General features: G+C 64.0%; 50 protein-coding genes. 26 read left to right on the plus strand and 24 right to left on the minus strand.

All coding sequences use genetic code 11. The features are described 5' to 3' along the window. The coding region (locus tag QCM77_RS36885; protein WP_280096212.1) for a methyltransferase domain-containing protein at window positions 1-836 on the plus strand (836 nt) is incomplete at its 5' end. 58 nt (window positions 837-894) lie between these two features. On the opposite strand, the gene QCM77_RS36890 is transcribed toward QCM77_RS36885, so the two are convergent. Further along, on the minus strand, window positions 895-1,305 hold the full coding sequence (locus tag QCM77_RS36890) for a (deoxy)nucleoside triphosphate pyrophosphohydrolase (RefSeq protein WP_279664766.1): 411 nt from the start codon (window positions 1,303-1,305) through the stop codon (window positions 895-897). Window positions 1,306-1,444: 139 nt separating this feature from the next. On the opposite strand from QCM77_RS36890, the gene QCM77_RS36895 reads away from it, so the two are divergent. After that, a complete protein-coding gene (locus QCM77_RS36895) occupies window positions 1,445-2,794 on the plus strand; it encodes a TadE/TadG family type IV pilus assembly protein (RefSeq protein ID WP_280096213.1) in 1,350 nt (449 codons plus the stop codon). A 108-nt stretch (window positions 2,795-2,902) separates the two neighbouring features. Here QCM77_RS36895 and argJ read toward each other — a convergent pair whose 3' ends face one another. Together argJ and QCM77_RS36905 are read right to left on the minus strand one after the other, a co-directional pair. Further along, a complete protein-coding gene (gene argJ, locus QCM77_RS36900) occupies window positions 2,903-4,144 on the minus strand; it encodes a bifunctional glutamate N-acetyltransferase/amino-acid acetyltransferase ArgJ (protein ID WP_279664768.1) in 1,242 nt (413 codons plus the stop codon). A gap of 101 nt (window positions 4,145-4,245) precedes the next feature. Further along, a complete protein-coding gene (locus tag QCM77_RS36905) occupies window positions 4,246-5,178 on the minus strand; it encodes a peptidylprolyl isomerase (RefSeq protein ID WP_279664769.1) in 933 nt (310 codons plus the stop codon). 358 nt (window positions 5,179-5,536) lie between these two features. On the opposite strand from QCM77_RS36905, the gene secA reads away from it, so the two are divergent. After that, on the plus strand, window positions 5,537-8,377 hold the full coding sequence (secA, locus tag QCM77_RS36910) for a preprotein translocase subunit SecA (RefSeq protein WP_279664771.1): 2,841 nt from the start codon (window positions 5,537-5,539) through the stop codon (window positions 8,375-8,377). A 217-nt stretch (window positions 8,378-8,594) separates the two neighbouring features. Here secA and QCM77_RS36915 read toward each other — a convergent pair whose 3' ends face one another. Next, window positions 8,595-9,029, minus strand: a complete 435-nt coding sequence (locus QCM77_RS36915) for a MarR family winged helix-turn-helix transcriptional regulator (protein ID WP_280096214.1) — start codon at window positions 9,027-9,029, stop codon at window positions 8,595-8,597. 178 nt (window positions 9,030-9,207) lie between these two features. On the opposite strand from QCM77_RS36915, the gene QCM77_RS36920 reads away from it, so the two are divergent. The 7 genes from QCM77_RS36920 (at window position 9,208) to QCM77_RS36950 (ending at window position 16,808) form a co-directional block, all read left to right on the plus strand. Further along, complete coding sequence (locus QCM77_RS36920; protein WP_280096215.1) at window positions 9,208-10,392, plus strand: substrate-binding domain-containing protein; 1,185 nt, start codon at window positions 9,208-9,210, stop codon at window positions 10,390-10,392. 161 nt (window positions 10,393-10,553) lie between these two features. Further along, a complete protein-coding gene (locus QCM77_RS36925) occupies window positions 10,554-12,068 on the plus strand; it encodes an amidase (protein WP_280096216.1) in 1,515 nt (504 codons plus the stop codon). A 138-nt stretch (window positions 12,069-12,206) separates the two neighbouring features. Then, the gene (locus QCM77_RS36930) at window positions 12,207-13,064 is read left to right on the plus strand and encodes a branched-chain amino acid ABC transporter permease (protein WP_279691552.1); all 858 of its coding nucleotides are present in this window, start codon (window positions 12,207-12,209) and stop codon (window positions 13,062-13,064) included. A 4-nt stretch (window positions 13,065-13,068) separates the two neighbouring features. Then, window positions 13,069-14,286, plus strand: a complete 1,218-nt coding sequence (locus tag QCM77_RS36935) for a substrate-binding protein (RefSeq protein ID WP_280096217.1) — start codon at window positions 13,069-13,071, stop codon at window positions 14,284-14,286. A gap of 6 nt (window positions 14,287-14,292) precedes the next feature. Continuing rightward, window positions 14,293-15,399: a branched-chain amino acid ABC transporter permease gene (locus tag QCM77_RS36940; RefSeq protein ID WP_280096218.1), complete on the plus strand. Its 1,107-nt coding sequence runs from the start codon at window positions 14,293-14,295 to the stop codon at window positions 15,397-15,399. Then, window positions 15,386-16,120 (plus strand): ABC transporter ATP-binding protein, encoded by a 735-nt coding sequence (locus QCM77_RS36945; RefSeq protein WP_279691557.1) that lies wholly within the window; start codon window positions 15,386-15,388, stop codon window positions 16,118-16,120. The genes QCM77_RS36940 and QCM77_RS36945 overlap by 14 nt, the downstream gene beginning before the upstream one ends. Further along, window positions 16,113-16,808 (plus strand): branched-chain amino acid ABC transporter ATP-binding protein, encoded by a 696-nt coding sequence (locus QCM77_RS36950; RefSeq protein ID WP_279691559.1) that lies wholly within the window; start codon window positions 16,113-16,115, stop codon window positions 16,806-16,808. Before QCM77_RS36945 ends, QCM77_RS36950 begins: the two co-directional genes overlap by 8 nt. Before the next feature lie 48 nt (window positions 16,809-16,856). Here the strand turns inward: QCM77_RS36950 and QCM77_RS36955 are convergent, their stop codons facing one another. From QCM77_RS36955 to QCM77_RS36980, 6 genes are all read right to left on the minus strand, one after another. Beyond that, entirely contained in the window at window positions 16,857-17,261 is a 405-nt protein-coding gene (locus tag QCM77_RS36955; RefSeq protein WP_280096219.1) for a PIN domain-containing protein, read from the minus strand. Beyond that, on the minus strand, window positions 17,258-17,494 hold the full coding sequence (locus QCM77_RS36960; protein ID WP_280096220.1) for an AbrB/MazE/SpoVT family DNA-binding domain-containing protein: 237 nt from the start codon (window positions 17,492-17,494) through the stop codon (window positions 17,258-17,260). The genes QCM77_RS36955 and QCM77_RS36960 overlap by 4 nt, the downstream gene beginning before the upstream one ends. A 152-nt stretch (window positions 17,495-17,646) precedes the next feature. Then, complete coding sequence (locus QCM77_RS36965; protein ID WP_279691565.1) at window positions 17,647-19,194, minus strand: L,D-transpeptidase family protein; 1,548 nt, start codon at window positions 19,192-19,194, stop codon at window positions 17,647-17,649. A 498-nt stretch (window positions 19,195-19,692) separates the two neighbouring features. Further along, a complete protein-coding gene (locus QCM77_RS36970; protein WP_280096221.1) occupies window positions 19,693-20,655 on the minus strand; it encodes an acetyl-CoA carboxylase carboxyltransferase subunit alpha in 963 nt (320 codons plus the stop codon). A gap of 317 nt (window positions 20,656-20,972) precedes the next feature. After that, window positions 20,973-21,941: a site-specific tyrosine recombinase XerD gene (gene xerD / locus QCM77_RS36975; protein WP_280096222.1), complete on the minus strand. Its 969-nt coding sequence runs from the start codon at window positions 21,939-21,941 to the stop codon at window positions 20,973-20,975. Window positions 21,942-21,958: 17 nt separating this feature from the next. Then, window positions 21,959-22,105 (minus strand): hypothetical protein, encoded by a 147-nt coding sequence (locus QCM77_RS36980; RefSeq protein WP_057747440.1) that lies wholly within the window; start codon window positions 22,103-22,105, stop codon window positions 21,959-21,961. Between the two features lie 184 nt (window positions 22,106-22,289). Here QCM77_RS36980 and QCM77_RS36985 point away from each other — a divergent pair, with 184 nt between their 5' ends. The 3 genes from QCM77_RS36985 to QCM77_RS36995 are packed head-to-tail and all read left to right on the plus strand — an operon-like array spanning window position 22,290 to window position 25,392. After that, window positions 22,290-22,913, plus strand: coding sequence for a shikimate kinase (locus tag QCM77_RS36985; RefSeq protein WP_280096223.1), 624 nt, complete (start codon window positions 22,290-22,292; stop codon window positions 22,911-22,913). Further along, window positions 22,910-24,058 (plus strand): 3-dehydroquinate synthase, encoded by a 1,149-nt coding sequence (aroB, locus tag QCM77_RS36990; protein ID WP_279664795.1) that lies wholly within the window; start codon window positions 22,910-22,912, stop codon window positions 24,056-24,058. The genes QCM77_RS36985 and aroB overlap by 4 nt, the downstream gene beginning before the upstream one ends. 29 nt (window positions 24,059-24,087) lie before the next feature. Then, the gene (locus QCM77_RS36995; protein ID WP_279664796.1) at window positions 24,088-25,392 is read left to right on the plus strand and encodes an HlyC/CorC family transporter; all 1,305 of its coding nucleotides are present in this window, start codon (window positions 24,088-24,090) and stop codon (window positions 25,390-25,392) included. Between the two features lie 117 nt (window positions 25,393-25,509). On the opposite strand, the gene QCM77_RS37000 is transcribed toward QCM77_RS36995, so the two are convergent. After that, complete coding sequence (locus QCM77_RS37000) at window positions 25,510-25,785, minus strand: BolA family protein (RefSeq protein WP_462676072.1); 276 nt, start codon at window positions 25,783-25,785, stop codon at window positions 25,510-25,512. Window positions 25,786-25,939: 154 nt separating this feature from the next. Between QCM77_RS37000 and QCM77_RS37005 the strand changes: the two genes are divergently transcribed. Beyond that, on the plus strand, window positions 25,940-26,575 hold the full coding sequence (locus QCM77_RS37005) for a J domain-containing protein (RefSeq protein WP_280096224.1): 636 nt from the start codon (window positions 25,940-25,942) through the stop codon (window positions 26,573-26,575). A gap of 23 nt (window positions 26,576-26,598) precedes the next feature. On the opposite strand, the gene QCM77_RS37010 is transcribed toward QCM77_RS37005, so the two are convergent. Continuing rightward, on the minus strand, window positions 26,599-27,693 hold the full coding sequence (locus tag QCM77_RS37010; protein WP_280096225.1) for a citrate synthase/methylcitrate synthase: 1,095 nt from the start codon (window positions 27,691-27,693) through the stop codon (window positions 26,599-26,601). A 75-nt stretch (window positions 27,694-27,768) separates the two neighbouring features. On the opposite strand from QCM77_RS37010, the gene QCM77_RS37015 reads away from it, so the two are divergent. The 3 genes from QCM77_RS37015 (at window position 27,769) to atzF (ending at window position 32,079) form a co-directional block, all read left to right on the plus strand. Further along, window positions 27,769-28,992, plus strand: a complete 1,224-nt coding sequence (locus QCM77_RS37015; RefSeq protein ID WP_279664802.1) for a citrate/2-methylcitrate synthase — start codon at window positions 27,769-27,771, stop codon at window positions 28,990-28,992. 65 nt (window positions 28,993-29,057) lie between these two features. Further along, a complete protein-coding gene (locus QCM77_RS37020; RefSeq protein WP_280096226.1) occupies window positions 29,058-30,500 on the plus strand; it encodes a cytochrome P450 in 1,443 nt (480 codons plus the stop codon). Window positions 30,501-30,696: 196 nt separating this feature from the next. Further along, the gene (gene atzF / locus QCM77_RS37025) at window positions 30,697-32,079 is read left to right on the plus strand and encodes an allophanate hydrolase (RefSeq protein ID WP_279691574.1); all 1,383 of its coding nucleotides are present in this window, start codon (window positions 30,697-30,699) and stop codon (window positions 32,077-32,079) included. Here the strand turns inward: atzF and QCM77_RS37030 are convergent. The 5 genes from QCM77_RS37030 to QCM77_RS37050 all read right to left on the minus strand — a co-directional run bounded on the left by QCM77_RS37030 (window position 32,076) and on the right by QCM77_RS37050 (window position 36,526). After that, on the minus strand, window positions 32,076-32,801 hold the full coding sequence (locus QCM77_RS37030) for a Crp/Fnr family transcriptional regulator (RefSeq protein ID WP_279664807.1): 726 nt from the start codon (window positions 32,799-32,801) through the stop codon (window positions 32,076-32,078). The genes atzF and QCM77_RS37030 overlap by 4 nt on opposite strands. Before the next feature lie 61 nt (window positions 32,802-32,862). Beyond that, window positions 32,863-33,741 carry an ABC transporter ATP-binding protein gene (locus QCM77_RS37035; protein WP_279664808.1) on the minus strand — a complete coding sequence of 293 codons (879 nt, stop codon included), beginning with the start codon at window positions 33,739-33,741 and terminating at the stop codon, window positions 32,863-32,865. Beyond that, window positions 33,729-34,439, minus strand: a complete 711-nt coding sequence (locus QCM77_RS37040; protein WP_279691575.1) for an ABC transporter permease — start codon at window positions 34,437-34,439, stop codon at window positions 33,729-33,731. Before QCM77_RS37040 ends, QCM77_RS37035 begins: the two co-directional genes overlap by 13 nt. A 65-nt stretch (window positions 34,440-34,504) precedes the next feature. Further along, window positions 34,505-35,413 (minus strand): NrtA/SsuA/CpmA family ABC transporter substrate-binding protein, encoded by a 909-nt coding sequence (locus QCM77_RS37045; protein WP_279664811.1) that lies wholly within the window; start codon window positions 35,411-35,413, stop codon window positions 34,505-34,507. Between the two features lie 453 nt (window positions 35,414-35,866). Next, window positions 35,867-36,526 (minus strand): DedA family protein, encoded by a 660-nt coding sequence (locus QCM77_RS37050; protein WP_279664812.1) that lies wholly within the window; start codon window positions 36,524-36,526, stop codon window positions 35,867-35,869. A gap of 296 nt (window positions 36,527-36,822) precedes the next feature. Between QCM77_RS37050 and cobS the strand changes: the two genes are divergently transcribed. The 5 genes from cobS to QCM77_RS37075 all read left to right on the plus strand — a co-directional run bounded on the left by cobS (window position 36,823) and on the right by QCM77_RS37075 (window position 42,744). Further along, window positions 36,823-37,821: a cobaltochelatase subunit CobS gene (cobS, locus tag QCM77_RS37055; protein ID WP_279664813.1), complete on the plus strand. Its 999-nt coding sequence runs from the start codon at window positions 36,823-36,825 to the stop codon at window positions 37,819-37,821. Between the two features lie 186 nt (window positions 37,822-38,007). Further along, window positions 38,008-39,912, plus strand: a complete 1,905-nt coding sequence (gene cobT, locus QCM77_RS37060; protein ID WP_279691578.1) for a cobaltochelatase subunit CobT — start codon at window positions 38,008-38,010, stop codon at window positions 39,910-39,912. After that, the gene (locus tag QCM77_RS37065; protein ID WP_280096227.1) at window positions 39,909-40,964 is read left to right on the plus strand and encodes an esterase-like activity of phytase family protein; all 1,056 of its coding nucleotides are present in this window, start codon (window positions 39,909-39,911) and stop codon (window positions 40,962-40,964) included. The genes cobT and QCM77_RS37065 overlap by 4 nt, the downstream gene beginning before the upstream one ends. Before the next feature lie 148 nt (window positions 40,965-41,112). Beyond that, window positions 41,113-42,225 (plus strand): NADH:flavin oxidoreductase/NADH oxidase, encoded by a 1,113-nt coding sequence (locus QCM77_RS37070; RefSeq protein ID WP_280096228.1) that lies wholly within the window; start codon window positions 41,113-41,115, stop codon window positions 42,223-42,225. Between the two features lie 108 nt (window positions 42,226-42,333). After that, window positions 42,334-42,744 (plus strand): hypothetical protein, encoded by a 411-nt coding sequence (locus QCM77_RS37075; protein WP_280096229.1) that lies wholly within the window; start codon window positions 42,334-42,336, stop codon window positions 42,742-42,744. Window positions 42,745-42,777: 33 nt separating this feature from the next. Here the strand turns inward: QCM77_RS37075 and QCM77_RS37080 are convergent, their stop codons facing one another. From QCM77_RS37080 to QCM77_RS37090, 3 genes are all read right to left on the minus strand, one after another. Further along, window positions 42,778-43,023 carry a PilZ domain-containing protein gene (locus tag QCM77_RS37080; protein WP_211400098.1) on the minus strand — a complete coding sequence of 82 codons (246 nt, stop codon included), beginning with the start codon at window positions 43,021-43,023 and terminating at the stop codon, window positions 42,778-42,780. Window positions 43,024-43,361: 338 nt separating this feature from the next. Next, entirely contained in the window at window positions 43,362-44,690 is a 1,329-nt protein-coding gene (locus QCM77_RS37085; RefSeq protein ID WP_280096230.1) for a T6SS phospholipase effector Tle1-like catalytic domain-containing protein, read from the minus strand. A 444-nt stretch (window positions 44,691-45,134) separates the two neighbouring features. Next, the gene (locus tag QCM77_RS37090) at window positions 45,135-45,269 is read right to left on the minus strand and encodes a hypothetical protein (RefSeq protein ID WP_279664826.1); all 135 of its coding nucleotides are present in this window, start codon (window positions 45,267-45,269) and stop codon (window positions 45,135-45,137) included. A 358-nt stretch (window positions 45,270-45,627) separates the two neighbouring features. On the opposite strand from QCM77_RS37090, the gene QCM77_RS37095 reads away from it, so the two are divergent. The 3 genes from QCM77_RS37095 to QCM77_RS37105 all read left to right on the plus strand — a co-directional run bounded on the left by QCM77_RS37095 (window position 45,628) and on the right by QCM77_RS37105 (window position 46,673). Beyond that, a complete protein-coding gene (locus QCM77_RS37095; RefSeq protein WP_279664828.1) occupies window positions 45,628-45,894 on the plus strand; it encodes a hypothetical protein in 267 nt (88 codons plus the stop codon). Next, a complete protein-coding gene (locus QCM77_RS37100; RefSeq protein ID WP_280096231.1) occupies window positions 45,887-46,183 on the plus strand; it encodes a hypothetical protein in 297 nt (98 codons plus the stop codon). The genes QCM77_RS37095 and QCM77_RS37100 overlap by 8 nt, the downstream gene beginning before the upstream one ends. 211 nt (window positions 46,184-46,394) lie before the next feature. Further along, entirely contained in the window at window positions 46,395-46,673 is a 279-nt protein-coding gene (locus QCM77_RS37105) for a DUF1488 family protein (protein WP_280096232.1), read from the plus strand. 31 nt (window positions 46,674-46,704) lie between these two features. On the opposite strand, the gene QCM77_RS37110 is transcribed toward QCM77_RS37105, so the two are convergent. Together QCM77_RS37110 and QCM77_RS37115 are read right to left on the minus strand one after the other, a co-directional pair. Further along, window positions 46,705-47,247 (minus strand): hypothetical protein, encoded by a 543-nt coding sequence (locus QCM77_RS37110; RefSeq protein ID WP_280096233.1) that lies wholly within the window; start codon window positions 47,245-47,247, stop codon window positions 46,705-46,707. Then, a complete protein-coding gene (locus QCM77_RS37115) occupies window positions 47,244-47,480 on the minus strand; it encodes a hypothetical protein (RefSeq protein WP_279664837.1) in 237 nt (78 codons plus the stop codon). Before QCM77_RS37115 ends, QCM77_RS37110 begins: the two co-directional genes overlap by 4 nt. 225 nt (window positions 47,481-47,705) lie before the next feature. Here QCM77_RS37115 and QCM77_RS37120 point away from each other — a divergent pair, with 225 nt between their 5' ends. Then, window positions 47,706-47,993, plus strand: coding sequence for a DUF1488 family protein (locus QCM77_RS37120; protein WP_280096234.1), 288 nt, complete (start codon window positions 47,706-47,708; stop codon window positions 47,991-47,993). 139 nt (window positions 47,994-48,132) lie between these two features. Here QCM77_RS37120 and QCM77_RS37125 read toward each other — a convergent pair whose 3' ends face one another. Together QCM77_RS37125 and rpmB are read right to left on the minus strand one after the other, a co-directional pair. Further along, a complete protein-coding gene (locus QCM77_RS37125) occupies window positions 48,133-49,722 on the minus strand; it encodes an AAA family ATPase (protein WP_280096235.1) in 1,590 nt (529 codons plus the stop codon). Window positions 49,723-49,972: 250 nt separating this feature from the next. Then, the gene (rpmB, locus tag QCM77_RS37130) at window positions 49,973-50,284 is read right to left on the minus strand and encodes a 50S ribosomal protein L28 (RefSeq protein ID WP_279664844.1); all 312 of its coding nucleotides are present in this window, start codon (window positions 50,282-50,284) and stop codon (window positions 49,973-49,975) included. Between the last annotated feature and the right edge of the window lie 102 nt (window positions 50,285-50,386).

The following is a 50,386-nucleotide window of genomic DNA, read 5'->3' on the forward strand; positions in this document are numbered from 1 at the left end:
CACAAACCCCGCCCGCCCTGTTCGATCGTGCTTTGCTGCACGCGCGACAGCGCCGCGCGCAGGCGCAAGGTGCCGTGAGCTTTCTGCTCGATCGGGTCGCTGAAGAGATGTCCGACCGGCTGGCCGCGGTGATGCGGGAGTTTCACGCAGCGGCCGATCTCTGGACGCCCGGCGAGGGTCTCGCGGTGCTGCACGCGCGACTGCCCTCGATCGAGCGCATTGAGCTCGATGCGTCGGGTGCGGAGAAGCTGCCCTTTGCGCCGGAAAGCCTCGACCTCGTGCTCTCGGCGCTGGCGCTGCAATTCGTCAACGACCTGCCGGGCGTGCTCGCGCAGATCCGCCGCGCGCTGAGGCCGGACGGGCTGCTGCTGGCGGCGATGATCGGCGGCGACAGCCTGACCGAGCTGCGCCAGGCTTTTGCCGCCGCCGAAGCCGAACGCGAGAGCGGCGTGTCGCCGCGCGTCGCACCGTTTGCCGACTTGCGCGACGTTGGCGCGCTGTTGCAGCGGGCGGGCTTCGCGTTGCCGGTCACCGATGTCGACCGCGTCGTGGTGCGCTACGCCAATGTGTTCGCGCTGATGCAGGATATCAGGCGCATGGGCGCGGCCAATGTGCTGATCGAGCGGCGGCGCACACCGAGCCGGCGCGCGACGCTGCTGCGCATGGCCGAAATCTATGCCGAACGCTTTGCCGATGCCGACGGCCGCATTCGTGCGACATTCGACATCATCTGGCTCTCCGGCTGGGCCCCGCATGCAAGCCAGCAGCAGCCGCTGAAGCCCGGGTCGGCCAAGGCGAGCCTGGCGGAGGCGGTGAAGAAGGCGGGAGGGGGCTAACGTGCCCCGGGCGCAGCGCACCGCAAGAGCGCTGCGCTGCGCCCGGGGCACGCGCAGCTCACATCAGCAAATCGATCAAATGCGGGATCAGCGGAATGTCCGCGGGCGGCATCGGGTAGTCGCGCAGCTTGTTGGCGCGGACCCAGGCCAGGGTCTGGCCTTCGCGCGGCACCACCTGTCCTTCCCAGCGCCGGCAGATGTAGAGCGGCATCAGGAGGTGGAAGGTCTCGTAGCCGTAGCTCGCAAACGTCAGCGGCGCCAGACAGGGTTCGGCGACGATGATGCCGAGCTCCTCTTCGAGCTCGCGGATCAGGCTCTGCTCCGGCCGCTCGCCGGGGTCACACTTGCCGCCGGGAAATTCCCACAGGCCGGCCAGCGTCTTGCCCGCGGGGCGCTGCGCGATCAGGACGCGCTTGTCGGCGTCGACAAGCGCGCAAGCCACCACCAGTGTCAGTTTGAGATCGGCCATGCCTGGAATGTCGCTCGCTGAAGATCATCCGCAACGGTTCGTTAACCCCGTTACGGCCCGTGTTTCCGAGGTCCCCATAAGTCATATTTAATCAACGGTTCCTAGAGTGGAAACGCTTAAACCATTCCGGGCCCGACCCATGCGCGCTGAGTTTCGTACCATCTTCCGCCGGTTCCTCCGCGACCGGCGCGGCAATGTCGCGGTGATTTTCGCAATCTGCTGCGTCCCCCTGATCACGTTGGTCGGCAGCGCGATCGACTACTCCCGCGCGACGCAGGTCCGGTCGAAGCTTCAGGCCGCGGCCGACGCGGCCAGCGTCGGCGCCATCGCCAAGGCCTCGCCGGGGTTTGCCGCGGCGGGCTCAATGACGGCGGATGGTCCGATCACGGTCGGCGTCACCGACGCCCAGAACATCTTCGATGCCAATCGCGCCAACCTGACCGGCTACACGCTCAACAGCGTCACCCCGACCGTCGTCAAGAGCGGCTCGATCATCAACTCGACCGTCTCGTTCACCGCCACCATCAACACCATGTTTCTCGGTGTGATAGGCAAGACCACACTGGCCATGAGCGGCACGTCGGCGTCGACGGCCAACATGCCGCTCTATGTCGATTTCTATCTCCTGCTGGACAATTCTCCCTCGATGGGTGTCGCAGCGACACCGACCGACATAACGAATTTGCAGGCAAAGACGGGTGGATGCGCGTTCGCGTGTCACGACACCTCCAAGAAGGCGGGCACGAGCAACTACGACATCGCCAAAGCAAATGGCATCACGACCCGAATTGACGTGGTGCGCCAGGCGAGCGCGAACTTGATGGACACCGCCCAGAACACGCAGACCTACACGAACCAGTTCAGAATGGCGATCTACGATTTCGGCGCTGCGTCAGCGACGATCGGATTGAGAAATCTGTTCTCGCTCTCGTCGAGCCTGACCTCCGCCAAGACTGCGGCGGGAAACATCGACCTGATGTCGGTCGCCGGTCAGAATGACGCGTTTACTGCCGATAAGGATACTCCCTTCACCACTATTTTTCCCGCAATCAATACCGCAATCGCCTCGCCTGGAGCCGGCACATCTTCCGCCCCGCTGAAGTATTTGTTTTTTGTATCGGACGGCGTTGCCGATGAAAGCAATGCCTCTTGCCTGAAGACGATGTACAATAGTCGTTGGGGAAATATAGCACCACGCTGTCAGTCACCTATCAATCCCGCGCTGTGTACGACATTGAAGAATCGCGGTATCAAGATCGCGGTCCTGTACACGACATATCAGCCGCCTACTGACACCTGGTACAGTGACTGGATCGCGCCCTTCAATGCCGGGACCTGGGGGCCGTCTCCGAACAGCGAGATCGCGCAGAACATGCAGAGCTGCGCTTCGCCCGGATTCTATTTCGAGGTTAGCCCCACCCAGGGCATTTCGGCCGCGATGAACGCGCTGTTCAAGAAGGCGGTCGCCGACGCGCGGATTGCGGGGTGATTTGATCCGGGTGAGGGGGACCCTCCGCGAGTCGGTTGCCACCGTCGATGCGGAAGCAGCCCCTCACCCCGACCTTCTCTCCGTAAAGAACGGGGCGAGAGAGAAGGGCTACGACCTGTAATCCCCGTTGATCGCGACATATTCCTTGGTGAGGTCGCAGGTCAGCACGCGGTCGCGGCCCTTGCCGAGGCCGAGCGAGACCTTGATCGCGATCTCCGGCGCCTTCATCGCTTCCGACACCTGCGCCTCGTCATAGGACGGATCGCGCGCGCCGCTCTTGGCGACGCGGATGCCGTTGAAGGAGATCGAGAGCTTGTCGCGGTCGGCTGGCTCGCCGGCCTTGCCGACCGCCATCACCACGCGGCCCCAATTGGCGTCCTCGCCGGCGATCGCGGTCTTCACCAGCGGCGAATTCGCGATCGACATCGCGATCTTGCGCGCCGAGGCCTTGGTCTTGGCACCCTCGACCGTGATTTCGACCAGCTTGCGCGCGCCTTCGCCGTCGCGGGCCACCTGCTCGGAAAGATTGGCGAGCACCAGATTGAACGCCTTGACGAAAGCCTTCAGGCGCGGGTCGCTGGCGCGGCTGATCTTTGGCGCGCCGTGTTCGGCAGCCGCGCCGGTGGCAAAGGCCAGCAGCGTGTCCGAGGTCGAGGTGTCGCCGTCGATCGTGACCGCGTTGAAGGTGTCCTCGACGCCGCTCTTGAGCAAAGCCTGCAGCGCGGCGGGCGCGATCGGCGCGTCGGTGAAGATGAACGACAGCATCGTCGCCATGTCGGGCGCGATCATGCCGGCACCCTTCGCCATGCCGTTGATGGTGACCTTGGCCTTGCCGAGCTTCACGGTCGCGGTCGCGACCTTCGGGAAGGTGTCGGTGGTCATGATCGCCTTGGCGGCCGCCAGATAGTCGCCGGGTTCGGCAGTTTCAGCCAGTCGGCCGAGCACGCCGTCGAACTTGGTCGCGTCCAGCGGCTCACCGATCACGCCGGTCGAGGCCAGGAAAATCTCGCTCTCGCTGCAGCCGACGGCCTTGGCCGCAATCTTCGCGGTCAGCGCGGTGGAGCTACGGCCGGTCTTGCCGGTGAAGGCATTGGCATTGCCGGAATTGACCACCAGCGCGCGCGCCTTGCCGCCCTTCAACTTGGCGCGGCACCATTCCACCGGCGCGGACGGGCATTTCGACTTGGTGAAGACGCCCGCGACCGCGGTGCCCTTGTCCATCACCGCCAGCAGCACGTCGGTGCGGTTCTTGTAGCGGATGCCGGCCTCGGCCGTCGCAAGGCGGACGCCCGCGATCACGGGCATGTCGGGAACAGTTTTGGGGGCGAGGGGAGAGACGGAGGAGGACATCGCGGGGCGCCTTGATGGGTCTGGATATGCAGATGGCCGGGCATTTGCCCGGCCATTGCGACGTTAGATACCCTCGGCGTCACCGAAGTGACAGCGAATTCTTACTTCTTCGCGGGCGGCGCCATCTTGCTGTCGGAGGGCTTGGCATCGGAAGGCTTGGCCGCATCAGCCGGCTTGGCATCCTTTGCCGCATCCGCCGGCTGGTCCAGACGCTCGACCTTGGCTTCCGCGCGCAGCTTGGCGACGTAGTCGGCCTGGGCCTTGCGGGTCACGTACTGCTCGATCTGCGCCTTGACCTGCTCGAAGTCCGGCGCCTTGCGGCTGCGCTTTTCCTCGACCTTGATGACGTGCCAGCCGAACTGCGACTTCACGGGGTCGGAGATCTTGCCCGGCTCGAGCGCGAAGGCGACCGCCGAGAATTCCGGCACCATCTGCTCCTTGGTGAAGAAGCCGAGGTCGCCGCCGTCGGCCGAGCCCGGATCCTTGGATTTCTTCTTGGCGAGCTCGGCGAAATCGGCGCCCTTGTCGAGCTCGGCCTTCACCGCCTTGGCCTCGTCCTCGGTCTCGACCAGGATGTGGCGGGCGCGCACTTCCTGCTCGCCGGTGATCTGCTTGGAGGCCTCCTCATAGACCTTCTTCATGGCGTCCGGGGTGGTGGCGGCCTTGCCCTCGCCGGCGAGCAGGCTGTCCATCAGCAGGCGGTTGCGGGCGAACGCCAGGCGCTTCTTGAACTCCTCGCCGTCGGCGACCTTTTTGTCCTCGGCGGCCTTGCCGACGATCTTCATGTCGATCAGGAAGGACAGGACGTTCTCTTCCTTGGTCGCCGGATCCATCTGGGCGAGGCTCGGCCCGAGTTCCTCCTCGGCCATGGCGACGTCGCTCTTCTTGATTTCCGCACCATTGACCTTCGCCAGCACCGGATCGTCGGCGGCCCGGCCGGGACCCGCGATCAGCGCCAGCGCAAGGCAGCCCACGAGGGCGGTGGCGAGGCCGAAGCGCAGGCCGGTTTTGGTTACCGGGAACGAGGTGGTCATGGAAAATCCTTTTGTTGAAGCAGGGGGCTGCTCGAGCGGGGCGGACACTCGCCCAATTCAGGGGGCCTTGGCAACGCGAAAAGTCTGTCAAAATGATGAATTAGCCGCAATGCGCCCGCCGTTGACAAGGCCCTGACCGGGCCATATCTCTGCCCGGTCGCGTCCATGGCGATGGCGTTTATTTTGCTGCGTTTTTGGCCGTTGAACCCAGACTTGCCCAACTCCCACCCATATGGCGGATGGACCCCCCGCAGTCCGGGCTCTGGGGTCACCACCAGGCGTCACGGTGAGTTGATAGGCAAGCGGGTGACAACCTCTTGGCTGCAACGCGGTTGAATCGCGAACACAGGAACTAGGCATGATCGGCGCGCTCGCCCGCAAGTTTTTCGGCTCCGCCAACGACCGGCGGGTGAAGGGATATCAGTCCCGCGTCAACGCGATCAACGCGCTGGAGCCCGAGGTCTCGAAACTCTCCGACGAGGCGCTCAAGGCTCGCACCGCCGACTTCAAGAAGCAGCTCGCCGAGGGCAAGACGCTGGACGACCTGCTGGTCCCCGCCTTCGCCACGGTCCGTGAAGCCGCCAAGCGCACGCTCGGCCAGCGCCATTTCGACGTCCAGCTGATCGGCGGCATTGTGCTGCACGAGGGCGACATCGCCGAGATGAAGACCGGCGAAGGCAAGACGCTGGTCGCGACGCTCGCGGTCTATCTCAACGCGCTCGCCGGCAAGGGCGTTCACGTCGTCACCGTCAACGACTACCTCGCCCGCCGAGACTCCAGCTGGATGGGCCAGATCTACGGCTTCCTCGGCATGACCACCGGCGTGATCGTCCACGGCCTCGACGATTCCGAGCGCAAGACGGCCTATGCCTGCGACATCACCTACGGCACCAACAACGAATACGGCTTCGACTATCTGCGCGACAACATGAAGTACCGGATCGAGGACATGGTCCAGCGGCCGCACTTCTACGCGATCGTCGACGAGGTCGACTCCATCCTGATCGACGAAGCGCGCACGCCGCTGATCATCTCCGGCCCGCTCGACGACCGCTCCGATTTCTACAACACCATCGACGGCTTCCTGCCCAAGCTCGACAAGACCGACTACGACGTCGACGAGAAGCAGCGCACGGTGACGCTGACCGAAGCCGGCATGGAGAAGATCGAGACGCTGCTGCGCGATGCCGGCCAGCTCAAGGGCGAGTCGCTCTACGACGTCGAGAACGTCTCCGTCGTGCACCACATCAACCAGGCGCTGCGCGCCCACGCGCTGTTCACCCGCGACAAGGACTACATCGTCCGCGACGACGAGGTCGTCATCATCGACGAGTTCACCGGACGCATGATGGCCGGCCGGCGCTATTCGGAAGGCCTGCATCAGGCGCTCGAAGCCAAGGAACACGTCCAGGTCCAGCCGGAAAACCAGACGCTCGCCTCGATCACCTTCCAGAACTATTTCCGGATGTACGAAAAGCTTGCCGGCATGACCGGCACGGCGCTGACCGAAGCCGACGAATTGTTCGACATCTACAAGCTCGAGGTCGTGGAAATCCCGACCAACCTGCCGGTCGCGCGTCTGGACGAGGACGACGAGGTCTATCGCACCCAGAACGAGAAATACGCCGCGATCCTGGCCGAGATCGAGCGCGCCAATGCGCGACTGCAGCCGGTGCTGGTCGGCACCGCCTCGATCGAAAAATCGGAAGTGATCGCCGAATATCTGAAGAAGCACGGCTACCGGCAGATCGATTTCGGCAACGAAAATTCGATGCAGAAACTGTACGCCGCGGCCCGCGCCGGCAAACCGGCAAAGCTGTTCGCAGTGCTGAACGCGCGCTTCCACGAGCAGGAAGCCTACATCGTCGCGGAAGCCGGCGTACCCGGCGCGATCACGATCGCGACCAACATGGCCGGCCGCGGCACCGACATCAAGCTCGGCGGGTCGCTCGAGATGCGGATCCAACAGGAGACCGCTGATATCGAGGACGAGGCCGAGAAGGCCAAGAAGATCGAGCAGATCAAGGCCGACATCGAGCACTTCCGCGACATCGTGTTGAAGGCCGAGGAAGAGGTCGAGATCGAGCCGGCGAAGGGTTCGAAGCCCGCCAAGACCATGAGGAAGCCCGGCGGCCTCTACATCATGGGCTCCGAGCGCCACGAATCCCGCCGCATCGACAACCAGCTCCGCGGCCGCTCCGGCCGTCAGGGCGACCCCGGCCGCTCGAAATTCTTCCTGTCGCTGGAAGACGATCTGATGCGCATCTTCGGCTCGGATCGCCTCGACAGCATGCTACAGCGTCTCGGCCTGCAAGAGGGCGAGGCCATCATCCATCCCTGGATCAACAAGGCGCTGGAGAAGGCGCAGCAGAAGGTCGAGGCGCGCAACTTCGACATCCGCAAGAATCTGCTCAAGTTCGACAACGTCCAGAACGACCAGCGCAAGGTGATCTTCGACCAGCGCGTCGACCTGATGAAGGACGACAGCGTCGCCGAGACCGTCACCGACATGCGCCACGCCTTCATTGACGACCTCGTCGCCAAGCACGTGCCCGAGCATGCCTATGCCGAGCAGTGGGACGTCGCGGGCCTGAAGGAAGAGCTCAAGCGCGTGCTCGATCTCGACTTGCCGGTCGAGGACTGGGCCAAGGAAGAGGGCATCGCCGACGAGGAGCTGCTCACGCGCATCGAGACCCGCGCCGACGAGCACATGGCGGCAAAGGTCGCGCAATGGGGTCCCGACGTGATGCGTTACGTCGAGAAGACCATTCTGCTCCAGACGCTCGACCATCTCTGGCGCGAGCACCTGGTCATGCTCGATCATCTGCGCCAGGTCATCGGCCTGCGCGGCTACGGCCAGCGCGATCCGTTGCAGGAGTACAAGACCGAGGCCTTCAATCTCTTCCAGGAGATGAGCGCGCATCTGCGCGAGGCCGTCACGGCGCAGCTGATGCGGGTCGAGATCGTGCCGCCGGAGCAGGAAGCCCCGATGCTGCCGCAGATGGAAGCACACAAGTTCGACCCGAACACCGGCGAGGATGAGATGGCGCTCGCCAGCGTCACACTCGGAGCGCAGGCCACCGACGCGGCGCTGCGCGATCCGAAGAACCCGGCAAGCTGGGGCAAGATCGGCCGCAACGAGGATTGTCCGTGCGGCTCAGGCAAGAAGTACAAGCACTGCCACGGGCGGTATGCGTAGCGGCCAGGTGTGAGGTGCGACGTCGGCGCCTCACTCTCCGCCGTCGTCGCCCGGTTTAGCCGGGCGACCCAGTACGCCCCGGCTTCTCAGTTCAATCACATCAGTCTCTGGAATACCGGATCGCCCGGCTAAATCGGGCGATGACAGCGAGTATGTGGCGCGCACTGCGCTTCGATGGTCCGGGACGACGCGGTGAGAGAGCGCGCTGAACCACGCCTCAATTCGAGCTGTCGATCAAGCTCTCCAGCAGCCGCTTCAACTCGCTTGTCGATTTGTCGCCGTAACTTTCGAGGATGTGATCCTCCTGGTCGACCGCGAGCGAGTTGAGCTTCTTGCTCAGCACCTTGCCGCGATCGGAGATGAACATCAGAACCTTGCGGCGATCGTTCGGGTCCTGCACGCGGTAGACCAGCGTGTCGGAGACCATGCGGTCGATCATCTTGGTCAGCGTCGGATGGTTGAGCAGCACGGCGTCCGCAAGCTCGCCCATCGAATGGCCGTTGCCATCAGACAATACCTTAAGGATGCGCCACTGCTCGACGGGCACGCCTTCCTTGCTCAACCGCAGTTCGAGCTGCCGGTTGATCTCCCGGTTGGCTTGCGCGAGCAGGTAGGCGAGGTGTTCGGTGATCGGGGTGTTCGGTTTTGCCACGGCTAAGACTTCGTCTTGACCCAAATGAGTGAATGTCTTGCAATCGATGCTGCATCTATATGCACTTCAATTCTTGAATATTCAATATTTTCAAAATAGGATATTGCCCAACAAAAGGGCGGATGCCGCGGCCGCCTGCTGAATGTGCTTTCAAGTCTGGTGCCAGACAGGAGTTGGCGTGCGCGCGACGGTAAACTTCCCGGCTCACGGCGGTCCGGCGTTGCCGCCGTCCTTGCTGTTGCGGAATCTGTCGTCGTCGGCGGCCGGTGGCGCGCTGTCGCCGGACGATCATGCCTTCCTCCGGCGGCGCGGCGCGAACAAGCTTCGCGTCGGGGGCTTCATCTGCTGCACCGGCTCGCCCGGTGTTTGGGGCCCATGCGCGACAAGCAGCGCGCGGCTCGCGGTTGCCGAGATCAACAAGCGCGGCGGCATCCTCGGACGCGAGATCGAGCTTTCGATCTACGACGCCGGCGGCCCGCTCGACGAGGTCCTGAACCGCGCCGAGCAGGCCATCGCATCCGACGAGGTCGACCTCATTGTCGGGCTGCATACCAGCGCGGTGCGTGTGGCGCTGCGCAAGGTCACCACACGCCACCGCATCCCCTACATCTACACGCCCGTTTACGAGGGCGGCGAGCAGACGCCGGGTGTGATGGCGATCGGCGAGACGCCGCGCTGGCAGAGCCGTCCGTCGATCCACTGGCTTGCCGACGTCAAGAAGGCGGCGCGCTGGTACCTGATCGGCAGCAACTATGTCTGGCCCTGGCAGTCGCACCGCGCGGTGAAGCGCTACATCAGGGAGGCCGGCGGCCAGGTCGTCGGCGAAGAGTTTGTTCCCCTCGGCGAAGATAACCATGAGCCGCATCTGGAGCGCATCCGTGCAGCGAGGCCGGACGTCGTCCTTATCTCGTTGATCGGCACCGACAGCATCACGTTCAATCGCGCGTTCGGCGAATGCGGTCTTGGCGCCACGACGCTGCGGCTGGCCGGGGCGATGGACGAGACCGTGCTGCTCGGAATCGGGGCCGACAACAGCGAAAATCTGTTCTGCGCCTCCGGCTATTTCCCTGGAATTGGCTCGCGGGCCAACGACGACTTCCAGGGCCGCTATCGCGCGATGTTCGGACCGAACGGCCCCCCGATCGGCTCGCTCGGTCAATCCAGCTATGAGGGACTGCGCTTCCTCGAAGCCGTGGCGAACAAGGCGGGCACGTTAGCGATGGGGCCCATGCTCGCGGCCGGCCGCAACATCGTCTATGGCGGCGCGCGCGGCCCCGTCACCGTCAGGAACGGTCACACCCGGATGCAAATGTATCTCGCCGGGGCAGATGGCCTCGACTTCAAGCTGATCAAACCGGTCTGATGCCGGCGCGGCGATGTGCATACGTCGGAATCCAAAATAATACTTGAAAAGGAAAATATTTCCGTATGTAATATCGACGTGAAGCCGACTGGCCCGCGCCGCGCAGGCGCGACCATGAGGCTGCAATGCCAGGGATCAAGAAGCCTCAAGGAGAGAGCGCCATGACAGTTGCCCTTCCCACGCCAGCCCAACTTCGCAGCGTCGCCGAGCAGTGCGGCCTTGCGCTGAGCGATGAAGACGTCGCCTCGTTCCGCGGCCTGATGCAGGGCTCGATCGAGGCCTACAATCTGGTCGGCGCGATGCCGGACGAGGTGCCGGAGGTCAAATATCCGCGCACACCGGGCTATCGGCCGTCGGCGGAAGAGAATCCGCGCAACGCCTGGTATCGCAAGTCGACTGTGAAGGGCGCCGCCAGCGGCAAGCTCAAGGGCAAGACCATAGCGCTGAAAGACAACATCATGCTCGCCGGCGTTCCCATGATGAACGGTTCGGCGACGCTGGAAGGCTATGTCCCCGATTTCGACGCCACCGTCGTCACGCGCATCCTGGACGCCGGTGGGGAAATCCTCGGCAAGACTCACTGTGAATCCTTCTGCATGTCCGGCGGCAGCCACACCGGCGCGGTCGGCTCTGTGCACAATCCGTACAAGATGGGCTATTCGGCCGGCGGCTCGTCCTCGGGAAGCGGCGTCGTCGTCGCGCTTGGCGAAGCCGACATGGCGATGGGCGGCGACCAAGGCGGCTCGATCCGGATGCCGTCCTCGTTCTGTGGCACCTACGGCATGAAGCCGACCTGGGGCCTCGTGCCCTACACCGGCATAATGCCGATCGAGATCTTTGTCGATCACACCGGTCCGATGACGGCCACGGTCGCCGACAACGCGCTGCTGCTCGAAGTGCTCGCCGGCGACGACGGCTACGATCCCCGCATCAAGGCGCCCAGAGTCGAGGAGTACACCAAGGCGCTCGGCCAGGGCGTGAAGGGCATGAAGATCGGCATCCTCAAGGAAGGCTTTGAGCAGGCGAACGCCGAGGCCGCCGTGAACGAAAGCGTGCGCGCGGCGGCCAAGCGTTTCAAGGATCTCGGCGCCAGCGTCGAGACCGTCTCGATCCCGATGCATCTTATGGGTCCCGCGATCTGGACGCCGATCGGCACTGAGGGCATGACCCAGACCATGATGTATGGCGACGGTTATGGCCTGTCCCGCTCCGATCTTTATTCGACCACGCTGATGGATTTCCATCGCGGCTGGCGCCGGCAGGCGGACTCGCTGTCGGAAACCACAAAGCTGTTCCTGCTGCTCGGCACCTACATCAACAATAATTTCGGTCCGCGCTATTACGGCAAGGCCCTCAACATCTCCCGCCGCCTCACCGCGGCCTATGACAAGGCCTTCAAGGACTACGATCTGCTGCTGCTGCCGACCACGCCGATGAAGGCGACGAAGCTGCCGGAGCCCAATGCCAGCCGCGAGGACTATGTCGCCCGCGCCCTGGAGATGATCTCCAACACCGCGCCGTTCGACATCACCCATCATCCCGCGATGTCGCTGCCCTGCGGCATGGTCGACGGCCTGCCCGTCGGCCTGATGCTGGTTGGCCGCATGTTCGAGGAATCCACCATCTACCGCGCCGCCCACGCCTTCGAGCAGATCGGCGACTGGAAGAAGATGTGACCGAGGCATTGATGCAGGCGGACGGAACATCAGAGCGTTTTCGAGCGAAGTGGATACCGGTTCGCGTCAAGAAAACGCGTCAAAACAGAAATCTTGAGCCCCGTTCCGATTCAATCGGAACGGGAAAGGCTCTGCCGCATGGCTAACGCGTTCGTCGCGGCGTTCGAGATCCTGAGCTTTGGCGCGATCATCGTCCTGATCGTGCTGGGGCTCGGGATCATCGCCAGCATGATGGGCATCTTCAACTTCGCGCAGGGCGAGTTCGTCCTGCTCGGGGCCTACATCACCTATCTCGCCTACGCCAAGGGCCTGCCGATCTGGACGGGCATGATCGCGGCGCCCTTCGTGGTCGGCGCGCTCGGCTTCGTGCTGGAAGCGCTGATCATCCGACGTTTCTACGCAGCACCCATCGTCGCCATGCTCGGCACCTATGCGCTCGGCCTGATCATCCGCGAAACCGTGCGCGGCCTGATCGGCGGCTTCTATCTCACCGTGCCGGAGCCGATCGGCGGCTCGATCGACATCGGCGCCATGCACATCTCGGCCTGGCGCTTCACCATCATCGTGATCACGCTGCTGGTGATGGGCGGCTGCTATCTGTTGCTGGCGCGCACCAGCTTCGGCCTGCGCGTGCGCGCCACGCTGGAAAATCCGTCGCTGGCGCGCGCATCCGGCATCTCCACGCCGCTGATTTACGGCGCCACCTTTGCGTTCGGCGCGGCGCTTGCCGGCCTCGCCGGCGCGCTGATCGTGCCGGTGTTCAGCCTGTTCGCAGATCTCGGCCTGCGCTTCCTGATCCAGGGTTTTGTCGCCGTCATGGTCGGCGGCGTCGGCTCGTTCATCGGGCCGGTCGCGGGCGCCGGCGTCATCGGCACGCTCAGTGCCGCGCTGCCCTGGGTGATGGCGCCGGTCGTCGCCGACGTCCTGGTCTTCGTTCTCGCCATCGTCTTCATCAAATTCCGCCCGCAGGGCCTCATCGCTGGAAAAGGGGTTTAGTCACATGTCCGATCGCACTCAGCTCTCACGCCGCCGCTTCCTCTCGAATTTCGCCTTTGCATCCGGCGCGGTCGCGACCGGCGCCGGCAGCTGGGTGATCCCCGCGCCCTGGGCCAATGCGGCCGAAGCCCCGATCAAGGTCGGCATCGCGACCGACCTCACTGGCCCGATCGCCTATGCGGGCAATGCCGACGCCAACGTCGCAAAGATGGTGATCAAGGAGATCAACACGGCTGGCGGCCTGCTCGGCCGTCCGCTCGAGCTCTACATCGAGGACACCGCCTCGAACGAATCCGTCGCCGTCGGTAACGTGCGAAAGCTGATCCAGCGCGACAAGGTCGACATGGTGCTCGGCGGCATCACGTCCTCCATGCGCAACGCGATCAAGGACCCGATCGTGGCGCGCGGCAAGACGCTCTACATCTATCCGCAGCTCTACGAGGGCAAGGAGTGCACGCCCTATCTATTCTGCACCGGACCGACGCCGGCGCAGCAATGCGACGAGTTCATCCCCTGGCTGATCAAGAACGGCGGCAAAAAGTTCGCGCTGCCGAGCGCCAACTATGTCTGGCCGCACACGCTCAACGTCTATGCGCGCAAGGTGATCGAAGCCAACGGCGGCGAGGTCGTGTTCGAAGAATACTATCCGCTCGACCAGGTCGATTTCTCCTCGACCGTCAACCGCATCATCTCCAACAAGGTCGACGTCGTCTTCAACACCGTCATTCCGCCCGGTGTCGGTCCGTTCTTCAAGCAGCTCTATGAAGCGGGCTTCCTCAAGAACGGCGGGCGTCTGGCCTGCGTCTACTATGACGAGAACACGCTCAACATCAACCAGGCCGCCGAGATCGAGGGGCTCGCAAGCTGTCTCGACTATTTCAAGGTGCTGACCAAGGAGAACCCGTTCGACGCAAAAATCCAGGCGGCCTACGAGAAGGATTTCCCCGGCAACTTCCTGTTCGCCGCCGGCAGTGCTGCGACCGGCACCTATCGCGGCCTCAAGCTGTGGGAAGCCGCCGTCAAGGAAGCCGGCAAGATCGATCGCGAGTCGGTGGCGGCTGCGCTCGATCACGCCAAGATCGCCGAAGGCCCGGGTGGACCGGCCGAGATGGTGCCGGGCAAGCGGCACTGCAAGATGAAGATGTACACCGCGGTCGCCAAGGGCGGGAATTACGAGATCGTCGGACGCAGCGACGGGCTCGTCGATCCCAAGGAGTGTTAAGGTGGAATGCTGAAGTCGATGGGCGCAGTGAAACAGGCGATCCCCGCCGACATCGGCGGGGAACCGGACGTCGCAATGACTGAGCACGGACCAGCGAAGCAATCCGCTTCGGGACGAAGGGTCTTGCCGATCGTGGAGGGCGTCGTGCTCGCCGCGGCGCTGGTCGCGCCGCTGGTGCTGCAGGACTATCTCACGGTGTTCGCGACGCGGGTGATCATCCTCGCGCTGTTCGCGCTGTCGTTCGACCTGGTGTGGGGCTATGCCGGCATCATGAGCTTTGGCCAGGCGCTGTTTTTTGGCTCGGCCGGGTATGGTGTGGCGCTGCTCGCGCGCGACCTCGACATCACCAACATCTTTCTGGTGCTGCCCGCGGGAACGCTGATCGGGCTCACCTTCGCGCTGCTGCTCGGCGGCTTCCTGCTGCTGGGTCGGCACCCCTCCAGCGTGATCTTCGTATCGCTGGGCACGCTGACCGGCTCCTATGCCGCCGATCGCCTCGCGCGCGGCTGGTATTATCTCGGCGGCCAGAACGGCATCCCCTCGATCGCGCCGATGACGGTAGGTGCTTACGAATTCTCGGAAGGGCCGCCGTTTTACTATCTCGTGCTCGGCATTCTCGTCGTCGTCTACCTGCTCTGCCGCTTCCTGGTGCGCTCGCAGTTTGGTCTCGCGCTGGCAGGCTTGCGCGAAAACGAGCAGCGCATCGCCTTCTTCGGCTACAAGGCGCAGCACCTGAAGGCGATCATCTTCGCGATCGGCGGCGCGGTGGCGGGTCTTGCCGGTAGCCTTTACGCCTTCCACGAAGGATTTGTCTGGCCCAACATGGTCGGCGTCGTGGTGTCGACGCAAGTGGTGCTCTACGTCCTGTTCGGCGGCTCGGGCACGCTGATCGGCGCCGTGATCGGTGCCGTCATCGTCGAGGGCGTCAGCTTCTGGCTGTCGGACAACTATCGCGAGGTCTGGCCGATCATCCTTGGCGTGCTGCTCCTGCTCGTGATCCTGTTCCGGCCGCTCGGCCTGATTAGTTTCGTGCTCGGCGAACGCGAGCGGGTCGGCAGTTTTGGCGGCAAGTCCAAGGAGACCGAAAAGGAGAAGCGCAATGCCGCTCCTTGAAGCCACCGGCGTCAAAAAGATCTTCGGCAAGCTCACCGCGCTCGACGGCGCCGCGCTCACCGTCGGCGAGAACGAGTTTCACGGCCTGATCGGCCCGAACGGCTCCGGCAAGAGCACGCTGATGAAGTGCATCGCGGGAGCCGAGGTGCCGACGCAGGGCAAGGTCTCTTTCATCAATACCGACATCACCGCGTTCACGCCGACCGAGCGTGCGCGGGCCGGCATGAGCCTGAAATTCCAGATCACGTCGGTGCTGCCGTCGCTGACGCTGTACGACAACATCCTGCTCGCGCTCCAGGCGCAGTCCTCGCTGTTCGACCTCGTGTTCTCGCGCACGAGGGGGGCGCTGCACGACCAGGTCATGACCATGCTGACGCAGTTCCGGCTGGCCGATCGCGCCTTCGACGCGGCGGCGGCGCTGTCGCACGGCCAGCAGCAATGGCTGGAGATCGCGATGGCGCTCGCGGGCAAGCCGAAACTTCTGCTGCTCGACGAGCCGACCGGCGGCATGAGCCTTGAGGAGCGCCGCGTCACCGGCGAGCTGTTGCAGCCGATCAAAAAACATTGCTCGCTCGTGATCGTCGAGCACGATCTCGATTTCATCCGCGACATCTGTGATCGGTTGACCGTGCTCGACCAGGGCAAGGTGCTGGCATCAGGCACCGTGTCCGAGATCCAGGCCAACAAATCCGTCCAGGAGATCTATCTGCGCCGTGCCTGAATTTTTGGACATCAAGCATCTCGACGCCGGCTATGGCCGCAGCCAGGTCCTGTTCGACGTCAATTTCGGCATTCCCTGGCGCGGCGGCGTCGCCGTGCTCGGGCGCAACGGCGCTGGCAAGACCACGCTGATGAAGACCATCGTCGGCGAACTGCCGGCGTGGAAGGGCGAGGTCGCCTTCGACGGCCGCGACATCAGCCGCCGCGCGACCCAGGAGCGCGTGCGCGCCGGCATCGGCTATGTGCCGCAGGAGCATTCGGTGTTCGCGCGCCTGTCGGTGCGCGACAATCTCGCGGTCGGCTCGCTCGCGAGCAAGAAGGCCGACGCGGTCGACCACGTGCTGACCATCTTCCCAAAGCTCGGCCAGCGCCTCGACCAGCCCGCCGGCACACTCTCCGGCGGCGAGCGCAAGATGCTCGCGATCGGCCGCGCCATGCTGGGGGATCCCAAGCTCTTGCTGTTGGACGAGCCGACCGAAGGCGTCTGGATCGGCGTGATCGAGGAGATCACCGAGCGCCTGATCGAGCTGGCGAAAAACATCGCCGTCATCATCGTCGAGCAGCACCTCGACCTCGCGCTGCGCGTCGCAGATTACGCCTATGTGCTGGACCGCGGCCGCGTCGCGCTGCAAGGCGAGGCGGGCGAGGTGAGGGCGAATCCGGAGCTGCTGCGATATCTGGCGCCGTAGGTTGCGTTGAGGCGGCTCTGGAGCCAACTCTCGCTTGCGATCGGACGCTTATGGCATGTTTCCGAGGAACGGATTGACAATGGTAAGCCCGCCGACGTTACGGCCATGCTGCATGTCTTCGCTGTAGAGCGTATCGCAGCCGGCCCCGATCGCGGCGGCGACGGTCAGCGCATCGTAGAAAGCGAAGCCATCATCTCGTGCGAGCGCAAGAGCCGCACGGCTGATCTCTGCCGTCAGCGGGAACGCCGGATCGAGCGCATTGTCGATATCATCGAACACAAGCTCGATGTCGCGCCAGCTGATCCCCTGCTTCTTGCGCAAGACGTTTGCCAGTTCGTTCAGGACTTGCACGCTGACGGTGCCGCCCTGGTTGATCAGGTCTCGAGAGATGGTTGCCTTGGTGCCAGTCTGCTGCGCGTAAACGAGAATGTTGGTATCCAGAAATGCCCTCACCGCTCGTTCGCCTCATCGCGATCGAACTTGTAGTCGGCAGGGAATGGAGGCCAGTTGCGGGCGCGCATATTTTCGATTGCCCGCCGACGACGCTCTTCCTTGGTCTCGACCTCGATCTTCCCCTTGCGGGCGGCGACGACGGCGAGTTCGTCGCCTTCCTTGAGGCTCAGTTCCTCGACCAAAGCCTTGGGCAGGCGAACCGCAAGGCTGTTGCCCCATCTGGAGACCTGCATCGTACACTCCATGATATACAAAATTTATTGTATATCATGGGATATATATCAGTGGAATTCAAGGCGTCCGCAGGCCCTTACGGATGCTCCCAGGTGGGGTCGGCGGGTCTCGCTCGGACAGAATACAGGAAGGGCGAAGGGCTTGCCCGCCCTTACTTCACCGCCCCAAAGCGGCTGTCGAATGAGTTCGACGACACCACCGGCGCGGCTCCCATGATCTGCGTCGCTTCACCCGCGCCATCCGACACTGACGGCTTCAGCGCCGGGCGCGTCGCGGCGAGGCGGGTGTCGGGCTTCGCCGGCTCGGCGGGCTTGGCGGCCACAGTCGGCTTCGGCGCGTCCTTGGTGGTATCGCGGCCGGGCACGAACCGGGTCACCGCGGCCTTCAGTCGGGACGCTGCGGTGGGCGGCGTTGTCGATGTCGCGGCCGGGGCGACAGATGCTGTGGCCTGCGGCGGAGGCGTGGTCGCCGTGGTGTCGGCGGTGCCCATGCCCATCTTGCGGCCGAGGTTGGAGAAGAAGCCGCCCTGCGATTTCTCTTGGGATTTCTCGGCCGGAGCAGCGATGGCGACGCGGGAGTTGGCGGCGGGTGCGCTGACGGCGACGACCGGTTCTTCCTGCGGCGAGGGCGCGGCGGCATCGAGATTCGGCTTCGGCGGATTGACGTGTCCGGGGATCGTGCCCGGCGCCTTCGCCATCGCCAGCATCTGCAAGGTCGTGCCTTCGGCACCCTCCGACAGACCTGTCGAGCCTTCCGGAATCTTCGCGGCGAAAATCTTGTTCATGCCGCCGTCGATGCCGGTGTTCATGCGCGCAACCGGTGTACCGCGCGAAACCAGCTTGTTGTACTCGGCCTGGTCGCGCTGGTCCTTGTCGCGCACGGCGCTGACGATGTCCTCGGGGATCACATAGGCCGGGCACTTTGCCGAGGCGTCGAACACCGGATCGCGCTTGGCGTCGGGCGCCTTCGTCGCGTCGAAGACGTACTTCTTCTCGCAGAAATCGACCTTCGGCTCCTGCCGCGTCACCTCGAAATGGTCATAGCCTTCCTTGATCATCTTCCAGAACGGCATGTTCGGATTGTTCCGGTGCTTGGCCATGTTCACCGGCGTCATCTTGAACGGATAGGCCTGCAGCTGGAACGCCTTCTGGCCGCCGAAGAAGGACTCGCGCCCGAGCGAATAGATCTCGGCGATCTGCTCGTCCGTCATCGCGTAGCAGCCGCGCGACGAACAATCGCCATGCACCATCAGCTGCGAGCCGCTGCGGCCCAAAGCCTTGTCGAATGCGTTCGGATAGCCCGTGTTGAACGACAAATAGTACGCCGACTGCGGATTCATCTGGCTCGGATTGATCGAGTAGAATCCTTCCGGCGCCTGGCGGTCGCCTTCGCGCACCTTCGGTCCGAGATCACCCGACCAACGGCAGATCGGATAGGTCTTGAGCAGCACGAACTGGCCGTTGCGGGCCTGCTTCCAGACCTCGAGCTCGGCCTCCTGCTTGAACAGGCGGACCAGGATCGGTGATTGCAGGTCCATGTCCTTCTCGACCATCGCGGCGAGAAGTTTTGGCGGGACCGGCTGGTTGGCCTTGGCATTGGTCGCAAGCGAAACCTGGTCGGTGTCACAGCCGGCCAGCACAAAGCTGGCGGCAAGCGCCACCGAAACCAAAAACGCGCGAGCAAGCGAACGAGAAATCAAAACGGACCCCACACCGTGCCGGGCATCGCGCGCAAACCCCAATCTTGAAGCATGATCCAACCGGAGACCCGGACCCGTCGCAACGGGCTTTTTCAGATCACGCTCCAGCGCTTATGCCCTGAAGCCATTGATTAAAATTCTAACCTCTGGGTCATGTGGTCGCAACCCGAGCGGGGATCACGAGCCCGTTGGCCCAAAGGTGTGGTCAACGAAGACTTAAACTGGGCCGCAACTTGGGCCTTGCGGCCAAACCAGTACTGAGATCGCCGATTTGGGCAAAAAAAGGGTTAACGCGGGGTTACCGGGGGCTGGGCGGTTTGGCCGGGCCCCAAATTCAGTGTCGTCCTGGCGAAAGCCGGGACCCATAACCCCAGTGCGCAATTTGGCGAAGAACCGCCGTCTGGTACTCCCATCGTCTCCAATCGAGAGATTCCGCGGTCTGGGTCCTGGCTTTCGCCAGGACCACGGCGGAGGGTGACACCCCCAAATCGGCCCGAATCAGCCCAGTTTTCGGCCGATATCGAGAAATTTCTGCCGCCGCTGCTTGCGGACGGCGTCGCCGTCGAGGCCGCGGAGCTCGTCAAAAGCCTTGGCGATGGCGTCGCCCGTGGTGGCGATCATGGCGGCGGGGTCGCGATGGGCGCCGCCTGCCGGCTCCTTCAAAATGCTGTCGATCACGCCGAAGCGGAGCATGTCCTGGGCGGTGATCTTCATGTTGTTGGCGGCTTCCTGCGCCTTGGTGCCGTCGCGCCAGAGGATCGAGGAGGCGGCCTCGGGCGAGATCACGCTGTAGATGGCGTGCTCCAGCATCAGCACCTTGTTGGCGGTGGTGATCGCGATAGCGCCGCCCGACATGCCCTCGCCGGTGATGATGGCGACGTTCGGCACGGTCAGCGCCAGGCAGGCATCGGTCGAGCGCGCGATGGCCTCGGCCTGGCCACGCTCTTCCGCACCGATGCCGGGATAGGCGCCGGCGGAATCGGCGAGCGTCAGCACCGGCAGACCGAAGCGCTCGGCCATCTCCATCAGCCGCACGCATTTGCGATAACCCTCGGGCCGCGCCATGCCGAAATTATGCTTGATGCGGCTCTCGGTGGAATCGCCCTTTTCCTGGCCCATCACGCAGATGGCCTCGCCGCGGAAGCGGCCGAAGCCGGCCACCAGCGCCTCGTCCTCGCCGAACTTGCGGTCGCCGGCGAGCGGGGTGAACTCAGTGATCAGGCCCTTGATGAAGTCGTTGAAATGCGGCCGCTGCGGATGCCGCGCCACCAGCGTCTTTTGCCACGGCGTCAGGTTCAGATAGAGGTCGGCCAGCGCCAGCGCCGCCTTGTCCTCGATCCGCCCGATCTCATCAGTGATGTCGCTGCCGGAGGCCGCAAGCGTCCGCAATTCGTCGAGCTTGGAATCGAGCTCGGCGACGGGCTTTTCGAAATCGAGGTAGCTGCGCATCTGGTCTTGCATCAACTCAATATAGGGAGGACGGGGCGAGGCGGCGAAGCGGATTCGATGTCGCGGAAAGAAGTGTAGGTTTGTCAATGAGTTGGCTTGTGTGCTCGCAGGGCACCGCCAAATCAATCGTGAGGCCACGGCTCTTTCTGCGGAGATGTGGCCGAAGTCAAGGCGGTTTCACCGTCGTTCCAGCTGAGCTCCCGTGTCCCGGACGCGCTGCAGCGCTTCTTCAGCGCTGCTGCGCAGAACCGGGACCCAGCAAGCGACATGGGCCCCGGCTCAGCAGCGCACCGTCTCACGCTGCGCTGCGTCCGGGGTGCGAGACCTGTTTACTTCTCCGCCAGCGGGTGCAGGTCGCGGACCAGGCTCTTCAGCCGCTCCTCGACCACGTGGGTGTAGATCTGGGTCGTCGAGATGTCGGTGTGGCCGAGCAGTGTCTGCACGATGCGCAAATCGGCGCCGTTGTGCAGGAGATGACTGGCGAAGGCGTGGCGTAGCACGTGTGGGGAGACCAGCCGGGCTTGAAGCCCCGAGGCGACCGCGAGCTCCTTCAAGTCGCGGCCAAAATGCTGCCGCGTCAGATGCCCGCTCTCGCCGAACGAGGGGAACAACCATTTCGAGGCCGCCACGCTGTTCTTCTTGTCCGTCTTGTTGTTTTCCTTGGCGGCCTCCGTCGCCGCGAGATAATCGGCCATCGCCTGCCGCGAGGCCTCGTTGAGCGGCACCAGCCGTTCCTTGTTGCCTTTGCCGCGCACCACGATCATGCGGGCGTCGCGCTTCGCGGCCGTGCGCGGCAGCGCCACCAGCTCGGAGACGCGCAGGCCGGTGGCGTAGAGCACCTCGAGCAGGCAATAGAGTCTCAGAGCGCGCAGCAGTTTCGAGGGCGAAGCATCCTCCGCCTCGCTCAACTCCTTGGCGCGGCGGAGCATGCGGTCGACATCCGCGATCGAGAGCACCTTCGGCAGGCCGCGGCCGCGCTTGGGGCCGGACAGGATCGCCGCGGGATCGTCGGTTCTGATCCGTTCGTTCAGGAGGAAACGGTAGAGATGCCGCATCGCCGACAGCCGCCGCGCGACGCTGGTGGACTTGAAGCCGCGCGTATCGAGATCGGCGAGATAGTCGCGCAGCGTCTGCGTCGCCGCGTCTGCAAATGTATGGCCGACGCGGCCGAGAAACTCGGAGAAATCGGTAAGGTCGCGGCGGTAGGCATCGAGCGTATTGGGGCCGGCGCCCTGTTCCGCCGCGAGCATGTCGAGGAACAGGCCGGTGAGCTTGGCATCTGAGGGCTTTGCACGCATGCCCGGCAGCCTAGCTCCTATTTCTTGAGAAACTTGTCCGGCGGGATCGTCACCGTCATTTCCCGCGGCTTGGGATTGACGAAGTTCGCCAGCGCGAAGACCGCGCCATAGACGATGCCGGCGATCACGGCGACGACCGTCAGAAAGCGGAACAGGCTGGGCATCGGCAAGATCTCGGAGAGGGTCTCGGTCAGGGGCTTGGCGGGCAAATTAACCAATGAAATCATCCAACACGTTCGCCGTTTCGTGGCAAGAGTCCTCTGGCGAGGGCCCCTGCGGGGTCGTATAGGTGGCCAAAGGATGCCGCCTTTGGCGGCAGATCGAGCGAGACCCAATCGAGCGAGACAAATGTCCGACGCCGCGTTGCCGATCCAAGCTTCGCCTGAGGCCGACATCCTGTCGGCGCTCGGGACGCGCTCGATCGTGCTCGTCGGCATGATGGGGGTCGGCAAATCCACCATCGGCCGCCGCATGGCGGCCCGGCTCAAGCTCCCCTTCGTCGACGCCGACACCGAGATCGAGGCGGCGGCCGGCATGACCATACCGGAAATCTTCGAACGCCACGGCGAGCCGCATTTCCGCGACGGCGAGGCCCGCGTGATCGCGCGTCTGCTCGACGGCGGCCCCATCGTGCTGGCGACCGGCGGCGGCGCCTTCATGCGCGAGGAGACGCGGGGCCGCATCGCGGCGAAGGCGATCTCGATCTGGCTCAAGGCCGATCCTGATGTCATCATGCGCCGGGTGCGCCGGCGCGCCGACCGTCCGCTGCTCCAGACCGCCGATCCCGAAGGAACCGTGACGCGCCTGCTCACCGAGCGCGAGCCGATCTACGGCAATGCCGACCTCACCATCGCCTCGCGCGACGTGCCGCACGACAAGATCGTCGAGGAGACCATCGAGACGCTGCGCGCGCATCTTTGCGGCGAACGGGCGTCCCCGCCACCAGCCGACGTCGCGAGTGCCGTACGATGACCGCGCCTTTGAAACATTCCGATCCTGTCAACGTGGAGGTCGCGCTCGGCGACCGCGCCTATGACATCGTCATCGGCCGCGGCGTGCTGGCCTCGCTCGGCGAACGGGTCGCGCGTTTGCGCCCCGGCGTGCGCACCGCGATCGTGACGGATCGCACCGTTGCGAAATACTGGCTCGAACCCGCCGAGGCCTCGCTCGCAGCCGCGGGTATTCCGACATCGCGCATCGTCGTCGAGGAAGGCGAGATCTCCAAAACCTACGCCGGCCTCGAAAAGGTCAGCGAAGCCCTGATCGCCGCAAAAATCGAGCGCAACGATCTCGTCATCGCGCTCGGGGGCGGCGTTGTCGGCGATCTCGCCGGCTTTGCCGCCGCGATCCTGCGCCGCGGCGTCGATTTCGTGCAGGTGCCGACCTCGCTCCTGGCACAGGTCGATTCCTCCGTCGGCGGCAAGACCGGCATCAACTCGCCGCAGGGCAAGAACCTGCTCGGCGCCTTCCACCAGCCCGTGCTGGTCATCGCCGACACCGCCGTGCTCGACACGCTGTCGCCGCGGCAATTCCGTGCCGGATATGCCGAGGTCGCCAAATACGGCGTGCTCGGTGACGAGACCTTCTTCACCTGGCTGGAGAAGAACCATTCCGACATCTCCAGGGGCGGCTCGGCGCGCGAGCATGCGATCGCGACCTCCTGCCGCGCCAAGGCCGGCGTCGTCTCGCGCGACGAGCGCGAAACCGGCGAGCGTGCGCTGCTCAATCTCGGTCACACTTTCGGTCACGCGCTGGAGGTGGCGACCGGCTTCTCCGATCGCCTGTTCCACGGCGAGGGCGTTGCGATCGGCATGACGCTGGCGGCGCAGTTCTCGGCCAGGCTCGGCATGATCGGCGAAGCGGATGCGGCGCGCGTCGAGCGGCATCTGATTGAGGCCGGCCTGCCGACGCGCTTGCAGGACATCGCGGGCTTCGCGCAGGAAGGGCTTGCCGATGCCGACGTGCTGATGGCGCTGATGGCGCAGGACAAGAAGGTCAAGCGCGGCAAGCTCACCTTCATCCTGCTGGAGGCTGTGGGGCGCGCCGTGATCGCGAAAGACGTCGAGCCGGCTCCGGTGCGCGACTTCCTCAAGGACAAGCTCGCCCACAAGGCGTGACACGCGGCTGAACTTCTATTGAGTGGTTCATGGATTGGCTCGGATTCACCATCGTCATTCTCTGCCTGCTCGTCTCCGGCTTCTTCGCTGCGAGCGAGACCGCGCTGACCGGCGCCTCGCGCGCCAGCATGCTGCGGCTCTCCAAGCAGGGTAATCGCGACGCCGACGTGGTCTCGCAGCTGCTCGACATGCGCGAGCGCTTGATCGGCGCGCTGCTGCTCGGCAACAACATCGCCAACATCAGTGCATCGGCGCTTGCCACCAGCATCTTCACCGCCTGGTTCGGCGATGTCGGCGTGCTCTACGCCACCGGCTTGATGACGGCCCTGGTCGTGATCTTCGCCGAGGTGCTGCCCAAGACCATCGCGATCAACGCGCCCGACCGGATGGCGCTTGCGGTGGCGCGCCCGATGCGGCTGACGATGTATGTGCTGGGGCCGCTGCTGCGGATCGTGGAAGTCATCGTGCGCCTGTTGATGCGCCTGTTTGGCCTCGCCGGCGAGCACCAGGCGATCCTGTCGCCGACCGAACGCCTGCGCGGCGCGGTCGACCTGTTGCATCACGAGGGCAAGGTCGAGAAGCACGACCGCGACATGCTCGGCGGCCTGCTCGATCTGCGCGAGCTCCAGGTCTCCGACGTCATGATCCATCGCACCGAGATGATGATGATCAACGCCGACCTACCGCCGGAAGAGCTGGTGCGCGAGGTGCTGGCGACCGAATACACCCGCATTCCGTTGTGGCGCGAGAAGCCGGAAAACATCATCGGCGTGCTCCACGCCAAGGATCTGCTGCGCGCCATCCGCGCCGCCGACGGCGACACCTCGCGCATCGACGTCTCCACCATCGCGCTGCCGCCCTGGTTCGTGCCGGAGATGCGGCCCGTGTCCGAGCAGCTCAAGGCGTTCCGCCGCCGCAAGACCCATTTCGCGCTGGTGGTCGACGAGTACGGCGAAGTCGAAGGTCTTGTGACGCTGGAGGACATTCTGGAGGAGATCGTCGGCGACATCTCCGACGAGCACGACGTCGTGGTCGCGGGCGTGCGCGCCCAGCCGGATGGCTCGGTCGTCGTGGACGGCTCGGTGCCGATCCGCGACCTCAACCGCGCCCTGGACTGGCACCTGCCCGACGAAGAGGCCACCACGGTTGCCGGCCTCGTCATTCACGAGGCGCGCTCGATCCCCGACCGCGGCCAAAGTTTCACCTTCCACGGCTTCCGCTTCCGCGTCCTCCGCCGCGAACGCAACCGCATCACCGCGCTCCGTATTTCACCGGTGCCGCGCGAGACGGAAATGGAGGAAGCCAAGCGGAGGCGGGCCGGGACGTCGTTTTGACGCACCGTGTCATCGTCCGCGAAGGCGGACGATCCAGTACGCCGCGGCGGTTCGCTTCCTGCCGTACTGCCGCGGAGTACTGGATGCCCCGCCTGCGCGGGGCATGACAGCGGAGTTTTACGTCCCGCCTTCCCCCGGCGCCTGCGCGTGGATCGCCAGCGCGTGCACGCTGCCGGAGAGTTCCGCGGCCAGCGCCGAATTTATCATGCGGTGGCGATCGACCCGGCTCTTCCCTTTGAAGGCCTGAGACACGATATAAACGCGGAAGTGCGTCTCGCCGCCCGGCCGATGGCCGGCGTGGCCCTCATGCAAATGTGACTCGTCGACGACCTGCAGGCTTTCCGGTGTGAAAGCTTCCTGCAACTTGTTGCTGATAGTGTCTCTGATGGCCATCTGGGTCATTACGGTGCGAGATCGCTCTCCGTTATTTGCATAGGCCGCCTCTGGCGGCCGTTCAAGGACGCCTCAGCATAGCTTCGGCCATGCTTTTCAGCTAATTGCAATGTCAAGACTTGAAGGTTTTCGCATTGCGTAGTCAAAGTCAGCCATGCCGATCGATTCATCAAAGTTCTTCGACTCCATCCGGGTCAAGCCGAAAGGCAAGCAGCCGGAAGTGAAGCCGCGCGACGCCGTGGTCAACTGCGAATGGACCGGGTGTCAGAACAAGGGCGCCCATCGCGCGCCCAAGGGTCGCGACAATCAGCGTGAGTACTGGCACTTCTGCCTGAATCACGTGCGGGAGTACAACCAGAACTACAATTTCTTCTCCGGCATGAATGCTGACGCGGTCGCGCGCTATCAGAAAGATGCGCTGACCGGCCATCGTCCGACCTGGAAGATGGGCGCCAATGGCGGCGTCAAGAAGGGCGCGGAAGCCGAGATCGACGGCGCCTTCGATCCGTTCAGCATGTTCCAGGAGCTCAACGGCCGCTCCGGCTGGCGCGCCGGCCCGCAGGCCGCGCCCAAGGCCGAGACGCGCAAGATCATGAACGCCGAGCGCAAGGCGCTCCAGGTGATGGGCCTCGGCCCCGAGTCTACGCTCGCCGACGTCAAGTCCAAGTACAAGGCGCTGGTGAAGCAGCACCACCCCGACGCCAATGGCGGCGACCGCTCCACAGAGGACCGCCTGATCGAGATCATCAAGGCGTATAATTATTTGAAGACCGTGGTGCGGGAGGCGTAGGCCTCGCGCCAGCCCCCCATTCCCTACTCCTTCGGCATCGCCCCCACATACGACGAGCTCGGCCGGATCAAACGCCCCGTTCGCTGCTGCTCGCGCGCATGCGCCGTCCACCCCGCTGCGCGCGCGACCGCGAAGATCGGCGTGAAGGCCTGCCTCGGAATCGCCAGCGCATCGAGCAGGATCGCGGTGAAGAACTCCACATTGGTCTCCAGCGGCCGGTCCGGATTCTTCTGGCGCAAGGCGCTGCGGATATAGGCCTCGACCTCGCCGGCGAACGGCAGGCCGGCTCCGTCCGAGGCGAGCGCCTCGATCGCGGTCTTGAGCACGTCGGCGCGCGGATCGCGCACGCGATAGACGCGGTGACCAAAACCCATCATCCGCTCGCCGCGTGCCAGCGCCGCATCCACCCAGGTCCGGATGCGCTCGCGCGAGCCGATCGCGTCGAGCATCTCCAGCACCGGCTCGGGCGCGCCACCATGCAGCGGACCGGTGAGCGCGCAATAGCCGGCGGTGACGGCGGCGAACAGGTCGGCTTGCGTCGAGGCCACCACGCGCGCGGTGAAGGTCGAGGCGTTCATGCCGTGATCGCAGACCGTGACGAGATAGGCATCGAGCGCGGTAACCTCGCGCGTTGCAGGCGCGCGCCCATGCAGCATGCGGAGCGTGTCGGCGGCGTGGCTCACGCTCGGATCCGGCGCGACCGGGTCGAGCCCTTTGGCGCACCGGACCAGCGCGCCTGCGATCACCGGAAATGCGCCGACGATGGTCGCCTCGTGCTCCAGCCCGTGCTCCGCGCGAAGTCCCGCAACCGCTACGCGAAACCCGTCGACGATTCCCATGCCGCTTGTCGCCGGCAGCAGGTCAGCCAGCCGCGCGAAGGCGCGTTCGCGTGCGGCGCCCAGGCTTGCCCGGACATTGGCTTCGCTCAGTGTGGTCTTGCTGGCGCCGTTCCAGAGCCGGGCGGTGACGCCTTCAAAGCTCGACTGGCTGGCGAGGGTGCCGACATGCTCGCCGGCGATGATCAGCTCGCCGCGCTCGCCGTCGACATGGCTCAGCACGGTCTCAGCCGCGGGAACGCCGTCCAGCCCGATCTGGCTCTTGGTGAGGTGGATGTTCATGGCCCAAATCTCCTTTGCACCAGCGAAAGGTCGGGCCTCTCGACAGATTGATCAATCTTGATTACATAAATCAATATGAAAAATTCTCCGGAGCTCTACCTCTCCGCCCGGGAAGCCGCCGCCGAGCTAGCGATCTCGCCGGCCACGCTCTACGCCTATGTCAGCCGCGGCCTGATCCGCTCCGAGCCGACGCCGGACTCGCGAAAAAACCGCTACCGCGCCGAGGACGTCCGCGTCCTGAAGGAGCGCCGGGTGCCGTCGCCGGAGCCGCGCGGCCTGCGCAGCTTCGATGCCGATTTGCCGGTGATGGACACGGAGATCTCCACCATCACAGAGGACGGCGCGATCTATCGCGGCGTCAATTGTGTCGATCTCGCCGAGAACGACACGCTGGAGCACACCGCGACGCTTCTGTGGGACGTCTCCGGCGTCGATCCGTTCGCGCCGGACAACTTTCCCGCGGTATCCGATGAGATGCGCTTGATCGCGCAGGCCGCGCGCCGCGCCGCGCCGATCGATCGCGCCATCGCTGTGCTGGCGCTCGCATCGAGCGCGGATCCCCGCGCCTTCACCCGCGCGCATGATGGGCGTGCGATGGTCGGTGCACGCATTGTCCGGCTTCTGGTCGCGACCATGCTCAATGCGGAGCCGTCGGCCGAGCCGTTGCACCAGCAGATCGCCAAGGGCTGGGCGCCCGACAACAAGCACGCGGCCGATCTCATCCGCCGCGCGCTGGTTCTGCTCGCCGAGCATGAATTGAACGCGTCCACCTTCACCGCGCGCTGCGCGGCCTCGACCGGCCTCAATCTTTATGACTCCGTCATCGCCGGCCTCGCCGCGCTGAAGGGACCGAAGCACGGCGGCGCCGGCGTGCTCGCCTCGCAGCTCGTCAAGGCACTGGTGGATCGTGATGTCGAGCCAATGGTCCGCGAACGCGTCGCACTCGGCGAACGCTTTGCCGGCTTCGGTCACGGCGTCTACAAGCGGGGCGATCGGCGCGCGCAGTCGCTCCTGAATGCCCTGGCCCGCGCCGGCGCACCGCGCAAATTCACCCGCGAAGTGCCGGAGCGCATCGCTGAAGCGACCGGCGAGCTCGTCAACATCGACTATGCGCTCGCGGTCCTCGTGCACGCGCTGCGCCTGCCCGGAGGCAGCGAGCTCGCGCTGTTTGCGATGGCGCGCAGCGTCGGCTGGATCGCGCATGCCAGTGAGCAGCTGCAGCACGGCAAGCTGATCCGCCCACGGGCGCGCTATGTAGGACCGGCGCCGGGGCGGAGAGCGGCGGCGTCCAAAGAGTAGGCCATACCACGGTCGCGCGGGACAGCCATCCGGCGCTCAATATTGCGCCAGGAACCGATTGCCACTTGTTCCTGTTCCACTACAATTCAGACCTACCTTTTTCTGATCGCACCATGTTGCAGCGCCGCGAGTTGGACTATTGCCCGCCTGCGCCGGATCCGCCGCCCATCCGGCTGGGATTTGTCGAGTTATTGATCAGATTGAAGCGAAACCCGCTCGAATGCTGGAGTGCGGATTTTTTCCACGAGCCTATCGCCAAACTTCGCCTGCCATTCGCTGACGCTTTGCTGGTCCATGATCCTCACGCCATCAAGCGTGTGCTGATGGACAATGCAAAGAACTATCGGAAAGATGCGATCCAGCGCCGCATCCTCGCGTCCGGTCTGTCCGATGGTTTATTGAGCGTCGAAGGCGAGCGTTGGGAGCTGCAACGAAGAATTCTCGCACCCATATTCGCTCGCAGGAGCGTCAACTCTTTCGCCAAGGCCATGCTGTCGGCTGCCGACGGACTGGCCGCACGATGGACAGCATTGGGGCCCGGCGCCACCGTCGATGTCGCCGCAGAGATGGTTCTGGTCACTCTGAACGTGCTCGCGCTCACGATCTTTTCTGACGGGATCGGTGGCGACTTCGATGAATTTCGGGAGGCCATGAACGCGTATTTCAGCGTGGTCGGCCGCATCGGGGTGCTCGATCTGTTCGGCGTCCCCAAATTCGTGCCACGCCCGGGCCATCGCCGCTTGCGTCGCACGATGGCTTACTTCGAAGGGGTTATCGACACAATCATACGCACGAGACAGCAAAGGCTTGCGGCTATTGCCGCAAACGAGGGGCCGGACGACCTTTTGACGCTGCTGTTGCGTTCGCTGGATCCCTCGACCGGCCGGCAACTCAGCCCCACGGAGGTTCGCTCCAACATCCTCACTTTTCTTTCGGCGGGACATGAGACGACTGCCAACACGCTCGCGTGGTCGATCTTTTTGCTTTCGCAGGTGCCGGAATGGCGATCGCGCGTCGCGGAGGAAGCTGAACGGGAGTTGTCGGATCCGGGGGATGACCTGGCCGACCGGCTGATCGTGACCAAGGCAGTTATCGAAGAAGCGCTTCGCCTCTACCCGCCGATCGCCGCACTGAGCCGGGCCGCGCTCGATGCCGATGTGCTGGGTGAAATCGCGGTCAAGCCACGATCGCTGATCGTGATCGCGCCCTATGTTCTCCATCGACATCGCGCCCTGTGGAGCCGCCCGGATGCATTCGATCCCTCACGATTTCTACCGGAGGCCCGCGGCGGAATTCCACGTTTTGCCTACTTGCCTTTCGGGATGGGGCCTCGGACCTGTATCGGCTCGACCTTTGCCTTGCAGGAGGCTGCAATCGTTCTGGCCGTCTTGACCCGCCATTTCCAGATGCAGCTGCTGTCGCACGCCGAAGTCTGGCCCCTCCAGCGCATTACGTTGCGTCCCGCAAAGGGGCTGCCGATGCGATTAATTCAGAGCAAGGCCCTTTAGAGGTTGATGACCTCAAGTTCGTCCGGCTCGGCGAGGAAGATCGATCTGTAGACCGTACAAGACGTCGCCAGCACTCGCCTGCCCGTTCATCGCCGGATCAGTGCAGTTCACGGCAACAGGTGAGCGCTTAATTGCTTTCCGTGCTGTCCACCCCCGGGCAGGCTTGCAGCATCTTCTATCGCCTCGGGAGCCATTCGTGTCGCAAGCCGTCCTACCCAGCCGAAGCCGAGCCCTTCGCACGCCCGCCGAACTCACTTCGGCCATCGCAACGGCATACGAGCGCATCGAACGTGACCAACACCGCAATTGCTGGGTCCATGTGAGGCCGATGGCGGAGGCGCTGGCGCAGGCTGAGGCGCTCGCGCGGCGCGGCGCGCAAGGCGAATTCCTGCCGCTCCTCGGCGTGCCTTTCGGCGTGAAGGACAACATCGACGTGGAGGGCATGCCGACCACGGCGGCCTGTCCGTCCTTCGCCTATGTTGCGGAGCGATCGGCCCGGTGCGTCGAGCGCCTGGCCGCAGCGGGCGCAATCTGTCTCGGCAAGACAAACCTGGATCAGTTCGCCACCGGGCTCTCCGGCGCCCGGTCGCCTTACGGCGTCTGCCCGAGCGCGGCTGACGATCGCTACATCTCGGGCGGGTCGAGCTCCGGTTCGGCTGTCGCCGTGGCCGCCGGCCATGTCGCTTTTTCACTCGGAACCGACACCGGCGGCTCGGGCCGGATACCGGCAGGTTTCAACGGCATCATCGGAATCAAGCCGACGGTCGGGTTTGTCTCATCCCGCGGGCTCGTCCCGAACTGTCCGACGATCGATTGTCCATCGATCTTTTGCAATTCCGCAGCCGAAGGCAAACTGTTGCTGGAGCTCATTGAGGGCTTTGATGAAGAAGATCCCTACAGCCGGAAGGCGCTCGGCCCGTCATCGGCTTTCCCCCAGGAATTCCGCTTCGGACGCATTTCTGGCGGTCAGCTGAACTCGTTCGGTATGCCCGAATGCGACGCGCTCTACGAACAGGCTTGCGAGAGGCTTGTGGGGTTGGGAGGACGGGCCCTTGAGACTGACTTCACGCCTTTCGCCGAGGCCGGCGAGATGCTGTTTTCAGGGCCCTGGATCGCTGAACGCTATGCGGCGATCAGCAAGCTCCTCGACATTGATCGGAGCAATTTGCTGGAGGTTACGCGCAAAGTCCTGGATTCTGCAGCGCAGTTTACAGCGGCAGATGCGTTCGCCGCGCAACACCGTCTCCTGAAGCTGCGGCGGCAGGTCCAGTTACTGTTCAAACAGATCGATGTCTTGATGGTGCCCACCGCACCGCGTCCCTTCACCATTGCTGAAATGCTGGAGGATCCCATCACGCTCAATAGCCGTCTGGGTCACTACTCCTACTTCGCCAATCTTCTGGACCTGTGCGCGGTGGCGCTTCCCAATACGACGCTCCCCACCGGCATGCCCATGGGCGTCACCCTGCTGGCACCCGCATGGCACGATCACGCCCTCCTGGACTTTGCCTCGCGATGGCAGCCGAAAGATCGTGGCGCTCTCTTCGGTCTGAAAGTCTATTCACGTACCGCCGGTTAGACGAGTTCGAGATCGAGTGCGCGCAAATTCAGGATGACGATCAGACCCCTGTCGTAGCGGATGATGCCTCTCGCCTGCATGCGCGAGAGCTGCACCGTCACCCATTGTCGTGTCGCTCCGATCAGGTTGGCGAGATCGCCATGGGTGAACGGAATGCCGATCACGATCTCACGGCCCTGCTGCGATCCGTAGATCTTCGAGAGAAAGATGAGCAGACGCTGCAGCCGCTCGGTAACCGACCGAGTGCCGAGCATTTGCGCCATGGCCGAATAGCATCTCGCCTTGAAGGCCAGCGCGTCCAGAAGCGCAACCGCGATGGTCGCCGACTGCAGCGCAAGTTCGCGCAGGGCGGGGCCAGGCAGAAACAGAAGCCGGCTGCGCTCAATTGCAACCGAAGACCACATATGCGCGCCGGCGCCGAAGAGGTCCGGCCCGCCCACGAAATTTCCACCAAACCAGTAGGCGAGCGTCACCTCACGCCCGGAGGGTGCTGCATAATAGCTGCGGATCCGGCCGGATTCGATCAGATATATGCCGCTCTGCGTGTCGCCCTGGCGCCAGATATGCTTGCCGATGTCGAGAATCTCGTGACGGCCAATTGCAAGGACGCGACGCCGGTCAGCCTCACTCAGCGGATCGAGCAAACCCGGCAGCGACCTGACCAGAGTATCCGACTCGGCCAGCATGATCCCGGCCGTAGTCCTGAGTGTTGCCGCTGACATCTGCCCACTCCCTCGTAGCCGGAGCAGATCCATTCAAGAGCCATGCCAGCCCGCACTGAGCTTAGGTCACTGTTTCCATTTGCTCGAACGCCTTGCGGCCTTCGGTCCGGATCAGATCAAGGCAATCCCGCTTGAGGGCGAGATAGGCGGGATCGGTCAGGATGGCGCTGGAACGCGGGCGCGGCAGGCCCACGGAAAGATCCCGCAGGATACGGCCCGGCCCGGCGCTCATGATCAGCACGCGATCCGACAGGAGAATGGCTTCGTCGATATCGTGCGTGACGAAAACGATGGTGGCGTTGATCCGGTCGCGAAGCTCCAGAAGGTTATCCTGCATCACCGCCCGGGTCTGCGCGTCCAAAGCACCGAACGGCTCGTCCATGAGCAGGACACGCGGCTGGTTTGCGAGGGCGCGCGCAATCGCCACGCGCTGCTGCATGCCGCCTGAAAGCGTATGCGGATAGGCGTTCGCGAATTTTGTCAGCCCGATCATTTCGATCAGGTCGTTAGCGATCCGCAGCGCCTCCGCCTTCGACTTGCCGAGCGCGCGCGGCCCATGAGCGATATTGCGGCGCACCGATTTCCACGGAAACAGATGCGGCTGCTGGAAGACCATCCCTATATCAGGTCGGGGTGCCAGCATTGGCTCGCCAGCCACCATGACCTGGCCTTCGAACGGCCGTTCGAGGCCTGCCATCGCATTCAAAAGCGTAGACTTGCCGCAGCCCGACGGACCCACGAGCGAGACGAATTCGCCCGACATGACCGCCAGAGACACCCGGTCCACCGCCATAACCTGGCCGCGCGGCACATCGAAGACGATGCTCAAATCCTCGACGCGGATGATCGCTTGAGGTGTTGCCGATGAAGGTGCGGGCGCAGCATCCACCAGCCGGAGCGGTGGGGGCGGACGAAGCGGGTTGTGCATCATCGCCACCATACGGCACGTTCAGCGATTGCCGCGAAGGAACGGTCGGCCACGAATGAGAGCAATCCGAGCGCCGCCAGCCCTCCCATGACCTGTCCGGTCTGCATGTTCTGTTGCGCAATCTCGATCCGGTAAACGATGCCGGCAAACGCGCCCGCCAGCTCAGCGGCGACCAGCGTGTAAAAGGAGATGCTTACGGCGGTGCGCAGGCCGACAACGATGTAGGGAAGCGCGCCCAGCAGGACGATCTCCGATAGCATCTGCCGGCGTGGCGTGCCGAGCATCTGCGCGGCGCGAATGAGGCCGCGGTCGACCTTCTGCACGCCGATATGGGTCGCGAGCCACACGGTGAAGAACACGCCCCAGACGACCAGAAACAGTTTGCCGGCCTCCGACAGCCCGAACCAGAGGATCACGATCGGCACAAAGGCGATTGGGGGGATCGGGCGAAGAATATGGAACAACGGAGAGAGCAGGCTTGAGACCAGCCGGAACTGGCCTGTCAGGACGCCCAGCATGATCCCGCCCGTGGCACCGATCAAAAATCCCGCAGTGACGCGGAAGAGGCTCGCTGAAAGGTCGCTGAAAAACTGACCGCTATGGATCCAGTCAAGGACGGCGACAGCTACCGTCGAAGGTGGCGGAAACAGCACCGCGTTGACGATCCGCAATCGTGCGATCAATTCCCATGCGCCGACGAAGGTTGGCACGGAGAGCACACCGACAAGCACGCTCAGGCGCCCGGCCGCGTTCGCACGGTTGCCTACGCCGGCGCTCATGGATTGGCCGACAGCGTCACACGTGCGGCATCAAGCGCTTTCAGCGGAGCGGTCGCAATGATCTTCGAGAAATCGGGCATTACCGCCCCGGGCGGATGATTGCCGGTATCGAGCCGCCAGGCAGCGTGCGTTTTTAGCGTCTCGAGCAGCCTGTCGTCGATGCGCACGTGATAGATGTAATCCGACCAGATCGCCGCCAGCTCGTCGCGCTTCATGCCGGTTGCTGCGGCAACGACGTCGATCGCTTCGTTCGGATGAGCCTTGACCCAGCCTTCAGCTTCAATGAGGGCAGCCAGGAATTTGCCGACGACCGCGGGGGAGGCCTCCAGATAGGATCGCATCACAACGATGTTGAAGGTCTCCGAGTAGAGCCCCTTCGTATCGAGCAGGACGGCGCCCTCGCCAAGAGCCTTCTTTGCATTCGCTACATGCGGCTCCCAGGTGTCGAACGCATCAATGCTCCCCGCCGCCAGTGCGGGAAGCATCTCCTGCGGCCGAAGATTGACGAGCGTAACGTCCTTGGCGGTCAGTCCCGCCGCCTTCAACAGAACCGCCGTGTAGACCTCACTACCCGTCCCGGCCGTGAAGCCGATGCGTTTACCGCGCAAATCCGCTTTCGCCCTGATTGCGGCGGACGCGGCCGTCATCGTCTTCAGATCCGAATATTCCATGCCGGCGACGAAGGCGATTGGCTGCTGGGCCATCGCGGCCGCCGTGACCGGAGCTTCGGCGGTCGTTGCGATATCCGCTCCACCTCCCACCACCGTATCGAGGCACTGCTTTCCGCTCGTGAAATTCGAGACGGAGATATCGAGTCCCTGCTTGGCGAAGAAGCCGTTCGTCTTGGCGACGATCGCGAGGCCCGAAATCGGGCCAAGATTCTGCGCAAGCCGCGCCTTCAGCACATCTTCGGCTCTAGCCCGGGAACCGGGATTCAAGACGCCCGCATATGCTGAGATCGCAAACAAAACCATGCGAAGAGCTGTTTTCGAGCGCATGCAACCACCCCCGTCATGTCGGCGGCCGCAACGGCCAGCCTATGATCGGACGAGGGTCATCCGAAGGCAACGCGCCGTGAAGCAATTAATCGACAACCTCGCCCGTTGACGGCTATTTGCGCATCGCCGATGCGCAGGGGACTGTAATTTGGGCAACGGAGAGCTCCGTCCGCCCGCCTCTTGTGTTGCGCGAGCTCTGCCCATTCAGAGCCGGCGTGCCCTCAGCCGGAGGGACTCGGTGCCGTGCCCAGGTTACGGTGCTTTCCCGGTTGCGGTCATCATCAACGCGGGCTATCCGGCCGACGTGCTTGAGAAGGGCAAAGTCGAGGCTGCGGCGACCCGTACGCTCGGCATCGCGCTTCAGGCCCGCGGCTTTGCTTCCGCGACGCCGCTGCGGTGCCGCCGGCGAATGGTCCATACCGCCAGGCTCACAACGATCGCGATGCCGACCACGGTGAGGATCCAGATGTGCTTGCCGATATGCCCGTGATGCGGCAGCCCGGCATATTCGTGCAGCGCCGACACCGCGAGCACGCCCGGCAGCACATGCGCCGGCGCCCAGGCCAGGATCGCCGGGATGTTCACCGCGTAAAACTTCGCCGGCGCCATGCCGAGCGCCCCGGCAGTCACGGGCACGAAGGCGCGGATCGGTGGCACGAAGCGGCCGAAGAACACCGCCCAGGCACCGAAGCGGTGGAAGAAGCTTTCGCTCTCCTCGACCACGCGCGGATAATTGGCCAGCGGCCAGGTGTTGAGGATTTCGCGCTGCTGCCGGTGCCCGATCCAGTAGGCCGAGCCGTCACCGAGCACAGCGCCAACTGCCGCCGCCAGCAGCACCCATTGCAGCTTCAGCTCGCCGCCTGGAACCAGCGCACTCAGCGCCAGGATGATGGTCGAGCCGGGGATCACCGAGCCCACAACCGGCACGGCCTCCAGCAGGGCCGCCAGGAACAGGGTCAGATAGGCCAGCCACGCATGGGCCGAGACGAATGAAATGAGGGGATCGAGAAAGGACGTCACGTCGTCTCTGTGGTTGGATTGGGCGTTGGGGGTCGGACCCTACATAAGTAACGGGCGGCGGTAAAAGTGCCGCCCGCGTAAGCAGGACCCCGCATCTGCACGAAATTCAAGCGTGATTCGCAAGGCAGCCCTCCAAAATCTGCGTTCCTCACCTATCTAAATGAAAAGACAATGGAACTTTGATTGGGGCGCGGGCTTCTGCCCGCACGCTGTCTCTGATAGGTTCGCGACCGCACCCAGCCGCAGCCAACGTGCAAATAACTGGTCTCGGGACCGCCCGGGGCCTCGGAGGATTGATGACGACCGCCGCTCTGTCCAAAGTTGAGGAAGTTTCCGGTCTGCCCGACATGAAGGTGTCGGTGCGCCAGGTGTTCGGGATCGACAGCGATCTCGAAGTGCCGGCCTATTCCGAAGTCGATCCTCATGTCCCGGAAGTTGACGCCGACTACCGCTTCGACCGCGCCACCACGCTCGCCATTCTCGCCGGCTTCTCCAGAAATCGCCGCGTCATGGTCACCGGCTATCACGGCACCGGCAAATCGACCCATATCGAACAGGTCGCCGCCCGGCTGAACTGGCCCTGCGTGCGCGTCAACCTCGACAGCCACATCAGCCGTATCGATCTCGTCGGCAAGGATTCCATCGTGGTCCGCGACGGCAAGCAGGTCACCGAGTTCCGCGACGGCATCCTGCCCTGGGCGCTCCAGCACAACGTCGCGCTGGTGTTCGACGAATACGATGCCGGCCGCCCGGATGTGATGTTCGTGATCCAGCGCGTGCTGGAAGTCTCCGGCCGCCTGACGCTGCTCGACCAGAACAAGGTGATCAAGCCGCATCCGGCGTTCCGGATGTTCTCGACCGCCAACACCGTCGGCCTCGGCGACACCTCGGGCCTCTACCACGGCACCCAGCAGATCAACCAGGGCCAGATGGACCGCTGGTCGATCGTCACAACGCTGAACTATCTCAGCCATGACGAGGAAGTGGAGATCGTGCTGGCCAAGGCCAAGCACTATCGCACCCAGGAAGGCCGCGACATCGTCAACAAGATGGTGCGCCTTGCCGATCTCACCCGCAACGCCTTCGCCAATGGCGATCTGTCGACGGTGATGAGCCCGCGCACGGTGATCACCTGGGCGGAGAACGCCGACATTTTTGGCGATATCGGATTCGCGTTCCGGGTCACTTTCCTCAACAAGTGCGACGAGCTCGAGCGTCCGCTGGTTGCCGAGTTCTACCAGCGCTGCTTCAACGCGGAGCTGCCGGAATCGGCGGTGAACGTGGCGCTCAGCTGAGATTTGAGATGTCGTCCCGGACAAGCGAACTCCTGGCGGCGCGAAGCGCCGTCTGGAGGAAGCGCAGATCCGGGACCCATAACCACAGGGCGTGGTTGTCGCGAAGATCGGGGCCGTCAATGTGCTCAATAACTGCATGCGGTGGTTATGGGTCCTGGCCTTCGCCAGGACGACGGTGAGATCGAGATGAGCACCACCTCCAACTCCAAGTTCCGCAACACCAAGGAAGCCCCGACCGAGCCGTTCAAGCGCTCGGTGGCGTCCTGCCTGAAGGCGATCGCCAAGGCGCCCGAGCTCGACGTCAGCTTCGCCGCGGAGCGTCCCGGGCTCGCGCCGGGCAAGGCACGGCTGCCCGAGCCCGCGCGAAAAATGACCAAGCGGGATGCCGCGATCGTGCGCGGCCATGCCGACTCGATCGCGCTCAAGCTCGCCTGTCACGATCCGAAACTGCATCGCAAGCTGATGCCGGGCAATCCGCAGGCGCGTGGCGTGTTCGAGGCGGTGGAGCAGGCTCGCGTCGAGGCGATCGGCGCGCGCCGCATGGCCGGCGTTGCCAAAAACCTCACTGCGATGCTCGACGACCATTTCCATCGCGGCAAGTTCGACGAAATCACCGACCGCGCCGACGCGCCGCTTGCGGACGCGCTGGCGATGCTGGTGCGCGAACGCCTGACCGGCATGGCGCCGCCGACGGCTGCCAAGAAGGTGGTCGACCTCTGGCGTCCCATCCTCGAAGACAAGATCGGCAAGCGGCTCGACCGGCTCGACGGCCTGGTCGAGGATCAGACCAGGTTCGGCGACGCCGTGCATGATCTGTTGACCGCGCTCGAGATCGGCGACGAGCGCAGCGCCGACAGTGAAGACAATGACGACAACGAGGATAATCAGGACGGCGACAACGACCAGTCCGGCGCCGAGGGCTCGCCCGATTCCGACGCCGCGCAGGAGATGAGCGCCGATCAGGCGCAGGCGTCGAGCGAGGAGATGAGCGAGAGCGCGATGGAAAGCGCGCAGGCCTCGACCTCCGATACCTTCGACGACGGCGAGCTCGGCGACGACGAGACGCCGGGCGAGGCGACGCGTCCGAACTCGCACGGCAAGAACGAGCCGCGCGGGCCGGAATATCACGCCTTCGCACCGAAATTCGACGAGATCATCGCTGCCGAAGACCTCTGCGATCATGACGAGCTGGAGCGGTTGCGCGCCTATCTCGACAAGCAGCTCGCGCATCTGCAGGGCATCGTCGCCCGTCTCGCCAACCGGCTGCAGCGCCGGCTGATGGCGCAGCAGAACCGCGCCTGGGAGTTCGATCTCGAAGAGGGCATTTTGGACCCCGCGCGGCTCTCGCGCGTGGTGACCGATCCCTATCATCCGCTGTCCTTCATGCACGAGAAGGAGGCGACGTTCCGCGACACCGTGGTGACGCTGCTGCTCGACAATTCCGGCTCGATGCGCGGACGCCCGATCACGGTGGCGGCGACCTGCGCCGACATCCTCGCCCGCACGCTGGAGCGCTGCGGCGTCAAGGTCGAGATTCTCGGCTTCACCACGCGCGCCTGGAAGGGCGGGCAATCGCGCGAGGCCTGGCTTGCCGCCGGCAAGCCGGCCAATCCCGGCCGCCTCAACGATCTCCGCCACATCATCTACAAGTCGGCGGATGCCCCGTGGCGTCGTGCGCGAAAAAACCTCGGCCTGATGATGCGCGAGGGGCTCTTGAAGGAGAACATCGACGGCGAGGCGCTCGACTGGGCGCACAAGCGCCTGCTCGGTCGGCCCGAGCAGCGCAAGATCCTGATGATGATCTCGGACGGCGCGCCGGTCGACGATTCCACGCTGTCGGTCAATCCCGGCAACTACCTCGAGCGGCACCTGCGCCACATCATCGAGGAGATCGAGATCCGCTCGCCGGTCGAGCTGATCGCGATCGGCATCGGCCATGACGTGACGCGCTATTATCGCCGCGCGGTGACGATCGTGGATGCCGAAGAGCTCGGCGGCGCCATCACCGAAAAGCTCGCCGAACTCTTCAGCGAGACCAACACCGCGCCGACGCAACCGGCCAACCGCCCGCGCCGCAAATTGCATTCGTGAGCAAACCCTCATCCCGCCGCAGCTTTCTGGGCCACGCGGCGGCGGGATTTTCCACTCTCGCACTTTCTCGCCTGGCGCAGGCGCAAGCCACGACCGAGCCGATCGAGCACGCCGGCGCCGCGCCCGTCCGCATCGAGGTCAACGCGCGGCCGATTCCGAATTTCGAGCCGCGCGACCGCGCGCGCACGCGCTTCGGCTCGCTGGAGTATCGCGGCGGCCTCGTGCTGACCTCGCCGCATCGCCGCTTCGGCGGCCTGTCCGGCTTCCGCTTCCTCGATACCAGGGGCGAGCGCTTTCTCGCGATCTCCGACCAGGCCACCTGGTTCACCGGTCGCATCCGCTATTCCGGGCGGAGCATGGTCGCGCTCGACGACGTCGAGGCCGCGCCGGTGCTCAATGCGGAAGGGCGGCCGATCACCGAGAAGAGGCTGTGGTACGACACCGAATCGCTCGCGCGTGACGGCGACCTCGTCTATGTCGGGCTCGAGCGCGTCAACCAGATCATGCGTTTCAATTTCGCCGGCGGCGGCACCCGCGCCCGCGGCGAGGTGCTCGCCGTGCCGCCGGCGGTGCGCAAGCTGCCCTACAACAAGGGGCTCGAAGCGCTGGTGTTCGTGCCCAAAGGGCAGCCGCTCGCGGGCACCTTGATCGCGTTGTCGGAGGGCGGCTTCGATGCCAACGGCAATCTGATCGGATTTTTGATCGGCGGCCCCACGCCGGGCCAGTTCAGCATTCGCCGCACCGACCAGCAGTTCATCAGCGACGCCGTGCTGCTGCCCTCGGGCGATCTCTTGATCCTCGAACGCAAATTCTCCTGGTTCACCGGCGTCGACATCCGCATCCGCGCGATCCCCCTGAAATCGATCGCGCCCGGCGCCGTGGTCGACGGCCCCGCGCTGTTCAAGGCCGATCTCGGCCAGGAGATCGACAACATGGAAGGCATCGACGCCCACGTCACCGCCGACGGCGAGACCGTCCTGACGCTGGTGTCGGACGACAATTTTTCGCTGCTCCAGCGCACGCTGCTGTTGCAGTTCACGCTGGTGGAGTAGGGGACGCGGAGGTCGTCGCGATCCCGTGATCATATGACGGGCGCAATGCATGACGCTACGGTCCGCCATTCCCCCGGCGCGGCTGGCAATCCGCGTTTGCCTCACTACACTCCCTGCATCGCCCTCCATCCCTCCGGAACTCCCCCGCATGAGCGCCCTGTTTTCCCCGATCAAGCTGCGCGGCCTGACGTTGACGAACCGCATCGTGGTCTCGCCGATGTGCCAGTATTCGGCCGACGACGGCGTCGCCAATGACTGGCACTTCACCCACATCAACAATCTCAGCCTGTCGGGTGCGGCGATGTTCTGCATCGAGGCGACCCATGTCGAGGCGATCGGCCGCATCACGCCGGGCTGCCTCGGGCTCTACAGCGATGCCGCCGAGGCCGCGCTGAAGCAGATCCTCAGCTCGGTGCGCAAGCACTCCTCGACCGCGATCGCGATGCAGCTCGCGCATGCCGGCCGCAAGGCCTCCAGCGCGCGGCCCTGGGACGGCGGCCAGCTGATTCCGCAGGACGCGGGCGGCTGGCAGACGGTGGCGCCGTCAGCGCTGCCGCACAAGGAGGGCGAGGCCGCGCCGCTCGCGCTCGACGCCGCAGGCCTCAAGCGCATCCGCGAGGCCTTCGTCGAGTCCGCCAAACGCGCGAACCGCATCGGCATCGACGCGATCGAGCTGCACGGCGCGCACGGCTATCTCATGCATCAGTTCCTCTCGCCGATCTCCAACAGGCGCACCGACGCGTACGGCGGCTCGCTCGAAAACCGCATGCGCTTTCCGCTGGAGGTCTACGACGCGGTCCGCGCGGTGTTCCCGCACGACAAGCCGGTCGGTATGCGGGTATCGTCGACCGACTGGGTCGAGGGCGGCTGGGATCTGGCGCAGACCATCGAATTCGCAGGCGCGCTGAAGGCGCGCGGCGTCGACTGGATTGACGCTTCCTCCGGCGGCGTCTCGCCGCTGCAGAAGATCGCGCTCGGCCCCGGCTACCAGGTGCAGTTTGCCGAGGCCATCAAGCGCGAGACAGGACTTCCCACCATCGCCGTCGGCCTGATCACGGAAGCCAGCCAGGCCGAAGAGATCGTCGCATCCGGCAAGGCCGACATGATCGCACTCGCCCGCGGCATGCTGTACGACCCCCGCTGGGCCTGGCATGCCGCAGCGGACGTCGGCGGCGAAGTCGAGGCACCACCGCAATACTGGCGCTCGCAGCCGTCGACGCAGAAGGCGCTGTTCGGCAAGACCACGTTCGGGGCGCGGTGAGGGTAGCCCCTCACCACCTATCCCTCACGCATCCGTAACTCCTCTCACCTTCCGCCTCCCCCAAATCTGGCCTAACCTCGCGCACCCAACTCCTCACGGAGGCCCGCCATGCGGTTTCGTGTCCGGAAGGCTGCTCATGTGCTGGAGCGCGTTGGCCTCGCGATGGCGGGGGCCGCGTGCGGGCTGTTCGTCGGCGCCTATGTCGGATCTGCGATTGCGCCGCTCACCACGCAGGGCTTTCTGCTGGTGATGATGCTGCTCGGCGTCGTCGGCTTCTATCTCGGCATCGACACGCCGCAGGTTCCGTTCGACGAGGCCCACAGCCAGCTCGACGCCGCGGAATTCCTGAGCTCCGCCGGCACGCTCTGCGCCACGTTCACCGCCTTTGCCTCCATCGCCATCATCGTGCTGCGGCTCGAGCCGCACATGGCCTGGACCTGGCTTGCTCTGATCGGCTGGATCGCCGGCGTCGCCATGCAGATCATCGCGGGCGCGAAGGCCAGGATGCGGAAGTCGTGAAACGAGATAGCGGCGCGACGGGGAGGGTTCCCTCTAAAACACCACGCCCACCCGCGTGCCACGCTTCCACGCGATCCGGCAGCGCTTTTTCGTGTTGACGTGCAGCAGCTCGAACCTGTCGGGGATCGTCACCTGACCGCCGAGATCGACGCAGGCGCCGCCGGGCGAATAGTCGATCAGCGTGCAAACGATCACCGGCGCGCGCGGGTCGGTGATGATCTTGGCCTGGCGGGATACCAGGCCTGCGGGTTTGACGCGGGCGTGTCGGCGCGGATGCATTGGCTCTCTCCTCCAATTTCCGCGGATAGCGCGGGTGGTCCGGTCGATGATGCAGAAGAGTTGATGCGATCCGACTAAGGCGGGGCTGAGAATTTTAATGAAAAGTGTCGGCGAATGGAGAAAGCGGCGGTAGCGGGGTGGGGCGGCTGTATCTTCGTGTCGTCCTGGCGAAAGCCAGGACCCATTACCCCAGGACGTATTTTGGCGAAGATTCGTTGTTCGGTACGCCTAGCTTCCGCAACCGAAAGATCACGCGGTATGGGTCCTGGCTTTCGCCAGGACGACACTTTTGGTGGAGCGCCGGTCAGTGTCCATTGCGGTCTGCCTCTAAGCAAACCTCACCCCGTCACGATCTCATCCGCCTCGGCAGCGGTACCCATATGCGGCGGCACCGGCATCGGCACCGTCACATAATCCTTCGGCAAATTCACCGGGCGATATCCCGGCTCCACCGCCATCCGCTTCACCACGCTCTCGTGCAGATGCGCGCCTTCGGGGATGGGGCGCGGTTCGCAATCGGGGATGTAGAAGCCCAGAAACACTTTCCGCTCCGGCCATTCCTTGTACTTGGCGCTCTTCGGCAGAAACTCCAGCACGCGCCACAGCGCCGTCATCGAATTGTGCAGCATGCCCGTCTTGCCGGTGTAGGCGGGCGCGACGTAGTGGAACGGTGAGTTCTTGCGCTGGATGCCCCAGGCGAGCTGGTTCACCGTGCGCGGGTTGAAGTTCAGCCCCGCGCGTCCCGCCTCCTCGATCATCCAGATCAGCGGATATTTCGACTCGCCGCTCTCGGCCTCCGGATAGCCGCCGCCGACGTCGCTATGCACGCCGGCGAACCACACCTGCAAAATGTCCTGCGGCTCCTTCTTGTGATCGGGCACGAAGCGGTTGCGCCAATATTCCTGCGGCTCCTCATAGTCCTTGAGGCGGAACATGCAGCGCCGCTCGTCGATCGCGATCGCCTGCCGGAAGATGTTGACGCTCGGATTGAGCAGCGTGAAGGCGAGCTCCTCCAGGCTGAACACGAAGAAGAAATTGTCGCGCCGCGGCACGATCACGCTCGCCACCGTGTCCCAGACGCCGATGAAGTGGATGGTCGGCCAGCGCGACGAGGTGATGCGCGCGAACTGCGCGGCGAGGTCGAACTTGTTCTGCGGCAGCGGCCCGTTTTCGTCGGAGCCCTCATCGACGAGGTCGCTGACGTCGTTGCCGCGCCCGGTGCCGGAATATTGCTTGTAGGCGACGAGGCCAGAGCCTGCGAGGTTGGCCTGCTCCGGCGAGATCAGGCCGATCTTGTGGATCAGTCCCGCCAGCACCCGCACGGTATAGGCGCCGCGCGAGAAGCCGAACAGATAGATCCTGTCGCCGGGCGCGTAATGCTCGACCAGGAAGCAATAGGCCGAGAGCACGTTGTCATCGAGCCCGTAGCCGGTGGCGAGCCCCAGCACCAGATTGACGTTGGCCTTGAACCGGTGCCACGTCGACGGCTCCGTCACCGTGCCGACCCCGGGATCGTAGAACACCATCTGCCGCGGCTGCGTCCTGTCGGTCTTGCGCAGGCAACGGTAGAGCTTCAGGACGTTGGAGATGTTCTCGCCGATCTCGTTGCCGGTGCCGTCACAGCAGATGACGAGGTTTTTCGGCTCGGATTTTGGTTCGTGCTCCACAAGTCAGCCCCTCCCGGTGATGCTACCCGGGCGAGTATAGCGGAAAAGGATGGGGGAGAGGAGACGATGGTGGTTCTTCCCCTCTCCCCTCGTGGGCCGGCCATCGCACATGAAGCAACGTATGGCTGCAAGCTCGACTGCGGCCATCCTTCGAGACGCCCGCCTGCGGCGGGCCCTCAGGATAAGGGATGAGTATGCGGCCGCATTTCAACACAGATGGATGCAGCTAAGCCTCATCCTGAGGAGACCGCGAAGCGGTCGTCTCGAAGGACGAGGCGCTCGCTCAGGCGCCGCTGAGGCGTCATATGCGATAGCCCCGCCGTTGTGAAAGAGGGTGGATCGCCGCGAGGCTTCGCGCCACCTTCTCCCACATCCGCCTTCGCTGAAGCTTCGGCGGACAGGAGGGGAGGAGGGAAGACAGCGCGAGCCCTGCTCGCCCCGCCCCTACTTCTTCTTCCCCTGACCGATTTCCGGCTGCCAGGCGGCATCCTTGCGGCTCGGCGCCGCTGCGCTGGTCTTGATCTTGTCCTTCTTCGGCTTCTTGGTCTCGCGGTTGCTGCGTTGCTGTCCCTTGGCCATGACGTCGTCTCCTCCTGGGCTTCGAGTTCGTCTGCGTGCGAGATGGCCGCTGCAATGGTCGCCGGGCATGGCGACGAGATGCATCTGCCCGAGCCATTGAAGATCGCCGCCGCGCACGCGAGGCGCGAAAGATGCAGCGCAACATCGACGCGCGGCAATTGCGTGAGCTGCGCTGACGCGTTCGAGCGTACGCCCGCGCCATGCCGATTGCGAGGACTAAAACGCCGCGTGCGAGCGCCGCGCTGGGCCTTAAGTGCCCGCCCGCGCTGACATAATGCTGGCTATTGCCGCGCGACGGGCGCATGTTCGCGGCAGCTGGCGTCGGTTGGGGCCCCTTCTTTGCGAAAGGCAGGCGCGCATGACCATCCGCTCGAGGCGAGAAACCATCACCTTCAAGCATCCATTCCACATCCGCGGCGTCGCGCGCGAGTTGCCGGCCGGCGCCTATGAGGTCGTCACCGACGAGGAGATGATCGAGGGCCTGTCCTTCGCGTCCTATCGCCGCGTCGCCACCATGATCACGGTGCCCGCCGAAGGCGTGCGCGGTGCGGTGGAGATGCTGTCGATCGGCTCGGTCGACCTTGCGGATGCCCAACGCATCGACGCGAGTGCCGCCAATGACTGACATCCCGGTCGATCTCGACAGCCATCGCGGCATGGCCGCCCAGAAGGCAACCGATCTGCGCCGCGCGCTGGCCGATGTCGAGGCCCAGGTCAGGGAGCTGCGCGAGCGCGAGGCCGATCTCGAAAACCGCATGATGTCGGTGCCGGCCGCGTCCTGGCCGGAGGCCGCCGTGAAGGCGCGCCATCTGCTCAACCTCTATGCCGCGGGCCTCCCCGCCGAGGACACCCGCCACCGCGCGCTGGTGGCCGCGCTGTTCGACGATTTCGCAAGACTGAACGGCGACGGCTGAAGGCGAGCCGTGGGCTCGGTCTTTCTTACCTCTCCCGCTTGCGGGAGAGGTCGATGCGCCCCGGGCGATGCGAAGCATCGTCCCGAGCGCAGCGGGTGAGGGCTCTCTCCAAACGGGGAGTATCTCGTTCGCGGAAACACCCCCACCCCAACCCTCCCCCGCAAGCGGGAGAGGGAGCGCACCAGAACCAATCGCGCAAAGGAGTTACCCCATGACGCTCACCACCAGCCGCTTCATCGGCCACGAACAGGACCGCGGCATCGTCCAGTTCTCGATGCAGGACGGCCCCAAGGAGATCGCCTGCGCGATCTCGACCTCCGCGATGGACGACCTCGAGCGCGGCCCGCGCGCCAGGCCCAACGAGCGCGAAGAGCAATTCATGCGCCTGCGCGAGCGCATCGAAGCCTGCGTGGAACGGAAGTATCAGGCCACGGAGTTCGAGGGCACGCCGCCGGGGATCGTGCTGCGGAGCATTGATTTTCGGGGGTAGGGGGAGAAGGGCAGAGTAGCGATCCCACGCCTCACGCGGCCCGGTCGAGTTCCTTTTCGTAGGCTTTCAGGCTTCCCTTCAAGGTCTCTTCGAGCCTGGCCGTGCGCGATCCGATCGCCGCGTTGGCCGCTCGCACGGCGGCCGCCTCGATCGCCTCGTCGCGGCTGAGCTTGTCGTGTTGAAACAGCCATTTTGCGACCGTCGCCCAATCCCACAGCGGACTGTCGGACGTGACACGGGCGACCGGCGCGGGGAAATCCTTGGCGCGCTGTCCCTTGGAATATTGCGTCATCGCCGCGCGCGTCATTCCTGTTCGGGCGGCGATATCGGACAGGCTGACGAGCGGGTCGGGCTCGACGCGATCGACGTGGGCGCCGGCGGCCTGCACGTTCCGCACCGCCGTGACGATGGCCTCGCTGACTGATGTCGCCTCCCGGGTGAAGTCGACGATGATGTGGCCCTTCTGGAAGGCGATCGCAGCATCGTCGCAGCCGGCATCGTAGAAGCGCTGCTCGAAATCCTCCGCCGCAGGATCGAGGCCGGACGCAATGACGCTGAATTCGAATTTCTTCACGTGTCCTCCTCCTTTCCGTGCGGGCAGCGGCCGATCGCCCGCATCACCTGCCGGGCGTGGTCTTCCGGGTTTTTCGGTGTGCCGTTGACGCCGACCTGGCAACCGTCACGACCGGCATGCGCACAGAACAGCCGCCCCCAATGCCCCATCTTGCGCCACCGCCAGCCGATCGATTCGGCGTGCGCGACGACGGCCTCGATCTCCTTGTGCGGGTGCCTGGGCCGGTCAGCCATGCGGAGACCCGAAGATAGGTGGAGTGTTAACAAATGTCAACACAACTGTCTGCGGCGGCGGCCGTCCGTCTTGCGCAGGCAGCGCTACAGCTTCGAGGGCGTTGGAGATGTTCTCGGAGATCTCGTTGCCGGTGCCGTCACAGCAGATGACGAGGTTTTTTCGGCTCAGACTTGTGCTGGACTCCACCGTATGCCCCTCCCAGCGATGCTACCCCAGCGAGTATAGTGGAATTGAGGGTCGGAGGACACGGCCGCTATGTCGGCCACGAACAGGACCGCGGCATCGTCCAGTTCTCGATGCAGGACGGCGCCAAGGAGATCGCCTGCGCGATCTCGACCTCCGCGATGGACGACCTCGAGCGCGGCCCGCGCGCCAGGCCCAACGAGCGCGAAGCCCAGTTCACCCGCCTGCGCGAGCGCATCGAAGCCTGCGTGGAACGGAAGTATCAGGCGACCGAGTTCGAGGGAACGCCGCCGGGGATCGTCCTGCGGAGTATTGATTTTCGGGGGTAGGGGGAGGGCTCCACATGTCCCCACTCGTCGCGATGCCAGCATCGCGGCGCAAAAGCCGACTGGACGACAAAGTAAAAAGCGATACCCTCACCAAACGCTTGTGATTGACACCGGATTGAGCTCAGTCAGCTCTTCCTTCCTAGACTGCCTTTCCAGGCAACTCGAAGAGCACGCCGGCAACTGGCCACAGTTTTTGTAAGCAATTTTTCTCCGAACCAATTGAACTTAGCACAATTGGCGAATACTCGCCTCCACTATGCAGACTCTCGAGTACTGCACTTCCATCTCGCTGGAGACGGAGACGTTTGAAATAATGCGTGCCATTCGAATCTTCAACAATGACGGGTCTTCCATCTTGAGTACCGATGGCTGCTTGAGATGTAAGCGCGTCTTGCACAATTAAGTACTGACCGTCTAGAGCCAACGGCTCCGCGCTCTTGCCTTCGACCTCAACGATGCCCAGCGCGGTCTTCGCAAGATGTGTTAGCGCTGCCTGGCCTCCACAATCGCATATCTCGCTTCTGCTAGTCTGCAATACCGCCGAGGGTCTACCTTTCTCGAAAAGAACCCCTACGATTTTTCGCACGTCGAGCGATCCCCGATGCGTTACCACTGGAGCGGCAATCTCACGAGGGTTGATGGCTTGGCCTAGTTGAATGTTCGGATGAAGGTCATTCTTGATTACGTTGGCCTGCTCGGCCGCAAGTTCGGAAAGGCGTTTTCCAAAAGCCACCATCGGACCGCTAGTGTCTTCGGTGTCGGCCGGTTTAAACTCTGCTACCGGCATGTTCACACGTGCGAGTGCGCTTCGAGCGGCCTCTACGGCCCGGTTAAAGCTGCCACGCAGAGCGGTCAATTCCTTGGTGCGGTAACTTCTGTATTCTCTTGACGCGTGACAAAGGCCGGCTGTCAACGTTCCGATTGCTATGAGGTCGTCCAACCCAGTCAATTGCTCGACTGCGCCTTTTAGTCGATTGCCTGATTCATTTAGGCGGATGCGTCCAATGCGAGAAGGCATAAGCAGCCCAGTCTCGATGAAGGGAGGCGGTATCTGAAAGTTCGGCGAAATTCTCGTGGAAACTCTATCGCCTACCAATTGGCGTTCGACAGTTGCCGTTTGTCCGCCTGGGTCACGAAAAGTGAGCTTTACACGTACCGTCGGTGTCCTTTTTGCATCGGCAGTGGTTGGTGGATAGCAGGCTAGTGGAGGCCACTGTCCCATGGGCTTAGGGCCATTTCCGTAGATAGGTCTTTTCTCCAACTCGGCGATTTCGGATTGTTCTCGGGGCCTTTGTCCGGTGAGGGCCCAAGTGACAGCGCCAATCAAAGAAGATTTTCCGCTACCATTGGGACCTTCCAATATGAAGCTCTCGCAGGCCAGGTCGAATGTGAAAATCTCACCCTGCCATGTATTCAGCCCTCCGAAACCCTCCGCCTCAATCAAAGAGAGCTTCCAAGGTCCGGCCGATTGGAGGGAATCTTCGCCCGTAGTCGCTGCCGCGATGGCCGGATCGTGGGTTGCCTCAAACGCTTTCTGTAGACCTGCGATGAATGCGGCAGGAAGCGCAGTTGGTGTGCGCACGGTCGAAGCGAGGAGAAATTCGAAGAGGCGCCGTTGCGTTGGCGTCGCTAGCTGCAGTGCCGCAGGGCTTCCGCTTGCATCTACGTAGGACAAGATGGCGCCTGCCAATAGCGTCTTCTCGATATCTGCTTTCGTAAGGCGCGCCACAGAAGTCTCTTGCAATAAATGGGGCGGATATGACGGAAAAGAGCGGAGCGAAAATGCAACGATGAGAGTTGTGAGCGATGTAGTCAACAACTTATGAGAGATGGGTGCTGGATGTTCGCTGGAATTCAACTCGCGTTGCGCCGCGGCGAAAAACAAAAACGGCCGGATCTTCCGATCCGGCCGTCACGCAAAACTTGATCCGGCTAAGCCTACGCCAAGCGACGCAAGCCCCACCCCAATCCGAAAACTCTTAGCTCGCCTTCTTCGCCGGCGCGGGAGTCGGGCCGACCTTCTTCTGGATGGCGCGCTTGAGCTCGAGGGCGCGGGGCGACAGCACGTCGGCCTTGGCCTTGAGCAGGAAGGGGTCGAGGCCGCCATTGTGGTCGACGCTCTTGACCGCGTTGGTGGAGACGCGCAGGCGCACGTTGCGGCCCAACGCTTCGCTGATGAAGGTCACGTTGACCAGGTTCGGCAGGAAGCGGCGCTTGGTCTTGATGTTGGAGTGGCTGACCTTGTGGCCAACCTGGGGGCCCTTGGCCGTCAGTTCGCAGCGGCGAGACATGTCAAAATCCTTGGTTCGAGCCCCCAACGAGTGCGGCCGCCATCCAGGGCGCCACGGGGGCTAATTCTTTCGTCCTTGCAGGGAGCGGCGGACGTATAGGGG

This window comes from Bradyrhizobium nivariense (genome assembly GCF_029846695.2).
Lineage (GTDB): Bacteria > Pseudomonadota > Alphaproteobacteria > Rhizobiales > Xanthobacteraceae > Bradyrhizobium.

Excerpts from the sequence above, each read along its gene's own strand:
- QCM77_RS36890 (WP_279664766.1), bottom strand. The coding sequence starts at position 1,305 with ATGGCCGATCTCAAACTGACACTGGTGGTGGCTTGCGCGCTTGTCGAC.
- QCM77_RS36895 (WP_280096213.1), top strand. The coding sequence starts at position 1,445 with ATGCGCGCTGAGTTTCGTACCATCTTCCGCCGGTTCCTCCGCGACCGG.
- argJ (WP_279664768.1), bottom strand. The coding sequence starts at position 4,144 with ATGTCCTCCTCCGTCTCTCCCCTCGCCCCCAAAACTGTTCCCGACATG.
- QCM77_RS36905 (WP_279664769.1), bottom strand. The coding sequence starts at position 5,178 with ATGACCACCTCGTTCCCGGTAACCAAAACCGGCCTGCGCTTCGGCCTC.
- secA (WP_279664771.1), top strand. The coding sequence starts at position 5,537 with ATGATCGGCGCGCTCGCCCGCAAGTTTTTCGGCTCCGCCAACGACCGG.
- QCM77_RS36925 (WP_280096216.1), top strand. The coding sequence starts at position 10,554 with ATGACAGTTGCCCTTCCCACGCCAGCCCAACTTCGCAGCGTCGCCGAG.
- QCM77_RS36930 (WP_279691552.1), top strand. The coding sequence starts at position 12,207 with ATGGCTAACGCGTTCGTCGCGGCGTTCGAGATCCTGAGCTTTGGCGCG.
- QCM77_RS36935 (WP_280096217.1), top strand. The coding sequence starts at position 13,069 with ATGTCCGATCGCACTCAGCTCTCACGCCGCCGCTTCCTCTCGAATTTC.
- QCM77_RS36940 (WP_280096218.1), top strand. The coding sequence starts at position 14,293 with ATGCTGAAGTCGATGGGCGCAGTGAAACAGGCGATCCCCGCCGACATC.
- QCM77_RS36945 (WP_279691557.1), top strand. The coding sequence starts at position 15,386 with ATGCCGCTCCTTGAAGCCACCGGCGTCAAAAAGATCTTCGGCAAGCTC.
- QCM77_RS36960 (WP_280096220.1), bottom strand. The coding sequence starts at position 17,494 with ATGCAGGTCTCCAGATGGGGCAACAGCCTTGCGGTTCGCCTGCCCAAG.
- QCM77_RS36970 (WP_280096221.1), bottom strand. The coding sequence starts at position 20,655 with ATGCAAGACCAGATGCGCAGCTACCTCGATTTCGAAAAGCCCGTCGCC.
- xerD (WP_280096222.1), bottom strand. The coding sequence starts at position 21,941 with ATGCGTGCAAAGCCCTCAGATGCCAAGCTCACCGGCCTGTTCCTCGAC.
- QCM77_RS36980 (WP_057747440.1), bottom strand. The coding sequence starts at position 22,105 with ATGCCCAGCCTGTTCCGCTTTCTGACGGTCGTCGCCGTGATCGCCGGC.
- QCM77_RS36985 (WP_280096223.1), top strand. The coding sequence starts at position 22,290 with ATGTCCGACGCCGCGTTGCCGATCCAAGCTTCGCCTGAGGCCGACATC.
- aroB (WP_279664795.1), top strand. The coding sequence starts at position 22,910 with ATGACCGCGCCTTTGAAACATTCCGATCCTGTCAACGTGGAGGTCGCG.
- QCM77_RS36995 (WP_279664796.1), top strand. The coding sequence starts at position 24,088 with ATGGATTGGCTCGGATTCACCATCGTCATTCTCTGCCTGCTCGTCTCC.
- QCM77_RS37000 (WP_462676072.1), bottom strand. The coding sequence starts at position 25,785 with ATGGCCATCAGAGACACTATCAGCAACAAGTTGCAGGAAGCTTTCACA.
- QCM77_RS37005 (WP_280096224.1), top strand. The coding sequence starts at position 25,940 with ATGCCGATCGATTCATCAAAGTTCTTCGACTCCATCCGGGTCAAGCCG.
- QCM77_RS37010 (WP_280096225.1), bottom strand. The coding sequence starts at position 27,693 with ATGAACATCCACCTCACCAAGAGCCAGATCGGGCTGGACGGCGTTCCC.
- QCM77_RS37015 (WP_279664802.1), top strand. The coding sequence starts at position 27,769 with ATGAAAAATTCTCCGGAGCTCTACCTCTCCGCCCGGGAAGCCGCCGCC.
- QCM77_RS37030 (WP_279664807.1), bottom strand. The coding sequence starts at position 32,801 with ATGTCAGCGGCAACACTCAGGACTACGGCCGGGATCATGCTGGCCGAG.
- QCM77_RS37035 (WP_279664808.1), bottom strand. The coding sequence starts at position 33,741 with ATGGTGGCGATGATGCACAACCCGCTTCGTCCGCCCCCACCGCTCCGG.
- cobS (WP_279664813.1), top strand. The coding sequence starts at position 36,823 with ATGACGACCGCCGCTCTGTCCAAAGTTGAGGAAGTTTCCGGTCTGCCC.
- cobT (WP_279691578.1), top strand. The coding sequence starts at position 38,008 with ATGAGCACCACCTCCAACTCCAAGTTCCGCAACACCAAGGAAGCCCCG.
- QCM77_RS37070 (WP_280096228.1), top strand. The coding sequence starts at position 41,113 with ATGAGCGCCCTGTTTTCCCCGATCAAGCTGCGCGGCCTGACGTTGACG.
- QCM77_RS37075 (WP_280096229.1), top strand. The coding sequence starts at position 42,334 with ATGCGGTTTCGTGTCCGGAAGGCTGCTCATGTGCTGGAGCGCGTTGGC.
- QCM77_RS37080 (WP_211400098.1), bottom strand. The coding sequence starts at position 43,023 with ATGCATCCGCGCCGACACGCCCGCGTCAAACCCGCAGGCCTGGTATCC.
- QCM77_RS37090 (WP_279664826.1), bottom strand. The coding sequence starts at position 45,269 with ATGGCCAAGGGACAGCAACGCAGCAACCGCGAGACCAAGAAGCCGAAG.
- QCM77_RS37095 (WP_279664828.1), top strand. The coding sequence starts at position 45,628 with ATGACCATCCGCTCGAGGCGAGAAACCATCACCTTCAAGCATCCATTC.
- QCM77_RS37100 (WP_280096231.1), top strand. The coding sequence starts at position 45,887 with ATGACTGACATCCCGGTCGATCTCGACAGCCATCGCGGCATGGCCGCC.
- QCM77_RS37105 (WP_280096232.1), top strand. The coding sequence starts at position 46,395 with ATGACGCTCACCACCAGCCGCTTCATCGGCCACGAACAGGACCGCGGC.
- QCM77_RS37115 (WP_279664837.1), bottom strand. The coding sequence starts at position 47,480 with ATGGCTGACCGGCCCAGGCACCCGCACAAGGAGATCGAGGCCGTCGTC.
- rpmB (WP_279664844.1), bottom strand. The coding sequence starts at position 50,284 with ATGTCTCGCCGCTGCGAACTGACGGCCAAGGGCCCCCAGGTTGGCCAC.